Annotated in this window: 49 protein-coding genes and 1 tRNA gene (1 of these 50 running past the window's edge); 46 read left to right on the top strand and 4 right to left on the bottom strand. The window is 43.4% G+C overall.

The window, feature by feature from the left end:
* The 8 genes from AAC978_RS08750 to surE form a co-directional block, all read left to right on the top strand.
* Window positions 1-1961, top strand: the 3' portion of a protein-coding gene (locus tag AAC978_RS08750; RefSeq protein WP_341547665.1) for a M28 family metallopeptidase. Its footprint begins 367 nt before the window's first position; only the last 1961 of its 2328 coding nucleotides appear in the window; its start codon lies off the left edge, out of view; the stop codon is at window positions 1959-1961.
* A gap of 65 nt (window positions 1962-2026) precedes the next feature.
* Window positions 2027-2266 carry a YkuS family protein gene (locus AAC978_RS08745; RefSeq protein WP_341547664.1) on the top strand — a complete coding sequence of 80 codons (240 nt, stop codon included), beginning with the start codon at window positions 2027-2029 and terminating at the stop codon, window positions 2264-2266.
* A 104-nt stretch (window positions 2267-2370) separates the two neighbouring features.
* Window positions 2371-3651: a class I SAM-dependent rRNA methyltransferase gene (locus AAC978_RS08740; protein ID WP_341547663.1), complete on the top strand. Its 1281-nt coding sequence runs from the start codon at window positions 2371-2373 to the stop codon at window positions 3649-3651.
* 10 nt (window positions 3652-3661) lie between these two features.
* Window positions 3662-4138, top strand: a complete 477-nt coding sequence (locus tag AAC978_RS08735) for a Fur family transcriptional regulator (RefSeq protein WP_341547731.1) — start codon at window positions 3662-3664, stop codon at window positions 4136-4138.
* A 166-nt stretch (window positions 4139-4304) separates the two neighbouring features.
* On the top strand, window positions 4305-5456 hold the full coding sequence (locus tag AAC978_RS08730; RefSeq protein WP_341547662.1) for a tetratricopeptide repeat protein: 1152 nt from the start codon (window positions 4305-4307) through the stop codon (window positions 5454-5456).
* A 177-nt stretch (window positions 5457-5633) separates the two neighbouring features.
* A complete protein-coding gene (gene folE / locus AAC978_RS08725) occupies window positions 5634-6197 on the top strand; it encodes a GTP cyclohydrolase I FolE (protein ID WP_341547661.1) in 564 nt (187 codons plus the stop codon).
* Window positions 6198-6258: 61 nt separating this feature from the next.
* A complete protein-coding gene (locus AAC978_RS08720) occupies window positions 6259-6432 on the top strand; it encodes a YpmA family protein (RefSeq protein WP_341547660.1) in 174 nt (57 codons plus the stop codon).
* 13 nt (window positions 6433-6445) lie between these two features.
* On the top strand, window positions 6446-7207 hold the full coding sequence (gene surE, locus AAC978_RS08715) for a 5'/3'-nucleotidase SurE (protein WP_341547659.1): 762 nt from the start codon (window positions 6446-6448) through the stop codon (window positions 7205-7207).
* A 145-nt stretch (window positions 7208-7352) separates the two neighbouring features.
* Here the strand turns inward: surE and AAC978_RS08710 are convergent, their stop codons facing one another.
* Together AAC978_RS08710 and spoVB are read right to left on the bottom strand one after the other, a co-directional pair.
* Complete coding sequence (locus AAC978_RS08710) at window positions 7353-7577, bottom strand: alpha/beta-type small acid-soluble spore protein (RefSeq protein WP_341547658.1); 225 nt, start codon at window positions 7575-7577, stop codon at window positions 7353-7355.
* Between the two features lie 399 nt (window positions 7578-7976).
* The gene (gene spoVB, locus AAC978_RS08700) at window positions 7977-9518 is read right to left on the bottom strand and encodes a stage V sporulation protein B (protein WP_341547656.1); all 1542 of its coding nucleotides are present in this window, start codon (window positions 9516-9518) and stop codon (window positions 7977-7979) included.
* A 270-nt stretch (window positions 9519-9788) separates the two neighbouring features.
* Here spoVB and iadA point away from each other — a divergent pair, with 270 nt between their 5' ends.
* The 4 genes from iadA (at window position 9789) to AAC978_RS08680 (ending at window position 14792) form a co-directional block, all read left to right on the top strand.
* Entirely contained in the window at window positions 9789-11018 is a 1230-nt protein-coding gene (gene iadA, locus AAC978_RS08695; RefSeq protein WP_341547655.1) for a beta-aspartyl-peptidase, read from the top strand.
* Between the two features lie 15 nt (window positions 11019-11033).
* Window positions 11034-13055, top strand: coding sequence for an elongation factor G (fusA, locus tag AAC978_RS08690; protein ID WP_341547654.1), 2022 nt, complete (start codon window positions 11034-11036; stop codon window positions 13053-13055).
* Window positions 13056-13239: 184 nt separating this feature from the next.
* Complete coding sequence (locus tag AAC978_RS08685) at window positions 13240-14607, top strand: sigma-54 interaction domain-containing protein (RefSeq protein WP_445900295.1); 1368 nt, start codon at window positions 13240-13242, stop codon at window positions 14605-14607.
* A gap of 59 nt (window positions 14608-14666) precedes the next feature.
* Window positions 14667-14792, top strand: a complete 126-nt coding sequence (locus AAC978_RS08680) for a hypothetical protein (protein WP_341547653.1) — start codon at window positions 14667-14669, stop codon at window positions 14790-14792.
* A 197-nt stretch (window positions 14793-14989) separates the two neighbouring features.
* Here the strand turns inward: AAC978_RS08680 and AAC978_RS08675 are convergent.
* Window positions 14990-15063, bottom strand: a tRNA-Trp gene (locus AAC978_RS08675).
* Between the two features lie 147 nt (window positions 15064-15210).
* On the opposite strand from AAC978_RS08675, the gene AAC978_RS08670 reads away from it, so the two are divergent.
* From AAC978_RS08670 to AAC978_RS08515, 32 genes are all read left to right on the top strand, one after another.
* Window positions 15211-16071 carry a PHP domain-containing protein gene (locus tag AAC978_RS08670; RefSeq protein ID WP_445900294.1) on the top strand — a complete coding sequence of 287 codons (861 nt, stop codon included), beginning with the start codon at window positions 15211-15213 and terminating at the stop codon, window positions 16069-16071.
* 128 nt (window positions 16072-16199) lie between these two features.
* A complete protein-coding gene (locus AAC978_RS08665; protein WP_341547652.1) occupies window positions 16200-17087 on the top strand; it encodes a BON domain-containing protein in 888 nt (295 codons plus the stop codon).
* 278 nt (window positions 17088-17365) lie between these two features.
* Complete coding sequence (locus AAC978_RS08660) at window positions 17366-18340, top strand: metal-dependent hydrolase (protein ID WP_341547728.1); 975 nt, start codon at window positions 17366-17368, stop codon at window positions 18338-18340.
* Between the two features lie 235 nt (window positions 18341-18575).
* The gene (locus AAC978_RS08655) at window positions 18576-21140 is read left to right on the top strand and encodes a DNA translocase FtsK (protein WP_341547727.1); all 2565 of its coding nucleotides are present in this window, start codon (window positions 18576-18578) and stop codon (window positions 21138-21140) included.
* A 149-nt stretch (window positions 21141-21289) separates the two neighbouring features.
* Window positions 21290-21655: a DUF1540 domain-containing protein gene (locus AAC978_RS08650; RefSeq protein WP_341547651.1), complete on the top strand. Its 366-nt coding sequence runs from the start codon at window positions 21290-21292 to the stop codon at window positions 21653-21655.
* A gap of 251 nt (window positions 21656-21906) precedes the next feature.
* Complete coding sequence (locus tag AAC978_RS08645; RefSeq protein ID WP_341547650.1) at window positions 21907-22347, top strand: DMT family transporter; 441 nt, start codon at window positions 21907-21909, stop codon at window positions 22345-22347.
* A gap of 124 nt (window positions 22348-22471) precedes the next feature.
* Window positions 22472-23692, top strand: coding sequence for a M48 family metallopeptidase (locus AAC978_RS08640; RefSeq protein WP_341547649.1), 1221 nt, complete (start codon window positions 22472-22474; stop codon window positions 23690-23692).
* Between the two features lie 23 nt (window positions 23693-23715).
* The gene (gene kapD / locus AAC978_RS08635) at window positions 23716-24345 is read left to right on the top strand and encodes a 3'-5' exonuclease KapD (RefSeq protein ID WP_341547648.1); all 630 of its coding nucleotides are present in this window, start codon (window positions 23716-23718) and stop codon (window positions 24343-24345) included.
* A gap of 93 nt (window positions 24346-24438) precedes the next feature.
* Complete coding sequence (locus AAC978_RS08630) at window positions 24439-24783, top strand: toprim domain-containing protein (RefSeq protein ID WP_341547647.1); 345 nt, start codon at window positions 24439-24441, stop codon at window positions 24781-24783.
* A 216-nt stretch (window positions 24784-24999) separates the two neighbouring features.
* A complete protein-coding gene (locus tag AAC978_RS08625) occupies window positions 25000-26292 on the top strand; it encodes an aminotransferase class I/II-fold pyridoxal phosphate-dependent enzyme (RefSeq protein ID WP_341547646.1) in 1293 nt (430 codons plus the stop codon).
* A 16-nt stretch (window positions 26293-26308) separates the two neighbouring features.
* Window positions 26309-28630: an ATP-dependent DNA helicase gene (locus AAC978_RS08620; RefSeq protein WP_341547645.1), complete on the top strand. Its 2322-nt coding sequence runs from the start codon at window positions 26309-26311 to the stop codon at window positions 28628-28630.
* Between the two features lie 156 nt (window positions 28631-28786).
* Complete coding sequence (locus tag AAC978_RS08615; protein WP_341547644.1) at window positions 28787-29686, top strand: site-2 protease family protein; 900 nt, start codon at window positions 28787-28789, stop codon at window positions 29684-29686.
* A gap of 71 nt (window positions 29687-29757) precedes the next feature.
* Window positions 29758-30111, top strand: a complete 354-nt coding sequence (locus tag AAC978_RS08610) for a hypothetical protein (protein WP_341547643.1) — start codon at window positions 29758-29760, stop codon at window positions 30109-30111.
* Between the two features lie 70 nt (window positions 30112-30181).
* Window positions 30182-30811 (top strand): ribonuclease H family protein, encoded by a 630-nt coding sequence (locus AAC978_RS08605; protein WP_341547642.1) that lies wholly within the window; start codon window positions 30182-30184, stop codon window positions 30809-30811.
* Window positions 30812-30867: 56 nt separating this feature from the next.
* Window positions 30868-32562, top strand: a complete 1695-nt coding sequence (locus AAC978_RS08600) for a M3 family oligoendopeptidase (protein ID WP_341547641.1) — start codon at window positions 30868-30870, stop codon at window positions 32560-32562.
* Window positions 32563-32576: 14 nt separating this feature from the next.
* Entirely contained in the window at window positions 32577-32984 is a 408-nt protein-coding gene (locus AAC978_RS08595) for a PaaI family thioesterase (RefSeq protein WP_341547640.1), read from the top strand.
* A 12-nt stretch (window positions 32985-32996) separates the two neighbouring features.
* On the top strand, window positions 32997-34181 hold the full coding sequence (locus tag AAC978_RS08590) for an amidohydrolase family protein (RefSeq protein WP_341547639.1): 1185 nt from the start codon (window positions 32997-32999) through the stop codon (window positions 34179-34181).
* 263 nt (window positions 34182-34444) lie between these two features.
* Complete coding sequence (locus tag AAC978_RS08585; protein ID WP_341547638.1) at window positions 34445-35131, top strand: response regulator transcription factor; 687 nt, start codon at window positions 34445-34447, stop codon at window positions 35129-35131.
* Window positions 35106-37199 (top strand): sensor histidine kinase, encoded by a 2094-nt coding sequence (locus AAC978_RS08580; RefSeq protein WP_341547637.1) that lies wholly within the window; start codon window positions 35106-35108, stop codon window positions 37197-37199. Before AAC978_RS08585 ends, AAC978_RS08580 begins: the two co-directional genes overlap by 26 nt.
* Window positions 37200-37286: 87 nt before the next feature.
* Window positions 37287-38231: a hypothetical protein gene (locus tag AAC978_RS08575; RefSeq protein WP_341547636.1), complete on the top strand. Its 945-nt coding sequence runs from the start codon at window positions 37287-37289 to the stop codon at window positions 38229-38231.
* 172 nt (window positions 38232-38403) lie between these two features.
* The gene (locus AAC978_RS08570) at window positions 38404-38742 is read left to right on the top strand and encodes an arsenate reductase family protein (protein WP_341547635.1); all 339 of its coding nucleotides are present in this window, start codon (window positions 38404-38406) and stop codon (window positions 38740-38742) included.
* A gap of 10 nt (window positions 38743-38752) precedes the next feature.
* Window positions 38753-39175, top strand: coding sequence for a YbaN family protein (locus tag AAC978_RS08565; protein ID WP_341547634.1), 423 nt, complete (start codon window positions 38753-38755; stop codon window positions 39173-39175).
* On the top strand, window positions 39172-39627 hold the full coding sequence (locus AAC978_RS08560; protein ID WP_341547633.1) for a type II toxin-antitoxin system RatA family toxin: 456 nt from the start codon (window positions 39172-39174) through the stop codon (window positions 39625-39627). Before AAC978_RS08565 ends, AAC978_RS08560 begins: the two co-directional genes overlap by 4 nt.
* A 74-nt stretch (window positions 39628-39701) precedes the next feature.
* Window positions 39702-40838: a PGRP and LysM peptidoglycan-binding domain-containing protein gene (locus AAC978_RS08555; RefSeq protein ID WP_341547632.1), complete on the top strand. Its 1137-nt coding sequence runs from the start codon at window positions 39702-39704 to the stop codon at window positions 40836-40838.
* 390 nt (window positions 40839-41228) lie between these two features.
* Window positions 41229-45476 (top strand): acyl-CoA dehydratase activase-related protein, encoded by a 4248-nt coding sequence (locus AAC978_RS08550; protein WP_341547631.1) that lies wholly within the window; start codon window positions 41229-41231, stop codon window positions 45474-45476.
* 80 nt (window positions 45477-45556) lie between these two features.
* On the top strand, window positions 45557-46747 hold the full coding sequence (locus AAC978_RS08545; protein ID WP_341547630.1) for a uroporphyrinogen decarboxylase family protein: 1191 nt from the start codon (window positions 45557-45559) through the stop codon (window positions 46745-46747).
* Between the two features lie 36 nt (window positions 46748-46783).
* On the top strand, window positions 46784-46954 hold the full coding sequence (locus AAC978_RS08540; RefSeq protein ID WP_341547629.1) for a hypothetical protein: 171 nt from the start codon (window positions 46784-46786) through the stop codon (window positions 46952-46954).
* Window positions 46955-47061: 107 nt separating this feature from the next.
* On the top strand, window positions 47062-47841 hold the full coding sequence (locus AAC978_RS08535; protein WP_341547726.1) for a GntR family transcriptional regulator: 780 nt from the start codon (window positions 47062-47064) through the stop codon (window positions 47839-47841).
* A complete protein-coding gene (locus AAC978_RS08530) occupies window positions 47834-48484 on the top strand; it encodes a cobalamin B12-binding domain-containing protein (protein ID WP_341547628.1) in 651 nt (216 codons plus the stop codon). The genes AAC978_RS08535 and AAC978_RS08530 overlap by 8 nt, the downstream gene beginning before the upstream one ends.
* Window positions 48485-48486: 2 nt before the next feature.
* Window positions 48487-50733, top strand: a complete 2247-nt coding sequence (gene recQ, locus AAC978_RS08525) for a DNA helicase RecQ (protein ID WP_341547627.1) — start codon at window positions 48487-48489, stop codon at window positions 50731-50733.
* 86 nt (window positions 50734-50819) lie between these two features.
* Window positions 50820-52013 carry an MFS transporter gene (locus AAC978_RS08520; protein WP_341547626.1) on the top strand — a complete coding sequence of 398 codons (1194 nt, stop codon included), beginning with the start codon at window positions 50820-50822 and terminating at the stop codon, window positions 52011-52013.
* A 138-nt stretch (window positions 52014-52151) separates the two neighbouring features.
* Window positions 52152-53408: a DEAD/DEAH box helicase gene (locus tag AAC978_RS08515; protein WP_341547725.1), complete on the top strand. Its 1257-nt coding sequence runs from the start codon at window positions 52152-52154 to the stop codon at window positions 53406-53408.
* Window positions 53409-53507: 99 nt separating this feature from the next.
* Here AAC978_RS08515 and AAC978_RS08510 read toward each other — a convergent pair whose 3' ends face one another.
* Window positions 53508-54830, bottom strand: a complete 1323-nt coding sequence (locus tag AAC978_RS08510; protein ID WP_341547625.1) for a radical SAM protein — start codon at window positions 54828-54830, stop codon at window positions 53508-53510.
* Window positions 54831-55041: 211 nt separating this feature from the next.
* On the opposite strand from AAC978_RS08510, the gene ytvI reads away from it, so the two are divergent.
* Both ytvI and AAC978_RS08500 read left to right on the top strand, forming a co-directional pair.
* Window positions 55042-56106 (top strand): sporulation integral membrane protein YtvI, encoded by a 1065-nt coding sequence (ytvI, locus tag AAC978_RS08505; RefSeq protein ID WP_341547624.1) that lies wholly within the window; start codon window positions 55042-55044, stop codon window positions 56104-56106.
* A gap of 176 nt (window positions 56107-56282) precedes the next feature.
* Window positions 56283-57530, top strand: coding sequence for a hypothetical protein (locus AAC978_RS08500; protein ID WP_341547623.1), 1248 nt, complete (start codon window positions 56283-56285; stop codon window positions 57528-57530).
* Window positions 57531-57671: the final 141 nt, after the last annotated feature.

Here is a 57671-nt window from a genome sequence, read left to right as displayed (position 1 = left end):
CGGGAGAGCAGCCAGAGACCATCCTGCTCGGAGCACATTATGATAGTGCCGATGTATCAGCACCCGGAGCAGTTGATAACGCTTCGGGTGTGGGTGTGTTGTTAGAAATCGCTAGGGTTTTAGGGCAAGAAAAGCACGAGAAGAGTTACCAGATTGTCTTTTTTGGAGCGGAAGAAAGTGGGCTGGTCGGCTCAAGTTATTTTGCTGCTCAGAGTGACATGTCCGCTATCCAATGGATGTTGAATGTGGACATGGTGGGCGCCCCCTTAGAGATAGATATCGCCGGGAAAACCTCCTCTCCTCCAGAATTGGTTCAACAGGTGGTGCGTATTGCTCGTCAAGAACAAATTCCCTTCCATGTAAGCCGAGATTTTGCCGTGATGACCAGAGAAGGATCCCAAGGCGGCAATAGTGATTTTAGTCCTTTTTTAGATCAGAGCATTCCTGCTCTGGGGCTTGGAATCGCCGGACGTGCTCATGGATATTACCATCGCCCCGAGGACCGCATTGAGAAAGTCACCCTCCAGAGCATAGAAACCATGGGGCAATTAATACCCAAGCTTGTCGAACTGGCTTCCGTGACTGGGAGTGGACAAAAGAGCTGGGACGCCTATTATCTACCCTTTCAATTGGGCTCTTATCTATTCATTATCCCGACCCTAGGGTTAAGATTTCTTTTCGTCATGGGCATTTTCTTTACTATTTACACGATTGTGCAGAGCTTGAGAACACAAGATCCACTGTATAGTGGGGATTTTAAAGGATATACGGTTATGGGGATAGGAATTCCCCTAGCTGCAGTGTTCGTTAGCTTTATAAGTGGAATAGGGGAGTGGCTTTGGCAGCTCGCAAAAGGAAGAGTGTTTGTTTGGCAAGCTTATCCTGAAGCGTTTCTAGCTCTTAGAATTATTTTGCTTGTGTGTACGATGGTTATCGCTTTCAGGATTCTGAGAAGATTACCTAGACCAAAGGAGGGAAGGCTTTATTGGTTAGTGGGAACGGTGATGCTCCTGCTTCTGACGATTGTGCTAGGGCTTTACCGGATAGATTTGGCGTTTCCTTTCCTCTTTTGGCTCATCTGTTTTAACCTATTTCGATATTTTCCCAGCATGATTTGGGTGCTGATCGGCCCCTATTTTATTTACAAAATTCATTGGGAATTACTAAATTCTCAGCAATGGTCCAGTTTTTATGAAACCCTCCATGTCTATCCCCTCGTCTTTATTTTACTTTATGGAATGCTCTTTATACCTGTCCTATTAGGGGGACTGTATGTCATTGAGCAAGGTAAAAGACCTTGGGCAAAGATTCTTCAGAAACTATGGCTTCCGGCCCTTATAGGTGGGGTTAGCATTATCCTCGGATCCGGTTTAATCCCAAGCTATAGCAAAGCCCATCCCCAGCCAGTTAGGGTTCAAACGATCTGGAGCGATGGGGAGGCTGTGAAGTTGGGAATCTCCGGTAGTGATACCCTGCCCCCTAGTTTAATAAAGGGGCTAGATGCAAAAGGATTGAGACTGGGAATAGACCGTAGAACTCTTGAATTACCCATACCCACAGAAACAGCTCCTTTGCAAGCGAGGGTCTCCGTTACGGATACGGGTGAACGTATTTTGAACTTCAAGATGTCTATGAAATATAGTCGTGAACCCTATAGCGTGAAAATAAAGTTAGAAAGTCAAAAGCCCTTCGCTATCCTCGAGATGGATGATTTTGTACCTGTGTCAAAGCTCCCTCGTAAAATTTCTCTGGAGGGCAAGGAGTATAAAGGGACCTATTCCTTGATCTTAGAACGAACACCACCTCATTTAGGAGCCCTGCAATGGAAGATAAGCGCCCCAGGAATTGTTCACTGTAAGGTGGAGATCCTCTTGGCTGACCCATCTCCTCGCTATGTCCTCGAGGTTCCTCAGGTCTCACCGAATTATGAAGAAGTTTATCTTGATATTTTTGAATTTTAGTTATTAATTTCATCGGCATAGATTGGTCAAAGTTATGGAAGAATAATGGTGAGGAGGTTGATGTGATGTATAAAAAAATTGCAGTCGAAGATGGCCTCACCAATGTATTGCAGGAATTACATACGGCCGGATTCCACACCATGCCCTTAGAGGATGATGTATTAAGAAATGTGAGTGCTATTGTGGTCAAAGGGGATGGGACAGATATTTTGGCTGACGAAGCAAAATTTCGGGTGCCGGTGATTCATGCGGCAGGACGAAGTGCCGAAGAAATCGTGGAAATTTTAAGAGACCGTTTATCCTAATCAAGTAAAATTTACTTTGAGGAAAGCAGAAAAGCTTTCCTTTCTTTAATTTTCGCGTTATATTTTAAAGAGTATACTGAGGGATAGAAAGGGCGGACGCTCCATTGACAGATATAAAGGTTTTTTTAGTAGCCAATCGACGTAAAAGGTTGGAACAAGGTCATCCTTGGATATATAAAAGCGAGATTCAAAGGATCGAAGGGGAGGCAAGCGATGAAGAGGATCTCGTGCAAGTCTATAATCATGCAGGCTTTTTTCTCGCCCAAGGGCTTTATAACGCCGACTCACAAATCACAGTCCGGATAGTTTCTTATCATCAGGATGAGGTGATCGATCAAGCATGGTTTCTCCAGCGGGTTAAGCAAGCCTGGTCAAGACGACAAAAGCTCTTACCCGAAGCCAGCTCCTGCCGAGTCATCCATAGTGAGGCGGATTTTCTGCCGGGAGTGATCGTGGATAAGTATGAAGATATCCTGGTCGTGCAAATCCTTGCCAAAGGGATGGACAAAAGAAGAGAGTGGCTGTATTCTGCCCTAAGACAAGTATTTACCCCGCGCGGTATCTATGAGCGTAGCGATGTATCTGTACGCGAATTAGAAGGGCTCGAGCAAAGAGCGGGCTTCATTGGCGAAGCCTTCGACACTCAAATCACGGTAGTGGAAAACTCCCTAAAAATTACGGTAGATGTAGCTGAAGGTCAAAAAACCGGATATTTTTTTGATCAAAGGGAGAATCGTGCCTCTCTTAAACCATTGATGAAGGGCTGGGGGTTGCAACACGGAATAACACTTAGAGATGGTACCCCCTTTGATCAGCGAGGGAAAGAAGTTAAGAACCCATTCTGGGATGGAGCAGAGGTTTTGGATTGTTTTTCCCATACCGGTTCCTTCATGCTTCACGCTTGCCTATTTGGGGCTAAAAAAGTAACCAGTGTGGATATCTCGGCAAAAGCCATTGAAATGGCCAGACACAATGCTTTGCAAAATGGCTTTTTACATCGCACGGATTTTGTCACAGCAAATGTGTTTGACTATTTACGAGAACAAGTTAAGGAGGGAAATTCCTGGGATGTGGTCATCTTGGATCCTCCTGCCTTTACCAAGAACCGCAAGGCCTTAGCAGGTGCTCTCCGCGGTTATAAAGAAATCAATTTGCAAGGCTTAAAGCTTGTTCGCCCCGGTGGAATTCTAATTACTGCATCTTGCTCCCACCATCTTAGTATGGATAAGTTCTTAGAGATGGTACAAAGTGCGGCTGTAGATGCCAAAAAGGTCTTACGTCTCATTGAAGTTCGTCGTGCCGGGGTGGATCATCCGGTGCTCTTAGGGAGTCCTGAAACAGATTATCTGAAGTTTGCTGCTTTCGAAGTTTTTGACCGTGGTTAAATTAGAGATGATGGGGGAGACGCCGGTGATTAATCTAGAAGAACGCAAAGATGAGTATCAGAAAATATGTAATCTTTTACGTCATCATTCCTATAAATTAACCCCGCAAAGACAAACCATTTTGAAGGCCTTTTTAGAACATGAGGATCAACATCTGAGTGCAGAGGATACCTACATGATGGTTAAAAATAACTATCCTGATATAGGACTGGCCACAGTCTATCGGACTTTAGATCTTCTTGCGGAGCTTGGAATTCTCCAGAAGAACGATTTTGGTGATGGTCGTAGTCGTTATGAATTTAACCGACAAGATGAGCATCACCACCACCATTTAATTTGTGTGCGATGCGGTGAGGTATCTGAGTTCGATGAGGATTTACTGGAATCCTTAGAAGCTGAAATCGAGAAACGCAATGGTTACCATGTCATTGACCATGACCTTAAATTCTATGGTTATTGCGATAAATGCAAGAGTGCGTTAGAATAACGCGCTTTTTGCTTTATCTTCACGATTCATAAGGCTAATAGCTAAGATTGCGTGGTATTCTCTGTATTCAAGGCATGATTTGACGGATGGTTTAGGGAATTTAAAGAAGGAAAATAATTCCAGTCGCTCGAAATATACTCAAAACGAGGTAAAGGAGCGACGCCTTATGTTTCCTCTGGCTACGGAGAAAAAACCGCTAAGAGAGTATTCTTGGCTTAACCGACTGAAGCATTCCCCTTGGCTATTTAGCGGTAACGACAGTAAATCCTTAGAACATTGTTTAGTGCTGTTGCAGCAAGATGCGGAGAAGCCCCAATTTGAGGTGGTTAAGCATGTTATTGACCTGCAAGCCTTTCAAGAAGCTCGGGATTATTTAGAACGAATCTGGGGTAGGTATGACCGCCATGAGGGGGAAATTCAATACTTAATGGCTCGCTGTTATATGGGTCAGGGCTTGATCCAAGAAGCCTTAGTATGCTTGAATAAAGCCTTAGCTGCGGCACCTGAGCGTTCAGAATGCCTCGAGTTACAAGCGGATTGTCTACTGGAAAAGGAGGATTGGCAGGGAGCTGTTGATGCTCTGAGCAAGGCAATTCGTGCTAATCCGAAGAAGGCTGAAACTATTTACCGTCTGGGAACAATTTATTCCTTGCATGGTGAAATTTACGAAGCTTTATGCTGCTTCCAAGGTTGTTGCGAACTGAAGCCCCATAACTCTCTGTATTGGGAAATGAAAGGCGAAGCTCATCTGCAATTAGAGCAGATGTCCCAAGCTATTCACAGTTTTGAAAAAGCTCTTCGCTACGATTATTATCCGGATCTCAAAGCGCGTTTAGCCTATTGCTATATCCAAATTAATGAACATAAAAAGGGAATTCGCTTATATCGTCAGGTTTTAAAACATGATCCAGCTCATTATGATTCTTTATGTAATCTTGCGGCTGTTTATCAAAACCTAGGTCAATCAATTGAAGCCCTAAAACTACAAGAACGTGCTCAAAGCTTATGTCAGAAGGATCCCGTTTTACTCAATAATATGGCGTATACCCTTGTTCAGCTGGGAAGAACCAGAAAAGCTACGGAATATTATCAAGAAGCACTTCACTTAGCCCAAGCCAATCCGGTAATTTTATATAACCTAGCTGTCTGTTATGCCCAGAAAGGGAATTGGGAGAGCGGGATTGAAATTCTCTATCGTTTACTGAAAATCAACCCAGAGCATTCGGAAGGATGGGCGTTGCTCGGTAACATCTATGATCACCTTTTTGATTATGAAGCAGCCGTCGATTGCTATAACAAATCCTTAAAACTAGCATAGGTTATAAGAAGGCTTTCAGCCTTTTTTCTTTTTTTGTCAGATTTCTAGTTGCCTTTTTTTATAGATTTGTTATGATTTGCTAAGAGAATGAATAACAGTCTGCTATAATATAAGGCAAATATCTCGCCCTTGGAGAGATAATTCCGATATAAATCCCTACGGGAGGAGTATGGAGATTTGAGTATTGATTTAGAAAAGATTGAACAAGCGGTGACAATGATCCTAGATGCAATAGGCGAAGATCCCCAAAGGGAAGGATTATTAGACACGCCCAAACGAGTTGCCCGAATGTATCAAGAGGTTTTTGCAGGGATTCATGAGGACCCTAGCATGCATTTAAAGGTACAGTTCTCCGAGGATCATGAAGAAATGATCATTGTGAAGGATATTCCGGTTTATTCTATGTGCGAACATCATCTTGTTCCCTTCTATGGCAAAGCCCATGTGGCCTACATACCACGCAAAGGAAAGATTACAGGCTTGTCGAAAATTGCCAGGGTTGTTGAAGGGTATGCCAAACGACCACAGCTACAAGAACGCTTAACTGGACAGGTTGCGGACTCAGTCATGAGTATGCTGAATGCCAGAGGAGTGCTTGTTGTCATTGAGGCCGAGCATATGTGTATGACCATGCGCGGAGTTAAAAAGCCGGGTTCTCGAACCTTGACCTCTGCAGTACGGGGGATTTTTAAAACCAATGAAGTGACTCGTGCGGAAGGGTTTGCGCTCATAAAGCAATAACGCCAAAGCTTCCCAGATGTTTCTGGCAACTAAAAAGGCCTAAGGCTAAAGGATGAGAATTATGGATAGAAAATCGGGAAAAATAGAGCTCATAGGAACCCAGAAGCTAAAAATAAATTCAGAACTCTACAAAGTCGTAGATTTTCTGAACAAAAATCTTAAAGAGCACCATTTAATGTTTGGCCTAAGTAAGAAAGAAGATACTATGACTATTTCGGTATACGAAGTCGAGTAGTTTGGAGTGTACAATGCATATTTTATTAACGAATGATGACGGCTATTTTGCCCAAGGGCTTCAAACCTTATATTCAGTCCTCGCCAAGGAAGGCTATCAATTGTCGATCGTAGCCCCTGATAGTCAACGATCGGCTACAGGGCATTCGATTACCTTATTTGAACCACTATTTATCACTAAACACCCTCTTGAACATGGAACTGGCTATGCTGTCAGTGGCAAGCCTGCAGACTGTGTAAAATTGGCCATCCAAGGGGATATTATTCCGCGACCGGATTTGGTGATTTCAGGGATTAATAATGGCCCGAACTTAGGTACTGATGTCTTTTATTCCGGGACAGTTTCCGCAGCCATGGAAGGTGTGCTGCTGGGCATACCCGCTATAGCTGTTTCTTTAGCTGCCTTTTCTGCTTCAGATTATGAACCGGCAGCTCATTTTGTGGCAAAAATCCTGCAAGAACCAAAATTATTCCGCTCAGGCTTGTTAAACGTTAATATTCCACCCATGTCCGAAAACGAGTGGAAAGGGGTTCGCATCACTAAGCTTGGTAAAGCTGTCTATGAAAATGTCTTTGAACATCGCAAAGCCCCCTATGGCAAGGAGTATTATTGGCAGGCAGGTACTGTATCACCGGAGATGGATCAAGAAACAGACCTCTATGCAATCCAAGCAGGCTATATTTCATTAACCCCAATGCATAGTGATTTAACCGATTATGAGAAGCTTAATCAAATACGTGAGGGCTTTGCTACATTGAACTTCACAAATACATAGGAGTACAGACTTTCTGTACTCCTATGTTTGATTATCACTGGGCTAACCCACTCTAAGTCTCCTTATAGGCTGCGATGATAGAGAGCGGTTAAGTCCAGTATGGACTCGACAAACGTTCAGAGTGCCCCTCCGAACGAAGTCTTGTTCAAAGATTACCGTTTTTAAGACTCTCTTCGGCTCGGCGAATCATGGCTTTGACCATGCTCCCACCGATTCTACCTCCTACATGACCGCATTCTCGAGAAGTCATGTTGGCCCAACCTTGTGATTGGATTTTATCAGTCAGACCTAATTCGGAAGCAACCTCCATTTTGAACTCGTCCAAAACAGATTTGGGCAATATGCCAGCGGAGCGGTTACTGCGATTCATAGATATCCATCTCCTTTCATCTGTTTAATCGAGACAATTCTATCTTTTACAAAGATGAAAGGAAATATAGTAAAGAAATTCTGGAGAATTTAAGCTTAATTGTTAAGGGAGGAAGCTGAGTTGATTATTGGAACCTTTTTGTTTTATTTTTTCTTGTTCCTTTTTGTTTTTTCCTCCCCGGAAAAGCTCAAGAATAGAGATAAAAGGTGGACTAAGATTTTAGTTTTACCCGCTTTTTTTGCCTTATTGCTAAGTGTGCTCACGGTAATTAAGGTATTCTTCATATACAAAATATTATTGGTGATTGTTGTGGGGATAACGATGCTCCTTACCTATTGGCAATACGGAAAAGAAATCAAGCAGTGGCTTGCGAAATAATCTTTTAGGCAATTGCCAACTTTAGCGAGGAAGAAATTTGCCTAACCAAGGGATTCTGCGCAAATCGTCACGATTGATCCCGCCGTTTAGAAATATGATGACGAAGTAGACTCCTGCGCCCAGAATGATTTCCGGAAAAAAGGCTAAAGGATGGAAAGCAAAGAAGGGATGGACTAACCGGAAGGTTAACATCATACCGATTCCCCCAATGAGGGGTTGCAGAAGAAATTCCCTTAGGTTCACAGGCATCCCCGTATAACGAACAATAGCTGCTAGGTTTAAGGATGACGATATAAAATAACCGCAGACATAAGCGAGGGCGGTTCCTTTAAGTCCCCAGAGAGGAGAGGCTGTTAAGGTAAAGAGGATGGGAATACGAATGCCGGCGGCAATGATGGAGTTAAGCACCGGGAGCTGTACCTTGCCTAATCCTTGAAGAATTCCGGTGGATGTTTGTTGAAGATAGGAAAATATCCCCCCTAGGGCCAGCAGGCGTAGAACGTTGCTGGTGTTTTTGCTTTTAAAGAAGGCACTGAAGGGGTCGGCAAAGAAGAACAGGATAATCAGGCTGGGTACCCCAATGAAAATAGTCATCCGAATGGCTTGGGCACTGCGGAGCTTGACGATTTGCATTTGTTTTCTGGCCGCTGCTTCCGAGATGGCAGGGACGAGGGAGGTAGCCAAGGCAAAGGTGAATACGCTGGGGAAATTGAGTAGGGTAAAGGCTGCTCCGCCAAGTTGACCGAACAGAGTTGTCGCTTCACGGGCAGTATATCCGGCTACTTGCAAGCGTTGAGGTATCAGCATAGCGTCTAGGGACGATAAGCCTGTGGAAAAGAGTCTTCCGATGGTTACCGGATAAGCTAAGTGAAAAAGCTCTCTCATGGTTTGCAGTGCATGCTCCGCTTCATTAACCTGAGATGGCTTTTTTCTTTTTTGGAGCATATATTGAAGAATTATGACGCAGAGGCCAACGATTTCGCCCGCTAACATGCCTAAAGCTAAACCCGCGGCTGCCCATTCTATACCGCGCGGTAAGAGAGTATAGGCAGTCATAAATCCAACGGATACGCGTACTAGCTGCTCGCAGATTTGGCTGATTGCAGTGGGAAGCATGTTTTGCATCCCTTGAAAATAGCCTCGAAAAGCAGAGGAAATAGAGACCACGAAGATTGCCGGAGTGCAAATGAGGAAAAGTCTGAGCACACGTGGATCGGGAAATAAACGCTCTGCCAGATAAGGAGAAACTAAGAAGAGAAGAAGCGAAATTACGGCACCTGAACCGGTTAAGAAAACAAGAGCTGTACGAAAAATACTTTGAGCACGTACTGTATTATTCAGGGACATAGCTTCGGAGATCATTTTAGAAACTGCTAAGGGTATACCTGCCGTAGTAAAGACAAGAGCTAGCATGTACATGGGAAAAACCATATTAAATAAGCCAAAAGCCTCCCCACCGATGTGGGTCATAATTAGGTATTGATAGATAAATCCTAAGACACGGTTTAAGAAATTTGCGGTCAATAGAATGACAGCACCATAAACAAATGTTCGTTTCGTCATCCATCCCCCAACTCCCCAAGTCCCACATATCCAGAATAACTCTATGCTTGAGAAAGGAAAGTAATGACAATTTAATTAAAGATTGTCTGAAAGGATAAGCTAGGAGTTAAAAAGTTCATTGATTTTTATGGAGAATGGGTAATAAGAAAGGATTTTTATCATTAGTGGAGAATAACTCTACAGTTGCAAATTTGCTCAAACTTTCTAACTAATTCGAATAAGATTAAATATTAATGGGCACTCTACCTTCCATAAAGGGAGGGGTTACCTGTGTGGAGCTTGATCAAGAATGCAAACATCTTTGCACCGGAACCACTTGAGACACATGATCTCCTTGTGGTGGGAAACCAGATTGCAGCCATAGGTAACGATTTATCTCTTCCTTCTTACATTAATGGTCAGGTCTATGATCTGAAAGGGAACTACCTTGTGCCGGGTTTTATTGATGCTCATGTCCATATTTGTGGTGGTGGTGGAGAAGCCGGCCCCAGCTCGCGAACTCCGGAGGTCCAACTCTCACAGCTAACCCAAGCGGGGATCACCACTGTAGTAGGTTGCTTAGGGACGGATTCTCTATCCCGTTCCATGGAAGGACTTTTAGTAAAAGCCAATGCCCTTGAAGAAGAAGGATTAACGTGCTATGTCTATAGCGGAGGATATCAAGCCGATCGTATGGTTTTTGATAATCTCCGTAAGGACCTAGTCTTAATCGATAAAGTTATTGGGGCGGGTGAGATTGCTATCTCTGATCACCGCTCAGCCCAACCCCAGATCTCCGAGCTGGAACGCCTTGCGGCAGGAGCTCGCGTAGGAGGGATGCTAGGACACAAAGCGGGAATTGTTCATATCCATTTAGGTGAAGGGAAAAGAGGCTTATCCCCGATTTGGAGGATTGTGGAAGACACTGAAATCCCGATTACCCAATTTATGCCGACACATATCAATCGAAAGGAAAAACTCTTAAAGGAAGGTGTAGAGTTTCTAAAAGCGGGTGGCACAATTGATCTAACAGCAGGTTGCGACGATTTTGAACCCCATTTACATGTTCCCTTCGTTTTAAATACCCTCTATGAGCAAGGACTATTAAATGACCGAGTCACCGTTACTTCCGATGGCAATGGTAGCTTACCTCAATACAATGAGGCTGGTGCCCTAGTCGGCATGGGAATCGGTTCGGTTCATGTCCTTTGGCGCGATGTTCGAGAGGCCATAAATGAGTATAAAATACCCCTAGAAATTGTTTTGCCGACGATTACCAGTAACCCTGCCCGTATTCTGAAATTAAAAGGCAAAGGTATGATTCGGCAAGGCTATGACGGAGATTTAGTCGCTTTGACTGATGATCTTAGGATTGATAAGGTCTGGGCTAGGGGCAAAATAATGATTCGTGACCGTACGCCTGTTGTTTTTGGGATGTTTGAGACATCATTGGCGAGTCATCTTCAGACTGTAGAAACTCCACGATTAGTCAAAGGTAGGATCCTTTCTAATACACATTAAGGAGGTTGATTTGTCTTGAAGACCTATGACACTATGAATCTACGCAACATATGCCTAGTAGGGCATGGAGGGGCAGGGAAGACGTCATTGTCGGAGGCTTGTCTCTTTAGCTCAGGCGCTACTACCCGGATGGGGAAAGTGCCTGAAGGTAATACTATGTCAGATTCTTTGCCAGAAGAAATTAAACACAAGGTCTCCATCAGTACGAGTCTTATTCCTGTAGAATGGCAAGGCTTTAAAATTAATATCCTTGATACTCCAGGATATTCCGATTTTTTTGGAGAGGTCAAGTCTGCCCTGAGAGTGGCAGAGAGCGGGGTTGTTGTTCTGTGTGGCGTATCAGGTCTTGAAGTACAAGCTGAGCTTATACTTGACTTGATGGAAGAGCAGAAGTTGCCTCGCGTTATTTTTATTAATAAGTTAGAGCGGGAAAACGCCAGCTTTACTAAAACAATTGATCAATTAAAGGAGTCTTTTCCGAACACGCGATTTGTGCCCATGCATGTTCCCATGGGTCTAGAAAATGAATTTCAAGGAATAGTTGATATCATAGAACAGAAAGCCTACGTCTATGATAATGATGCCAGTGGGAAATATACTTTGAAGGATATCCCATCAGAGTATCTTTCTGAGGTGGAAGAATATCGAGAAATATTGGCAGAAGCCGTGGCTGAAGCTGATGACGATATATTGACCAAATACCTAGACGGTGAAGCACTGAGCAATGAGGATCTTCGCCAGGCCTTAAAAAAGGCCCTCGAACAAAATATAGTAGTACCGGTCCTTGCGGGCTCTGCCCTGAAAAATATGGGCACAGCGAATCTGCTTGATTTCATTGTTCACTATGCACCGGTTCCGCAAGTGCATGAAGAACGCAGCGCTCTTGTCTTTAAAACCTTAGCAGACCCTTATGTTGGCAAAATGAGCTTCATTCGTGTCTACGGAGGAAAAATCCAAGCAGACAGCATGGTCTATAATACCCTAAAGGAAAAAGAAGAAAAAATCAGTACTCCTTTTATTTTACGAGGTAAAAATCAGGATCCTGTTCAATCCGTACCAGCCGGTGACATAGCCGTCTTAGCTAAGCTTCAAGAGGCAGCAACAGGGGATACCCTTTGCGCCAAAGATAGCCCTGTTGAATTGGAAGGTATCGCTTTTTCGATTCCTCGTTTACCTGTTGCGATTGCACCGAAGAGCAAAGGTGATGAGGATAAATTGGGCAATGCCTTGGTCCGCTTGAGTGAAGAAGACCCTACCATGCGTGTTGAAAAAAATATTGAAACCAAAGAGTTGATTCTTTACGGTATGGGTGAGATGCATGTGGAAATCCTCATGGAAAAGCTCCAACGGAAATTCGGGGTGGGCGTTGAGACGAAGGTTCCTCGTGTTCCTTATCGGGAAACCATCAGGAAAGCCGTAAAAGTGGAAGGAAAGCATAAAAAGCAGAGCGGCGGACATGGACAATATGGGCATGTGTGGCTCAATCTTGAACCTTTAGCAGATGGCGACTTTGTTTTTTCTGAGGAGGTTTTTGGTGGGGCAGTACCTAGACAATACTTTCCGGCTGTCGAGAAGGGAATCCGTGAAGCAATGTCCGAAGGTGTATTGGCTGGATATCCGGTTACAGGCTTTAAGGCGACACTGACTGATGGCTCCTATCATAGTGTAGATTCTTCGGAAATGGCCTTCAAGTTGGCCTCCATCATTGCCTTCCGCAAAGGAGCGGAGATGGCCATCCCTACCTTGTTAGAGCCTATTGCTGAAGTAGAGGTCCGGGTGCCGGAAGCTTATATGGGCGATGTCATTGGTGATATCAATGGCAAAAGAGGCAGAGTTTTAGGAATGGAAGCTGATGGTAAGTTCCAAGTGATTAAAGCCCATGTGCCACAGTCCGAAATGATGCGTTATGCCATCGATCTCAAATCTATGACCCAGGGAAGAGGAAGCTTTGATATTCGCTTCTTAAAATATGATGAGGTGCCTGCCCGCATCAGTGAAGGCATTATCAGCGAATTGAAGGCGGCTCAAGGCAATTAAAGAGATTATCCTTAGAAACAGTCAGGTCTCCCTGGCTGTTTCTTAATTTTATTGGAAAATATATTAATTATTCCTAACTTTAAGAAGGGGATTTGCTTAATGCGTTGAATATTCAAATTATTAGATAAATTATAAATATTATAAGAGGGAAAAGAGTGGGGGGCTCAAATTGAGACGGGTGGAGATGAGAGACAGTCTACGTGTCGAAGAGGAATTACATGTGCTTTATAATTCAATTCAAGAAGCCATCGAGGTAGCTGGGAAAGATGGCACCATAGAATATGTTAATCCTTATTTTAGCCGTTTGACAGGCATATCACCCTTTGAAAGGATTGGCAAGAACATCTTTGAACTCTCGCCAGAGGGTGCCTTAGCAAGAGTGCTGAGAACACATGAGCCAATCTATGCCCATCGTTCGACGATTGAAGAGTGCGCGACTGAAGTGATTGCAAATGCCTATCCTATTATTATCGAGGGAAATATCGAGGCGGGTTTAGTGGTTTTCAAGCCTCTAACTGATGCCTCCAAGCTAAGTGATGAGCTTGAGAACTATAAACAAAGAATCCAAGACCTTTTAACTAGGGTCAATCAAATGGCACCTAGCGCCTATACCTTTGATGATATTCTCGGTAGTCATCCTGATTTTGTGTTTGTACGCAATAAAGCTCGCCGTGCTGCTGAAACCAATACACCCGTTTTGATTAGCGGCGAAAGTGGTTCTGGGAAGGAGCTTTTTGCCCATGCTATCCATAGTGGCAGTTTAAGATGCCACAATCCATTTGTGAAAATTGATTGTGCAGATTTGCCCGAGAGCCTTATTGAAGGTGTACTTCTTGGTTATGAAAAATACCAAGGAAATATAATGGATCAGAAGTTAGGTAAGCTAGAGTGTGCCAGTTGCGGAACTCTTTTTCTCGACGAAATTGGTCTGCTTAATGAACATATGCAAAATAAATTGTTGCATATCCTTCAAGAAAAGAAATACCAACCCCTTGAGGGTACCCGTACCGTTGAGCTCGATGTCCGCATCATCTCAGCGACCAACCGAAACCTAAGACAGATGGTCGACAATGGTCAATTCTCAGAAGATTTATATCACCTCCTTAACGGAGTTGAAATCTTCATCCAGCCCTTAAGAAAGCATAAGGAGGATGCTCTCACTTATGCTCAGAGTATTATCTACAAGGCGAATCGAAAGCTGGGTAAGCATGTCATAGGGATGACAACTCAAGCAGAACAGCTTTTGTTAGATTATCAATGGCCGGGGAATATCCGCGAGTTAAAAAATGTAATAGAAATGGCCATGGATTCTGTAGAAGGAGATATGCTTAATGTTAAGGATTTTGCAAGTCTGATTGAGGTAGTCAATAAGACGGAGGAAATCCACTTCCGTGAGCCCATGGCCCTTGATCAATTAGAGAAAAAAATGATTCGCTTGGCATTAGAACGCTATGGTAATTCCGTTGAAGGGAAAAAACGCGCTGCGGGAGTCTTGAAGATTTCTTTAGCTACTCTTTATAATAAAATAAAAACTTTAGAAGATAATGCTTGAGTTTATGGGTATGCTTTTATGGGAAATTGCTCATCCTATAGAAAAAGGAGGGATTTTCCATGGCGTTTTTCGGCTCTAAGGGTAGAGACCCTAAGAAAAAGGCTGACTCGGCTAAAAAGCAGCATCATCGTGGCGATGCTATCAGAGAAGATATGGAAGGCTTCAAGGATTTGTATTGGCCCTAAGGGGTCTGCTAAGGTTTTATATCTGCTATGACCTATAAAAGCTCTCGCCGGATCGGTGAGAGCTTTTATGTTTATTGGCAAGGATAAATAATGACGCAAATGCTAGGGCACTTTGTTGCATACAAAAAAATCGGTAAAACTACCGACTTAAATTCGACTCGAATATTAAATTTGGAAAATCAAGGCCATAAGAACTGTGGCAGGGGATGCAGGAGTTGAACCCACACTAACGGTTTTGGAGACCGCTGTTCTACCATTAAACTAATCCCCTAAAGGTCAAAACTGAAGACAAATGAAATTATACTTCAAGCCGAGGAAAGTGTCAACTAAAACTAGTAGAAAGTAAATAAAAAACTGATGATGTCTATTGGTTATAAAAAGCAGGATTTTGCTCGACAAAAAAGAAAGACTATCTTTAGTGGTGGAAGTAGTGGAGGTGAACCTTACGCAAATCGATCTGCATATTCATACTATGGAATCCGATGGATCTCTTTTAGTGAAAGATGTCATTCACGAGGCCTTTGAGCGCGGGGTTCGCATTTTAGCTTTGACAGATCACGAAACGACTAATGGAGTCCAAAGTGCCATGGAATTAAGCCGCGAATACAATATAAAAGTCATACCGGGGGTTGAGCTGGTTACAGCATTCAAAGGCCACGAGGTTCATTTGCTAGGTTATTTTAACTCTGAGGTTTTTTTTCATTCTGATCTACAGTCGCGCCTCAAAGAGCTTCGCGACAAACGGACGGCTTTAGCCTATGATATGGTCAAGCGTCTTCAGGGAGATGGATTTACCTTAAAATGGTCAGAAGTAGAAAGGATTGCCAATCCGGAGGGAGCCGTGAGCAAGAGTCATATTATGAGAGCTCTGCATGAGCATGAGCATGGTACAATTCAGTGGCCTAGCATTGCGAAATTATTTCAGCCTTATGGGGTTGCCTATCTACCTTTTTTAGAGCATGCCTTTGAAGATGCGGTTCAATTGATCTATGCCTGTGGTGGCGTACCCGTGCTGGCTCATCCTGGTCTTCTAGAAAACCAGGAGCTAGTGGGGGAGCTATTGTCCTATCGTCCAATAGGGCTTGAGGTATATTATGGCTACTGGGATCAGCGTGAGACCTTAATAAAATACTATGAGAAATTAGCCAAGAGCAAAGCCCTGTTTGCAACGGGGGGAAGCGATTTTCATGGTCTAAACGGCCCGGTGAAAATTGGCGAGGTTGATGTCCCCTTGTCATGTGCTCAGGATCTGGTGAGCTATCTAAAGCTTGACGTCTAAATTACCCTGTTCCTATTTAGAAGTACAGAAGCAAGTATATTTACCTTGGCTTTAGGATAAAAACAACCCGGAAGAGAAAAACTAACCTTAGTTTTGTCGGGTTTACTACAAGCTGGGGGGACAAAGATATGCTAAAAATACGGCCGGAAGAAAAAGTACATGAAGACATTAAAATCCTCATTCAAACTCATTTTGGTGAAACTGGGCAAGGGATCCATATAGAGGTCAAGGGAGATAAGGTTTCCTTATGGGGCACTGTGGATAATCTTGCAGAAAAGGATTTCATCGGTCAAAGGATCCGTCGCATTGATGGAGTGGGTGAAGTCGATAATTCTTTAACAGTAGCTAACGATGGGAAGGTCACGGATAAGGACATAGAGAAACAAATCAGCGAACGCTTTGCTCAATCGAACGATGAAGAGATCATGCATTTGGGATGCCGTGTCAGCAAAGGGATTGTGACCCTCCTCGGACATCTCGAAACACAAAGCAGGGAACGACTAGCTAAACGCATTGCTTCTCAGGTCAGGGGAGTTAAGGAAATTCGCAGTGAAATCGACTTTCTCGAAAATGCTGTGGACGATGCCACCCTTGTCAATCGGGTTGAAGATGCTATGGTTAATTCTCCTTGGGTGAATGCCCAAGAAATCAAAACTGAGGCGCGTAACGGACTAATTACCCTCACGGGCTTAGTAGATTCACAGGAGGAAATGGAGTGGGCAGTAGATACGGCATATCAAGTGCCGGGGGTAAAAGCCGTGGTCAGTGAACTCTTTTCCCGACATCGTTCTCAAGGTGAGGATCTCTATATGACCGAACAGCTCGTGCGTAAATTGGGGCAGCATGGCATGAACTCCCGCAATGTTCGAGCCTTTGTCCAAGATGGTATTGCTTATTTAAGTGGTGAAGTCTACTCAGATGAGGACAGAAGATGGGCGGAATCCATGGGTCAGCACGTGGAAGGGATTAAGAGTATGAACAGCGCCATTAAAGTAGCATCACACTCAAGTAAATGATCTTACTGGGTATTAAGTTAAAATGAAATATAATTGAAGGGTAAGACTCAAATGCTTTGGCTTTGGCCATCGCATTTGAGCTTTTTTATGAGCTCTTATTTTTTCTATGGGAATTATGCCATGATACATATGGAAGAAAAGTAATAAAAAACTATAATTCCTTATAATGACTAATCCATTTATGAATTGATGTGTGATATAATGTTCTCGTTCGTTGCAAATAGCGAACGCAGGCTTTGTGAAATTTTTAGATAATCTTTTATTTATTCTTAAATTATCTGGAGGTGTTGAACATCGACCCTATTACTCATGGCCTAATTGGGGCTGCCATATCAAGTCTTTCCGGGCACCCTATGCAACTTAACGATCCAATTTTTATTGGCTGCACATTGGGAGCGATGATTCCCGATTTGGATATTGTTACACACTTTAAGGGTAGAATAAATTATTTGTTGAAGCACCGGGGAGCGAGTCATTCACTACTTGCTTTAGGGGGGATGGCGCTTGGCCTCGGTAGTCTTGTTCATTTTATTTTCCCAACCAGTCCTTGGCTGACAGTGGTTTTTTGGACCTTATTAGGAACTTTATCACATGGGATTGCTGATTTGCTTAATTCCTATGGCGCGCAATTGCTATGGCCTTTCTACAAGAAGAAGTTTACGGTGAACATGGCGATGGTGACCGATCCTGTCATTTTTGTCTTATTTCTTTCATCCCTAATCTTTTCGCTCGTGCAACCAGAACTGGCATTATTCTCAACCTTAACAGTCTTAACGATTTCTATGGTCTATCTCGTGATTCGGGAAATAGATCGCTTAAATACACGAAAGAGGCTCTCGCAGGCCTTCGGGGTGTGCGGAGAACAAATCAAGGTTCTACCGGCCATGTATCGCCCTTTAAATTGGTCCTTTTTACTCTATGAAGAAGATCGAGTATCCTTTGGTACTATGCAAAAGAAGGAAGGTAGGATTCTCAAAACCTTACCTAAATGGGATGCAGAAGATCCATGGATTAATAACGCTTTAGAGGGTGAGCTGGCAGATATTTTCAATCAGTTCACACCCTATTATCACGTTATTCGCAAAGATATTGGGCAGGAGGCAAAGATCCAGTTCGTGGATCTCCGCTATTGGAATAAAGAAGATTTCCTCTATAAAGGTGAAGTATTGGTTTGTGCCGATGGCAAGATTACGGAAGAGAGATTTTTTTCATTCGGAAACAAAAGTTCTCAGGGAATCGTCTTAGAGTATTAATTTAAAAGCAATGAACACAGGATTTCCGCTTAAGGAATATCCTGTGTTTTCCTATTGATTAGGACTTTCAGGTAATAATATCGGAAAAACAAAAATTTCTTTGACTATATTTTAAACATAAAGGATAATTGAAGGTGGTGGAGGTGGGACCGTGTCAATAAGAAGAAGAAAAAAAACCCTGCCTATCCGGCAAGGGATTGCTATAATATTGGCCTTATTAGGCTTTCTGGCATTGATGGGTGAATTGGGGATCACGGGCGGCAAGGCTTTTTACCAGCTTCTTAAATACCCCTTGGGAGAGAAGGCTTGGCTGGCGCCCTTCGTTTTTTTTATTTTAGCTATGGCAGTCTGGGCATCGACCCTATTCTTGAAAAGACAAGAGTCATCGACGAAACGAATCAAGTCACAACAACGTAACAGGCCCAGTAGAAACTTAAAAGATAAGCACCTTCGGGAAGAGCTCCCTGATGAAACGGATTTTTTTAATCAAGGAGTTGAACTTCCCAAAAGCAAGCTTGTGCCTTTAAAAGGTTTTTCTGAATATTTTTCTTCGGACTTAGAGTTAGAGCCTATGGAGCCCTTAGTTGAGCTTGATTCCTTGGGTAAGGACTTTGATACCTATTTTAAGGAAGGACAGGAGCACTCTTTCCAGACTATTGGTACTCGTTTAGAAACTGTAAAAGGTTTTTCCAAGTATTTTGAAGAAGTGAGTGCTGAAATTGAACAAGAGCTTGAGGATAATCAGCCGATAGATAATGAGCAATCTAAAAAAACAACACTTTTTCCGAGTAAGCGTGAATGGGATAAACCGAGCTTTACGACTTTGGGTTCCGATTATTATCCGGGTCAAGTGGCGCAGCTCAAAAAGAATGACCACCTAGACCGCAAAGACAACATAATTAAAGGAGTTTCCCCTGAAGAGAGGACAGCGTTACTTGGTAAGCCACATCCTAGCTGGATTGAAAACAGCTTTTCAAGGTCAGCCCTAGGGGAAGTGTCGCTTGAGTTGCCTAGAGAGCCAGAAGAAAATACCTATCCCAAGTGTGCAAGGGAAGCTGCATACCTCGATAAGGATGCCCAATCCATAGAAACAATGTCTTTCGACGAGGAAGAGGAAGAAGCAGAACATAAAGATGAGGTAGCCGTAGAAAAAGTAATTGTCATAGAAGAAGTAGAAGCAGAAGAAGTTGAAGTAGAAGCAGTTGAAGTAGAAGCAGAACAGTTTCAGACTAAAGCAAGGGAAGATATTACAAAAAAATTCATGCCTTCAGCCATAAATGTTGGCAATGTCGAAGAACAGAGACCTGTTGAGTCCAAGACTGAAAATATTAAACCAGAACGGTATGCCAAGGCTTGGAAATTACCTTCCTTTGACCTTCTGGATACCCTTCCGCAGGTCACAATTGTTCACGACCAGGATACTCAAAAACACTTAGAACAGGTCCTGGAGAATTTTGGAGTTCATGCTAAAGTCATTCGGGTTGCCAGAGGTCCCGTAATTACCCGTTACGAATTAGCTCCCGCACCTGGTGTGAAAATTAGTCGAATTGTTAATTTAGCTGATGATATTGCTTTAGGTTTGGCTGCACGTGATGTACGGATTGAAGCTCCGATTCCCGGAAAATCAGCCATCGGTATTGAAGTACCCAATAAGCATCCACGATCCGTTCCTTTTCGTGAGGTTCTCGAGACCCCTGAGTTTAAAGAAGGTTCTGCTAAGCTGCGTGTTGCCCTGGGCAAAGATATCGGTAATCAATCCATCGTGGCCAATCTCGCTAAAATGCCTCATCTCCTAGTAGCAGGGGCTACTGGCTCGGGAAAGAGTGTTTGTATTACCGCTATTATTAACTCATTGCTTTTTAATACCTGTCCCGATGAGGTTAAGTTCTTAATGGTTGACCCCAAAATGGTCGAGCTAAGCATTTATAATGGGATACCTCATTTGTTAGCACCTGTGGTCACAGATCCAAAGAAAGCTGCTGCTGCTTTGAAATGGGTAGTTAAAGAGATGGAAACCCGTTATGAGCTTTTTGCTGCTTCCGGGGTACGCGATATTGAACGTTATAATCAGATGAAGGCGCAAGAGCAGAGACAAACAAAAGTTCTAAGTAGCGAAGCTGCACGGATTGTGCCGGCGATGCCTTGGATTGTAGTCATTATCGACGAGTTGGCTGACTTAATGATGGTAGCTGCCGACGATGTAGAAGAATCGATTTGCCGACTGGCCCAAATGGCGCGTGCGGCTGGAATCCACTTGGTTATCGCTACCCAACGCCCCTCAGTGGACGTGATAACTGGAGTAATCAAGGCCAATATTCCCAGTCGGATTTCCTTTGCGGTGAGCTCTCAGATTGACTCCCGAACCATTCTCGACTCCACAGGGGCGGAGAAATTATTAGGGCGCGGGGATATGCTCTATTCACCGCAAGGAATAAATAAGCCGATGCGGGTTCAAGGGTGTATGGTCACTGATGATGAGGTGCAGAGAGTTATTGCTTGCTGGAAGGCTCAAGGGTCACCTGAGTATCTTGATCCAGAAGGATTTATCAACGATTCACCCTCGGTCAAGGGTGAGAGCGCAGGTCCCGATGATGAGCTCTTTATGGAAGCGGGTCATCTCATCATCACAACCGGCATGGCATCTGTTTCTTATCTGCAAAGAAAGCTAAAGCTGGGCTATGCCCGTGCGGCAAGACTCATTGATTTGCTGGAGGATAACGGGGTAGTTGGAGGTTATGAAGGCAGTAAGCCTCGCCAAGTCCTGCTTAACATGGATGAGTTTGAGGAGCGTTTTGGATGACAATAATATCAAGCTTGTGATTTCATAGAAAGAGCGAAGGAAGGTCCTTAGAAAAAAGGATACCTTCCTTTTTGTTTGGGAATAAAGAGGAAAAAGCGGGCAATACTAACCCTAATCCATATTATGATGAGTCTGGAAGGAGTATGAATATGAGCATTCAATTAAAATGTGATGCGGTAAATTGCGTGTATAATCGCAGTCAACTTTGTTCAGCAGAGGAGATTAAAGTTCAAGGAGGGCAAACCACAGGAGGTGATGACACCTTTTGTGGAACCTTTAGTTCAAAGAGTGTGGGTAACTTCGTTTCATCGATGGGGAATATGAATTTTAGCGGGTCTTTAAAACAGATGGTATCCTCAGAACCGGTTATGGACCCCAAGGTTCATTGCAATGCAGTGAACTGTACTTATAATTCTTCGGAAATGTGTCATGCTGACCATGTTGCCATCCGTAATGAAAGTTCTCATTCTGCTGAAGAAACTGTATGCGAAACATTTTATCCGCAGATGAGTTGATCTTCTAGATAAGTCATAGTTTAAGATGCTCGATAAAGAGATCAATATCTGAAAGCTTGCTTCTCCAGCAAGCTTTTTTTGTACTTTCAAAAGTAAAACGACCTTGCATACTTGTGTCATCCTGCGAAGCCGGGTTTCTTTATAGTCATTTATGTATAGTCTTTTGTAGAATAATAGTTGTATAATAATAGTTGTATAATAAGTAAGATAGAGCTGGTAGCTCGTGCCAGAGCTGATGAAGGAGATTGTCCATGAAAGGCTTATTTGTCTTCGTTGCCATATTGGGAGGAATGTTGCTTGGAATTCAGACTCCGATTAACGGTGCGTTAGGAAAGAGGATCGGGGGGATAGAGGGAGCGCTGGTTTCCTTTACGGTGGGGATGATCTGTTTGCTCTTTGCGGTATTCTTCTTCGGCAAAGGCAATCTCAGTCAAGTTGCCCAGGTGCCGAAGCTATGGTTGGTCGGGGGAGCATTAGGTGCTGTTGCTGTGACTTGTTCGATTCTTTCCGTGCAAAGAATTGGGGTGACGAGTGTATTAACGGCAGCTGTTCTTGGTCAAATTATGGTGGGACTTATTATCGATCATTTTGGACTACTCGGGGTAGCGAAGGTACCCGTCAATAGTTTACGTCTACTTGGAGTGGCATTGATGATAGGCGGTCTATTTCTGGTTCTCAGGCCTAACAGCTAGAACTTTTTTGCTTCTTATGGGGGTCCGCGCCATATTTCCTTTCAGGAAACATATACTTAGTGGTATATTCGATTTTTAACCTGTAATAGATTAAGAATGCACTGATGCCAAGGAGGAGTCTGAATTGAAAACTCGAAGCACGACGATTTGGATATCACTCATGAGTCTTGCCCTCCTCTTTAGCCTGCTGTATTTAGGGTATGTCCTTTTCCCTGGGTATATCCGTCCAGAAGCGATTCAGTACTTTGGCTTGGAACAAGTTCAGCAAGGACAAGATTATAGTAAAGGAATAAGAATTTCCTATATACTGAGCTTTATGTTCCAAGCATTGTTTCTTATCTGGTTCCTAGCCTCAGGGCGGGGCGGACGCCTTTCCCAATGGTGTGAAGACAGGTATCAGAGTAATCCTTGGCGCGGTTATCTTGTCTTTTACTTGATAATCTGGGTGATGTTAGCATTAATTCTTTTGCCTTTTATGTTTTTCAGTGGCTTTTACTGGCAGCATCTCTGGGAATTTTCTACTCAAACCTTCGGCTCCTGGTGGGTGGATTATCTAAAACAGTCCATCATCGATATTGTACTCGGCGGGGTGGGTGTCGTCCTCATATTTCTATCTTTTCATATCTGGCCAAGAATCTGGTGGATTATTTGCGGCGTTTTCTTTTCTCTTTGGTTGGTTATACAAAGTATTCTTTGGCCCATCCTAATCGCACCTATGTTTAATCAGTTTCGAACTATTGATGATCCGATAATTACGGGAATGGTTTATGAGCTTGTGGACAAGGCTGATTTAGAAATCAAGGAAATTCTAGTCATGGATGCCAGCCAAAGAACGACAAAAGCCAATGCTTATTTCGCTGGGGTGGGTGGGACCAAGCGAATTGTTCTTTACGATAATCTTCTCAATCAGTATTCCTTGGCTGAAATAAAAGCCGTTATCGCTCATGAAATGGCACACTGGCAACAGGGCCATATTGCCAGGGGACTCACCTTAGGTATCTTGGGAAGCTTTTTGGTGTGGGGCTTAGCATATCTTGTTCTACGTCCGTATATGTCCAACCGGCATATTCCGCCGCTAATTTGGGCTGTTTTGCTCTTATTTATTTTGCTTGCTAACTTTGTCAGTGCCCCATTGCAAAATTCCATATCTCGACAGATGGAAATCGAAGCAGACCAAACGGCAGTCATCTTGACGGGAGATCCCGAGGCGGCTATCCATTTGCAGATGAATCTTGCCTTGAAGAATCGCTCCGATTTATCTCCTCCAAGGTTCGTCGAATGGCTGAGTTTTACCCATCCTTCGGTGCTGACAAGAATAGAAAAAATCCGCGAAGTTACTGAATAATTTTAAGGAGTGGAGATTGCATAATGGATTTTTTGGTAGTGGATTTTGAGTTTTCCGTGCCCCGTAGCTATGGTAAGCCCAGGGCTTGGTTTTCGGAAATTATTGAAGTAGGTGCCATTGTTCTTGATAGTAATGGTAAATTAGGGGATAAGACCTATAGTGCTTTTGTGAAACCGCGATTTTGGCCTCGTTTAGCAGAGGAAAGCTATGGGATTACGGGTATTCGTCAAGAGGATGTGGATCATGGGGTTAGCTTGGAAGAGGCGATTAGCCACCTTCAAGAACTGGCACCCCGTCGTGATACTTATGTAGTTGCTTGGGGGGATGCGGATCGCAAAGTCTTGGGTAATGTGTGTGAAAAATATGGTTTGGCTTATCCGTTCATCTGGGATAACTACATTGATTTAGCGGAACAGTACAAGGATTATCGTTCGCTTGAGCGTTTGTTGTCTTTAAAAAAGGCCATCGAGGAGAATGCTATCGAGCAGATCGGGATTCTCCATTCCGCTTTGGATGATGCTATCAATGCCGCACAGGTCATGGGGAAAATGATGAGTGAGGGCTGGTCAGCCCCAATGAATGAAGAGTACTCAGTCCAAAGTGAGAAAAGAATTGCGGAGATCATTTCCCAGAAAAATATAAATATTGTTTGAAAATGTATGAAGCTAAGGACTTTTTAGCCATCCTAGACCTAACGCTGTGTTTAGGTCTTTTTCCAATAAATTAGTGGGACTGGAGGAAATAGGATGTCTAAAATTATTATCGTCGAGGGAAAAACAGATAAAGAACGTCTCCAGGAGATTTTAGCAGAACCCGTCGAAATACTCTGTAGTCATGGAACCATAAGTTATGAAAAGATTGAAGAATGGGCAACCCAGCTTGAGGAGTCAGAAGTGTATCTTCTGGTGGATGCCGATGACTCGGGAGAAAAGATCCGTAAAAATCTCCAACAAGAGCTGCCGAATATTCGTCATTTATACACTCAACGTATGTATCGTGAAGTTGCCACGACACCTTTAGAAGTGCTTGCTCAGGTATTAGCACATGCTCATTTTGAGGTTAAGGAAATTCATTCAGAAGAAAATATCTAAGGTAGTGACGGTTGCCGAGTGTCAGCCGTCATTCCTTTGTATTGATCATGTATTCTATATACTCGTGTAATTGGGGAGGAACTTTTTGAGTTTGTATCGAATCATAAAGGGATCTTTAGATAGAATAATATACACATTAGGAGATCAGAGCGTTTATTTGTTGAATAATATAGAACATCAGACTAAGGATGTGCCAGAGGGAAAGGAAGAAATCTCATGCATGATATCGCTAGGGAACTCAATGAGCAGATTGAGCAAGAAAATCCTCATGTATACGAGCTCCTCTCAGATTTAGGAAGAAACTTGTATTATCCTAAAGGGATCTTGACTCAGACCGATGAAGCCAAGGAAAAGGCTTATCGCTTTAATGCTACGATCGGAATGGCTACGGAAAAAGGGCAACCTATGTATTTATCGGTTATTCAGGATACCCTATCCGAGTACAACCCTCAAGATATTTATACTTATGCACCGCCTGCCGGAAAACCCAAGCTTAGAGCAATCTGGAGAGAAAAGATCCTTAAAGATAACCCTTCACTGCAGGGGAAAACCTTTACGCTACCGATTGTGACCAATGCCTTAACTCATGGATTAAGCATCGCTGCCGATCTTTTTTTGAATCCTGATGATACTTTAGTTCTTCCCGATAAAATCTGGGGTAACTATACCATGATTTTTGGGACCCGTCGGGATGCCAAAATTAAAAACTTTAGCTTTTTTGCAGAAGACGGAAGGTTCAATGCTCAGAGTATGAAAGAAGCCTTGCTGGCTCAAAAAGAGCAAGGCAAGGCGGTCCTGCTCCTCAATTTCCCGAATAATCCTACCGGTTATACCCCTGTTGAACAAGAAGCCCAAGCCATTATTGATGCCTTGCTGGAAGTCGCTGATCAAGGGATTAACCTGGTGGTAATAGCTGATGATGCCTACTTCGGTCTCTTCTACGAGGATTCTATTAAAGAATCGCTCTTTGGTCGTATTGCTAATATCCATCCCCGCATTTTAGCTGTTAAAGTCGATGGCCCTACCAAGGAAGAGTATGTATGGGGCTTCCGGGTGGGCTTTATCACCTTTGCGGATGCCAGTTCCGTTGTTTGCGAGTGCTTAGAGAATAAGGCAAAAGCCATTATTCGTGGCACTATTTCCAATGCGTCACACCCTGCGCAGACCTTTGTTCTTCATGCTTTGGAGTCTCCCGACTATGAGAAACAAAAACAAGAAAAGTACATGATCATGGAAGGCAGAGCCTTAAAGGTCAAAGAGATATTAAAGAGCGGTCAATATCAAGAGCTTTGGGACTATTATCCCTTTAATTCCGGCTATTTTATGTGCCTCAAGCTTAAAGGAGGGGTAAAGGCAGAGCAATTAAGACTGCATTTACTTCAAGAGTATGGGGTGGGCGTTATTGCCTTGGGTGAATCAGATATTCGTGTCGCTTTTTCCTGCGTAGAAAAAGAAGACCTGGAAGAACTATTTGAGTATATCTATCGAGGTACTAAAGATTTAGAATAAAAGGGAGTAGCAGGTCTTGGACAAAAAACAAAGGGTTTCTGTTCGAAACCTGGTAGAGTTCGTCTTAAGACAGGGTGATTTGCAAACAGGCTTTAGAAGTGCTACGAGGTTAGTCGAAGGGACCCATGCTCATCAGATCCTGCAGAGGCAACGCGGGGAAGATTATCAACCTGAAGTCACTTTACAGACAATTTATCACCAAGGCGAACTCAGCTTAGAAATTCATGGGCGGGCGGATGGAATCTTTCGAAGTGAATCGGGAGTTGTGGTCGAAGAAATTAAATCGACTTCACTGGAGTTAGACTTAATCGACCCATCCTACAGTATTTTGCACTGGGCGCAAGCTCAGTGCTATGCTTATATATTGGCGAGTCATGAAGAATTGGCTCAAATCGAGGTTCAATTAACCTATATCCACCTAGAGACTCACGAAACAAAGGAGTTTAAAAAGCTATTTAGCTATGAGGAATTGGCGAGCTTCTTTACTGATCTGGTAGAACGCTATTGTGCATGGGCAAATCGTCTTTCTGCTTGGGCGCAGCTTCGCAATGAGAGCATAGCCCAGCTGGAATTTCCCTATCCTTCTTATCGTAAGGGTCAAAGAGAGCTCGTCGTTGCTGTCTATAAAACGATTAAAGAAGGAAAAAGGCTGTATGCCCAGGCCCCCACGGGTATTGGCAAAACACTGGGGACGATTTTTCCGGCCTTAAAAACTCTTCTCGAAGGTGAAGAGACACCGATCTTTTATCTGACAGCTAAAACCATCACCCGTACCGTTGCCGAAAGCACTTTATCAATGCTCGAGCACCAAGGCTTGTCTCTCAAGAGACTTACCCTTACGGCCAAGGACAAGATATGCTTTAATCCCGGTTGTGATTGTACTCCGGAAGATTGCAGCTTTGCCAAAGGGTATTATGACCGACTAGGTTCGGGGTTGGCGGATATTTTTCAAGCTAATGTTTGGAACAGAGAGCATATTGAGCTTATTGCTAGGGCTCATGCTATCTGTCCCTTTGAATTCTCCTTGGAGTTATCCAATTGGGCGGATTTCGTCATTTGCGACTATAATTATGTATTTGACCCAAGAGTTTTTCTCAAACGCTTTTTTCTTGAAGGTGGAGCCTACACTTTCTTGATTGATGAAGCTCATAATCTTGTGGATCGAGCGCGGGAGATGTTTTCTGCAGAAATCAATAAGGAAGATTTCTTGCAGGTTAAAAATCTTGTCCAAGAGGAAGAACCGGTTCTCGGAAAACGCCTGCAGACGGTAAATAAGAATCTTCTCAAGCTTAAAAAACAAGGACTTGAGGTAACAGGAGACGCTCCCACCTCCTTGTACTCATCCTTGGAACGAGTTGTCAATGAAGCGGAGAAGATCTTTAAGAAAGAGGAAAACTCCCCCTGGAAAGAGAAATTAACAGAGCTGTATTTTAATATTCAGGCTTTTTTGCGGACAGCAGAAAGCTATGATGAACACTATCTGACGTATTTTCAGAGTACAGAACAAGACTACCGGGTAAAGCTTTTTTGTGTAGATCCTGCAAAGCGGTTAAGTGAGGTCTTAAACAAGGGGCGTGCGGCGATTTTTTTCTCTGCAACCTTAAGCCCCTTAGAGTATTTTATTAAAATTTTAGGGGGAGAAAAAACCTCGTATAAGTTGCAATTAGCTTCTCCATTTCCGCCGCATAATCTCTGTGTCATGCTTCAGAAACACATCTCCACTAAATATAATCAACGTTCGATGTCCTTGGATGCTATCGTAGAAGCTATTGCGAAGCTTGTGTTAAGCAGAAGGGGCAATTACCTAGTCTACTTTCCCTCCTATGAGTATCTTGAGCGTGTTCAGGAACGCTTGAGGATGCTTCACCCAGAGCTCAAGCTCTTACCCCAAACTTACGGGATGACAGAGGAAAATCGTGAGGAATTTCTAGAAGCTTTTCGAGCTGATCCCCAAGAAAGTCTCGTCGGCTTAGCCTTACTGGGGGGAGTATTCGGGGAAGGGATTGATCTCACCGGAAACCGCCTGTCCGGAGCAATCATCGTCAGTGTCGGACTTCCTCAGCTTGGTCTCGAGCGGGATCTCATCCGCAATTACTTTCAAGAATACAATCGCCAGGGTTTTGAATATGCTTATATGTACCCGGGGATGAATAAGGTGCTCCAAGCCTGTGGAAGAGTGATAAGGACGGAACAGGATCGCGGAGTTATTCTCTTAATTGATGAGAGATTTACGCGATTGACCTATAAGCGGCTTTTCCCTAAGGACTGGAAGGATGTCCACTACCTCCAAGATAATAATCAGATCCAGCCCATCCTGGAAGGGTTCTGGAGAGAATAGAGTTATTCCCTTGATGAAGAAAAATGTGGAGCCAAAAGGATAGAGTCTAGAGTATGTAATCTAGATAATGGTGGATAAAAAGAAAAGGAGAGAAGGAAAATCGATAAGTTAAACCACGAGCATAACAAAAGCGATTCTTTACCGCCTTCAGGTCAAGTGAATTGGCTGGGTCAAGGTGATCCTTATCGGCGAGAGGAATTGAATGAAGTTAAGATAGTAGCATCTCCAGAGGGAGAAGATGAGGGATTTCTGGCTGATCAAAGCATGGCTCCCCAGAAAGAACGTAAGAAGGGTTTAATGGCAGTAGCTGCCTTTCTCGTAGCTATTTTGATGAAGGGGAAGTTTCTGATCGTATTTCTTTTATCGAAGCTGAAGTTTCTCTTTGTCTTTCTTAAGCTGAGCAAATTTGCCACAACCGCAGTATCGATGTTCGCTACGGTCTGGATATATGCCGTTTTTTATGGTGCAAAATTTGCGTTAGGATTTGTCGCATTGCTTTTTGTGCATGAAATGGGACATTATCTCACAGCCAAGCGGGTGGGGTTAGCAGTATCAGGCCCCGTCTTTATTCCCTTTGTGGGTGCTCTCATAGGGATGAAGGAGACCCCCAGAGATGCAGTTATGGAAGCTCAGGTTGGCTATGGAGGCCCCCTCTTCGGCAGTCTCGCGGCGGTGCTCTGTTTGTTCTTCTATTGGTTAACAGGGTATGAACTGGCCTTAGTTCTCGCTTATGTCGGGTTTCTTCTCAATATATTTAACCTTCTTCCCGTCCATCCCTTGGATGGAGGCCGAATTGTGGGTGCCGTTTCTCCCTATCTTTGGCTCGTCGGTCTCCCCGTATTAATCTATCTAATGCTTCGGTCCTTTAACCCCATTCTCTTAATCGTTGTATTCTTAGGCTTCTTTCAGGTCTATAATCTCTGGAAGAAGCGCCATGAACTATCGGTCTATTATGAGGTGCCCTTGAAGGAGCGGGTTCAGTTTGCCATTCTCTATTTTGGCTTGGTGGGTTCCCTTGGTATGGGACTAAGCTATACCTTGGAGCTGCTAGCTTAGCTTATGCTGCAACGAGTGAAAACAACTCCCTAAGGATAAACTAAAGCAAATAAGGATAGGGAGGAATCATTGTGGAAGAAAACCAAGTGCGATCGGAAAACCAGCAGAATCAGGATAGCCTGATTATGAGCTTTTACTATGAGCAAGGGGCACCCTCAGGAGTCGGATTTGAAGTCATTGAGCAGTTGTCCAAAAATGAAGATACCCTCTGCTTGGCTATGAACATTGCCACTAAGATAAGCGACAGCTTACCTGAGGAAGCCAAGGAAATCATGCTCAAGGAAGAAGTTCCTTTATACCGAATTTTTACAGACCATGAAGGTTTTTGGGGTGAGTGGTGCGATATGGAGACCTTGGAAGTGGAGCAGGAGATGAATAAACTTCTCGATCAAATAGCTGAGGATCTCAAGGAAGCCGCTAATTAAGATATATTGCGGCGTAGTCCACCCCTGTGTTACCATTGAAGAAAAAGTAAACAGATGAGGAATATTTTTCATGGGGAATCAAAAACAGAAGTTTTACGCCGTCCGTGATGGTCGGGAAAAGGGAGTATTCACCTCTTGGGAAACGTGCAAAAAAGCCATCCATGGCTATTCGGGAGCGGTTTATAAATCCTTTCCCACTCGAGAAGAGGCTCAAGCATGGTATGATGGGGAATCACTGTTCCAGAGTTCCACAGGCAGTGACGAGTTAAAGTCGGAGAGTAAATCTTTTTCGGCGGATTATGAAGTCTATACGGATGGAAGTTTTGTAAATGGCCAGTATGCCTGGGCCTATGCTTTTGTCAAAGAGGGTAAGGTTCATTATGAAGCCAGCGATGTGGGTAAGAATCCTTCGGCAGCAACCATGCGTAACGTGGCGGGCGAGATTGCCGCAGCTCTCTATGCGGTAAAAAAAGCGTCACAGCTTGGCGTTACAATCCGCATTCTTCATGATTACGCTGGGATCGCTCATTGGGCTACGGGAGAATGGCAAGCAAAAAACGAATTTACTCAGGCTTATGCCAAAATGATGAACCAATATCGTGGGATCTATAGCTTTGAAAAAGTAAAAGCCCATAGTGGCAATGAATTCAACGATTATGTTGATCAGTTGGCAAAGAATGCTTTGGGTCTAACAAATTAAGAAAGAAATAGACCTGTTTTAGATGATGCCAGTTAGCTTTAGGTGGGGGTTGAGAGATGAAATTTCAAGATTTTCCTTATGCACGTCCTGATATGGAGAATTACCAAGGAGAATTCCGGAATCTTCTAGAGCAATTTAAAGAAGCGGATCAGTTTCAAGTGCAGGATGACATCCTTGTTAAGCTGAATAGCTTGCGTGGAGAGTTTGACTCCATGATGCAGATTGCTTCGATACGTCAAACGATCGATACAAATGATGCCTATTATGAGCGGGAGCAGGAGTTCTTTGACGAGAATTCACCTCTCTACCAGGGACTGATTTCGGAATTTTATCAGGTTTTGCTGGATTCCCCATTCCGCACGGAATTAGAGAAAAAATGGGGGCAGCAGCTATTTTGCATGGCCGAACTCTCCTTAAAGACCTTTAAACCGGAGATTATCGAGGATTTGCAGATTGAGAATAAATTGTCCACTGAATATACTAAGCTCATTGCCTCGGCTAAGATCATGTTTGAAGGGGAAGAACGCAATCTATCAGGCTTGGGCCCATTTTTGCAATCTACGGACCGGAAGCTTCGTAAAAAAGCTGCTTCAGCAAGATATGCTTTTTTTTCAGAACATGAAGAAACCTTGGATTCTATTTTTGATCAATTAGTTAAGGTCCGGACACGGATTGCCCAGAAGCTGGGCTACCCTAATTATGTGGGGTTGGGTTATGCGCGGATGCTGCGCACCGATTATAATGCGGAAATGGTGGCTAAGTTCCGCAAGCAAGTTCAAGAAGATATTGTTCCTGTAGCAACCCGTTTGCGAGAGCGTCAAAGACTGCGTCTGGGTTTACGGGATTTATATTACTATGATGAAAAGATAAGCTTTAATTCAGGGAATCCGACCCCCCATGGCGAACCGGCTTGGATTATTGAACAGGGCAAGAAGATGTACGAGGAATTATCTCCGGAAACGGAGGAATTCTTTACCTATATGGTCAATCACGAGCTTATGGATCTGGTCACCAAAAAAGGGAAGGCTGGCGGTGGTTATTGTACCTATATCAGCAAACATCAAGCACCCTTTATCTTTTCGAATTTCAATGGAACCTTCGGTGATGTGGATGTCTTGACCCACGAAGCGGGTCATGCCTTTCAAGTGTATTCGAGCCGCCATCATACTCTGCCGGAATACCAATGGCCGACTTACGAATCCTGTGAAATTCATTCCATGAGTATGGAGTTTTTTGCTTGGCCCTGGATGGAGCTATTTTTTGAAGATGAAGCCGCTAAATATCGTTTTAACCATTTAAGTGAGGCGCTACTCTTTATTCCCTATGGAGTAACAGTGGACGAATTTCAACATTTTATCTATGAAAATCCCGAAGCCACCGCGCAACAAAGGAAATCGGCTTGGCGCGCTATAGAAAAGAAATACCTACCCCATCGAGATTATGAAGAAAATGACTATTTGGAGCGCGGAGGGTATTGGCACCAACAGGGACATATCTTCGGTAACCCCTTCTATTACATTGACTACACCCTTGCCCAGATCTGCGCCTTTCAATTTTGGAAGAAATCTAGAGAAGACGGTAAGAGGGCTTGGCAGGATTACTTAGGCTTGTGCAAGGTTGGCGGAAGCCTGTCATTTCTGGATTTGGTGAAGCTAGGTCATTTAATCTCACCCTTCCAAGATGGATGTATTAAATCGGTCATCGGAACTATTGAAGCTTGGCTCAATCAAGTGGACGATACAAAGTTTTAGTCTTGGAGGAAAACATGGCTAGTCTAGAGGTGCTAGGTTCCAGTAAAGTATGGAAGTACCTAGGGATCGACATAATTTCGAATCAGCAAGGTAAACGAGGCGTCAAGGTTACCAATTCAGATAATCTTAAACAAGTTCATGGGAGCCTACATGGTGGGATTATCGCTACAGCCATCGATACTGCCATGGCAGTGGCAGTTAATGAAGCTATCGGACCGACTCAGTATGCGGTAACTGTCGAGCTAAAGGTGAATTATCTTTTACCTGTTGTGGATTCAGACATTTATGCCTTTGCCCATCTCGTTAAAGAAGGTAAACGACTTCTTATAGGGACCATCGATGTTTTCGATGAAAACGACAACCTAGTGGCGATTGGTTCCTCGACTTTTTCGCTTATTACTCGTCGCCAGGATACAGAGTAAAAAGGAGCAGAAATGTTTATTTCCTGCAGTGCAGAAAAAAGGATATTGGCAATACCCAATCAGGGATCGGCGGTAGTGGCTGGATATTGGACACCCGAATTAGGCAGAGTTGATGGACCGATTCGCATGCAATGGGAGCAGGGCAAGGTCAGCTCTCTTGGCCCCCTTATAGCCTCCATGGAGTGCTTAAAGGCTTCTTCTCAAGATCTTCCTTGGCACTCCTATATCCTTATGCCGGGATTTATCGATGCTCATGTTCATTTAGCTTTAGACAGTATCGATTTTTTCCAATGCCTTCGTAACTGGCAGGACCCTGCGCAGATCGAAATGAGTATCCAGGATGCTTTGCGACACTATTTGGAGTTGGGTATCGTTGCCATCCGTGATGGTGGAGATTTGCCAGGCTTTGCTTGGGCAGCCAAACAAAGCCTCGAAAGTCAGGAGTGGATAGGGCCTAAAGTGATCTCGGTACGTGAAGCGGTGAATAGGCAAGGCATGTATGGACGCTTTCTCGGTCGTGGCTTTCAAAATGTACAGGATTGGCAACAGCTTAAAGAGGAGTTCTTCCGTCAGGGTGCAGATCAGCTCAAAGTGGTAGTGACAGGAATTATTTCCTTTAGCGAATATGGACAAGTGGGACCGGTGCAATGGAGCGTCGGGGAGCTCAGGAATTTAGTGAATTCCGCTCATGAAAGAGGAATCTTAGTTATGGCTCATGCCAGCGGGGAAGAGGGAATCTCCAGAGCAATTGCAGCCGGAGTCGATTCCATAGAGCATGGGTATTATATGACTTCCGAACACTTAAACCATCTGAAAGAACGTGAGATGGCTTGGGTACCTACGCTTGCCCCTATCGGTAATCTTTTAAAATATCCCTCAGACAGATATTCCCCACATGAGATGCATACCTTAAATCGAATACTCAATAGCCACCTTAAACGAATTAAAGAAGCCTATGACATGGGTGTACGGTTAGGAATCGGCACGGATGCAGGTGCCTATGCTGTTCACCATGGGGATTCCTTCCTCGATGAAATGAGCTGGATGGGGGATGCTGAAATTCCTAAGAACGCTATCTATTGCTTGGCTACGCAAGAAAATGCTCGAATCTGTAGGCTACCGGAGTATGGCAAACTAGAAGTGGGGACCCCCTTAAGCTGTCTCCAAATGCAAATTCCCAAGCGCTTGGGAATTTGACATCCACCCAAGCTTGGAAATTAATATATACTACGATTGATTATGGCATATGCTACTGTGGGCCTTTGGGACCCGCAGTAGCATATTTTGCCTAAAAGACTTCTCCGCCGCAGGGGCTGTACCACAATATATCTGCAGTAATCTTAAGAACTTCTTAAGATTTATACCCGAAGAATGATAAGAATTAATGGGTATCATTGCTCTAAAGTAATAATGAAGGGCGTGATATAATTTGAACGAAGCTGGTGAGAGGAGTACCCTAAATGAACATTCTCGTATGCGATGATGATAAAGAAATTGTTGAAGCTATAAAAATCTACTTAACCCATGAAGGATATACCATCTATAAAGCCTTCAATGGTCTCGAAGCCCTTAAGGTTATCGAAGCAGAGTCCATCCATCTGGTGATCATGGATATCATGATGCCGCAAATGGATGGGATCAGAGCGACCATGAAAATCAGAGAGGAACTCAATATCCCAGTAATTATGCTTTCCGCTAAGTCCGAAGATACAGATAAAATCATGGGTCTTAATATGGGGGCAGATGATTACATTACCAAACCCTTTAATCCACTGGAATTAATCGCTCGCGTAAAATCACAGCTGCGAAGATATACCACCTTAGGAAGTATGGAGACCCAAACCAATATCTATCAGTCTGGTGGTTTGGTGATCGATGACGAGAGCAAGTGCGTCACAGTGGATGGTGAGGAGGTCAAATTAACTCCCGTTCAGTATAAGATCTTGATGCTGTTGACGTCTAATGCAGGGAGAGTCTTCTCCATTGATCAGATCTACGAAAATGTCTGGAATGAAGCGGCTTTCAGCGCTGAAAATACGGTTGCTGTTCATATTCGTAAGATTCGAGAGAAAATAGAAATCAACCCGAAGGAGCCCAAATATTTAAAGGTGGTGTGGGGAATTGGATATAAAATCGAAAAGCTTTAGCCATTCACCTCTGGCAAAGGTACTGGCTTTTATCCTTGTGGTGTTCTGTTTTACCCAAACAATAACTCAAGTTATGGTCATCATCAATCGCAGTAATTTTGATGTTTCCTTAGAGAAAAGCTATTATCATAGTCAAAGCTTCATCAATGATAGTAGCAGTATTATCAACGATCTAAGACATCTCAGTCAATATAAAAATGAAGAGCATATTCTAGCAGGCGGGGATATCTCAGAAGATGACCTTAAGAATAGATCAGATAATCTATTCTGGGAGTTCCGGGATCGCTCAGAAAAATATAATCCTAACCAGTCGGAGGCGGAAAACTATCGCGTTTTCCAAGAAGTCTATCAGGATGATATCGCCGAACTGAAAGAACGCATGGTTCAAGAAGATCTTTATGAATATCATTCTATTTTGCAACGACTCAACGGTTATGAAGGATTAAAATATTTTGTGAGAGATGGGGATTTTGAATTCTCAAATGATGGTGCATCTGCAAAAAAAGGGTATTCTGCTTATCCTACTTCAATCATTTTTGACGGCTATACCCGGGAGGTCTACCCCCGGGAGATTGAAGCCAATCCTCATTTCTATTGGCTTACTCCCGATTATTACTCCCAAGATTACCCGGATGCGTTGTATGTGGGCTTCACAGAGGATTTTTTAAACCCACGTATCACAGATTGGCAGAATGACAAAGCAGTTGCTAGTCAGGCCTTCAGCCAGATGGCAGTGTATGGCACAGGTCTAATTATTGCCTTTATTTATCTGATTTTTATCTGGGGAAGAAATTCTCGTGATGACCAAGAAGTTCGTTTCTATGCTTTGGAACGAATCTATAACGATATCAATATTTTGATTTGCCTTGGCTTAATTACTTTATGGTTCGCTCTCGGCATCGAGCTGTATCGTGATAGCTTGGGTGCTGAGATATTTTACTTCATAACATTGGCCATCGCGGCCTTAGGACTGTTCTTTGTCTTATCCTTGGTTAAGCACTTGAAGAATAGAACCTTACTCAAGCACGCTTTAACCTATACAGTATTTCATAAGCTATTTTCCGGTCTTAAAGCCATTTATGATAGTGGGAGTCTGGGCGTGAAGATGGCTATTATAACTATTGGTTACCCCGCATGTGTTGCTTTAACTTTCTTTATGTTCCCGATCACCATCGGGGTGGCGGTTTGGCTATCCTATAAAAAGGTCAAGGATTTTAAGGCCATTAAAGAAGGGGTCAAGCGAGTTAAGGAGGGTGATCTTACTGAGAAAATCAATATCACGGGAACAGGAGAGTTTGCTCGACTCGCCGGGGATATCAATTCCATAACTGATGGTCTAAACAAAGCCGTAGAAAATGAGATTAAAAGTGAACGATTGAAGACGGAATTGATTACCAATGTATCCCATGATATTCGAACCCCTTTAACATCTATTATCACCTATGTTGATTTATTAAAGACAGAAGAGGATCCAGAGAAAATCCAAGAATATATTGAAGTCCTCGATCAAAAATCACAGCGACTAAAGGTATTGACCGATGATCTTTTCGAAGCTGCCAAGGCCTCCAGCGGAGATATTCCCGTATCCTTTGAGAGAATTGATATTATTTCATTATTAAAGCAAGGCTTAGGGGAATTGGACGAAAAAATTCAAGAGCGTGAGTTAGATTTTAAATTGAATTACCCCCGAGAAAAGATCTGGGTCAAAGCGGATGGGCGACTCTTGTGGCGTTCCATCGAGAATCTCTTGTCCAATATTTTCAAGTATGCCCAAGAGGGTTCGCGAGTGTATGTGGATCTCGAAGAAGCTGGCCCGGGTGTAAGATTAACGATCAAAAACATTTCTGCCTACGAACTTAATATATCTGCCGCGGAGTTGATGGAACGTTTTAAACGCGGGGATGAATCAAGAACGAGTCAAGGTAGCGGATTGGGGCTCTCCATCGTGCAAAGCTTAATCGAAATCCAAAAAGGAAGCTTTGCTATTGAAGTAGATGGAGATCTCTTCAAAGCGGTAATCTTTTTGTACAAAGATAACTGCAAAGAATCCTCATTATCTTCCGAATAGGTTCAATAATAGACAATATTTACCAAGGAGAATCAGCTTGTCCCAGCGAAATCCTTAATCAGAAAACCTGAAATAGGGGTGATTAAAATGCCTTGTCAAAGCAAAATGCTGAGCCGCGGTGCACAAGCTGACCAACCCTTGGCCTGTCTGAAAAAAATTAAAAATCTGCGTTACCCTGATGAGGCAGTGGAGCTTCTTCAACAGGTCATTGATCAATTAGCTAAAGCAGATAAACACTCCTTACAACAATTGATTTTGGATCTTCGCCAAGCTGCAGATGATATACGGTATAAGCATTATAAAGCCCGTTGTCTGTATACTCTTATTCCCCCTGAAGATGCTTTAGCCTTTTGGATATGCTATGTCTTAGGCAGCCTACCCGAAGATATCCGCTTTGCAAACTTTAGCGGTGAAGTGTTGGAGCTGCTAAAAATTCTATCCCTTGCTGACCGGGGAAGCTACGGGACACGAAAAGCTCCCTGGTCAAAAATTGTTGGGCCTATCCATGAGCTGGACTTAGCTTTAGCACTCATCAAAGAGGAGTATCCGATATTCTTTCATAGCGTCACGGAAGATCCACTACTCGTGCCTTTATTGGACTTTGGGTTAAAAGAAAAAGAAGGAAACCTTATGACGGTCCCTCGGCTTCATTGTCTGGGCATTTTTAAACCTAGTAGGGGCGGAGAGGGTTCCTTGATCCCAATTCTCCATGCTTTGACGCACATTCTCCATCATGCTCTGACAGAGGACCCTCAGGTGATCCCTCCAGGATTTCTGAATATGTATCAAGAAATATTTGATGATTGTCTCAGAAGCTCAGGGGAATGGGAAGAAATTTTTACGGAGATATTTATCGCCTCACTGCTTTATGAAACTGAATACATGTCCTTAGTCGCTTATATGGAGCTTTGTCAAGAGGACCACGTAGTGATCAGAAATTACTTTACTTGGTTGGAAATGATATTCTCATCCAGTCTCCAAGCTAATATGCAGAAGATCATTCACCAAGGGGATGAATTAAGAAGAGCATAGCAAGTCGCAAGGCCTTTCCTCGCCATGGAAACATGTCAGGAAAGGCCTTTTTTTAACCGATAAACTATGATATTTTTAATAAGTACAGCAGAGAAGGATTGTCAAGAATAGTAAGAGCATGTGTAAAGCTCAGATGAAAGAACAATCTCGACTTGAGCAAGGAGGTAGTCCTTTGAATATACAAATCTTTGGTGTTAAAAAGTGCTTTGATACAAAAAAGGCGGAACGCTATTTTAAGGAACGAAACGTTAAGTTTCAGTTCATTGATCTTAATGAGAAAACCTTAAGCAAAGGTGAATTGCAAAGCGTCAAAGCCTCTGTTCCCTTGAATGATCTGATCAATAAGCAGGCGAAAGAATACAAAGCCTTAAACCTTGATCAGATCCGTAGTGCTGAGATTCGCGAAGAGCTACTCTTGGCTCATCCCAGGCTCTATGTTACTCCTATTGTTCGTAATGGGAAGAAAGCTACGGTGGGCTATCAACCCGAGATTTGGAAGGAGTGGGAGTGAGGGGAAAAATATGATGAAGACACTATTGATAGGGGTGGGGACCATAAGTGTTGTACTGGGCGTCATCGGTATATTTTTACCCCTGATTCCCACTACTCCCTTTGTCTTATTAGCGGGCGCCTGCTATTTGAGGAGTTCTGAAAAACATCACCAGAGACTTTTGGCGAATCCATGGCTAGGCCCCTATCTGAAAGATTATTATGAAGATAAAGGTATCCCTTTGCGCGCCAAGATAATTTCCATCGCGCTTCTTTGGTTGTCCTTGTCTGCTTCCATGTTCTTTTTGATTGAGCTTTTCTGGGTGCGTATTCTGCTTAGTGCAATTGGTGTTGGGGTTACGATTTATATACTTAGTCAAAAAACTAAGATACCAGAGAGGCTTGTGAACACCTTTGAAGAAAGTAAGATGCAGGAAGGATCGACAGAAGAATGAGCAGAATTCAGGCTAGGGACTCCTATGAATATCCTTACTCACTAGATATGGTCTATACGATACTTGCAGACATTCCTGGCTATAAAAGCTGGTGGCCCGGAGAATTTCGAGTTCGCATCCTCGAACAAACACAGGACCATCTTCACGCCAAGATTGAGGTGTGGGCTTCAGGGGGATGGTTTCGTTGCGAGACCACATCCTTAACCTCACCTCATCGTATCGACATCCGCTATTACCAAGGCGTGGTTGTGGGAGAGAGTTGGTGGGATCTTGAGGGATTACCCAACGGTTATACTAAGGTTAGCTATTCCATAAATTTAGAGCCTCGGGGGAGAGTCATGGGTTGCGTGGCGAGGATTATTAATATTTCCGCCCTGCACTCCTTTCAGTTCCGGCGGGTGCTAAAACGCTTACATCGCCATCTCGATTCCCTTCAGGCCCAAGAGAGATAAACAAATTTCTCTCTCTGTTCGCCCCATTTCTAATAGCATTCCGGAGTCTTTGGCATAGGATATACGGAAAATCTATGGAAAGGGGTGCAATTATGAATTATGTGGTCAAACCTGGGGAAACTCTTTTTGACATTGCATGCATGTTCAACACCACCGTCGAAGAGCTTCTCATGTTAAATCCGCAAATCAGTGATCCTATGTGTCTTTTCCCAGGTCAAGTTATTTGTGTTCCCACGCAACCTATGCATCCAGGGATGCCGATGCCAACTCCAATGCCGGGTCAAGCTGCACCTTGCCCAACTCTCAGACAAGGCTCTACAGGCCCCTCAGTCGTACATTTACAACACCTTCTTACCTCTCATGGCTTTAGTCCGGGAGCTATTGATGGAATCTTCGGACCGAAGACAGAAGCAGCAGTCATCGCCTTTCAACAAAGCAGGGGTTTATTAGTCGATGGTATCGTCGGTGTTCAGACCTGGACAGCATTAGGAGTTAATTGCATGACACCGCCGCCAACCCAACCTTGTCCTACCCTGCGCCAAGGATCAACGGGACCAGACGTGGTTCGCCTGCAACAACTTCTTACCTCACACGGCTTTAGCCCAGGAGCTATCGACGGGATCTTTGGGCCGAAGACAGAGGCAGCAGTCATTGCTTTTCAAAGAAGCAGAGGGCTATTAGTGGACGGTATTGTCGGTGTCCAGACCTGGTCAGCATTGGGAGTTAATTGCATGACACCGCCGCCACATCCACAGCCTTGTCCTACCCTGCGCCAAGGATCAACGGGACCAGACGTTGTTCGTCTGCAACAACTTCTCACCTCACACGGCTTTAGTCCAGGAGCTATTGACGGGATCTTTGGGCCGAAGACAGAAGCAGCAGTCATTGCTTTCCAAAGAAGCAGAGGGCTATTAGTGGACGGTATTGTCGGTGTTCAGACTTGGACAGCGCTAGGAGTAACCTGTACCACACCGCCACCACCGCCGCCAACCCAACCATGCCCCACCTTACGGATGGGCTCCCGAGGACCAGCTGTTAGAGAGCTTCAGACCCTTTTGACATCTCAGGGCTTTAGCCCAGGACCGATTGACGGAATTTTTGGATCTAAGACGCAAGCGGCAGTGATTGCCTTTCAAAAGAGCAAAGGACTAGTACAGGATGGCATTGTAGGAATTAAGACCTGGACTGCGCTAGGTGTAAAATGCCGATAATGGCTAGGCACTAAAAGGAAACCAGATTGTTGCAGACGATAACTGCGCAATCTGGTTCTTTTTATACTCAAGTGTTTTCCTTAACTTATGGTTTACGAAAGGAAATCTAGCATTTATGTAGAATAATTATAAGAATACACCTTTTTCGAAGATAAGCTCTAAAAGTGTGTCTCGAATCACGATGCACTTCATATATTACTATTATAATATTGTCCAGATGTCCAGAGATTTTATCTGGCAATATTATCTTGTCTTAGCTAATTATTAAAAAAAATCCTAATCTATATACTATAGATATATTCTGACAACTCATTAGTTACCCATTATTATGTTATAGTATATATACAGTATATATAATTATTTTTAATTGATTCGATAGGAGGAGAATGGATGGCCAAGGTGCTCAATGTTGGGCTCGATGTGGGTTCTACGACTGTTAAAATGGTTATTCTCAGTCCTGAACAAGGCATTGTCTATAAACAATATTTGAGGCACTTTTCGAATATCAAAGATACAGTTCTTTCGATGCTAGAAGATGCAAAGTCAATAATAGATGGACAAATCATCACTATGATGATTGCAGGTTCAGGTGGTTTTAATTTAGCAAAAAAGCTCGGCGTTCCCTTTGTTCAGGAGGTTATTGCCGGAACTAGCGCTGTTAAAAAGCTTATTCCTCAGACGGATGTTGCTATCGAACTGGGGGGAGAAGATGCCAAAATCACCTATTTTGGCGAATCAATTGAACAAAGAATGAACGGCACTTGTGCCGGTGGCACGGGGGCCTTTATTGACCAGATGGCAGCACTTTTGCAAGTGGATGCAGAAGGTTTAAATGAGTTGGCTAAAGACTATAAGACCATTTATCCCATTGCCTCTCGATGCGGCGTTTTTGCAAAAACTGATGTTCAGCCTTTATTAAATGAAGGTGCTGCAAAAGAAGACGTAGCCGTTTCGGTTCTTCAAGCTGTAGTCAATCAAACGATCACAGCCCTTGCTCAAGGTCGCCCTATTCGTGGTAGAGTTGCTTTTCTCGGTGGACCTTTATACTTCCTATCCGAGCTGCGCAAACGATTTGTCGAAACCCTAAAGCTAGAAGGGGATTATGCAATTTTCCCCGAAGATGCACAATATTTTGTGGCAATTGGTGCCGCCTTGTCCTCGCAAACTGAGCAGCCATTTTCTGCGCATATCATGTACGATAAAGCACCTTATCTCAACAACATCATTCATGAAGAACAATCTAACGCAGAGCCACTCTTCGTTGATGAGGAAGAATATAAGGCGTTTAAAGAGAGACATGCTCTCCATAAGGTGAACCGGGCTGATCCTAGTCATTATTCAGGCCCTGCTTACCTAGGAATCGATGCGGGGTCGACTACCACTAAGGTCGCTCTGATTGATGAAGAGGGAAGTCTGCTCTATTCCTACTATGGAAGCAACATGGGTAGTCCTTTGGAATCAACTATTGATGCTCTTAAAGACATGTATGCAAAGTTGAACCCGGACATTACGATCCGAAACTCCACTGTAACTGGTTATGGAGAACAGCTGATTAAGACTGCTCTCAAGTTGGATATTGGTGAAATCGAGACTGTAGCCCATGCTAAGGCTGCTGATTTTTTCCTGCCCGGAGTTAATTTTGTCCTCGATATTGGTGGTCAAGATATGAAGAGCTTGGTCATTAAAAATGGTGTGATCGATTCGATCATGCTTAATGAAGCCTGTTCTTCAGGGTGTGGATCCTTTGTCGAGACCTTTGCCAATTCCTTGAATATGGATGTGAAGGAATTTGCTCGTATCGGACTGCAATCCCAGAAGGCCGTAGATCTAGGCACTCGCTGCACCGTATTCATGAATTCAAAGGTGAAGCAAGCCCAAAAAGAAGGGGCAACGGTCAGTGATATCTCTGCCGGTATTTCCATGTCGGTTATTAAAAACGCCTTGTTTAAGGTCATTCGCCTGCGCAATACAGAAGAATTAGGGGACAAAATTGTTGTTCAAGGCGGAACGTTCTATAATGATGCTGTGTTGCGTTCCCTAGAAAAACTCCTCGGTCGTCATGTGGTCCGCCCAGATATTGCTGGGATCATGGGCGCATTTGGGGCAGCCCTTATCGCGAAAGAGCGCTATAATAAGGGGCATGAGACTCAGCTTCTCCAAGCTGATCAACTTCAGACCTTTACCACGGAAACGACAATGAAGCGCTGTGGACTATGCGGAAATAACTGCCAACTCACTCTCAAGCACTTTTCGAATGGCGAGACTTTTATTTCCGGCAACCGTTGTGAACGTGGTGCTGGACATGAAAAGGTTGACAGTGAACTACCCAATCTCTACGAGTATAAGTACAAACGTGTATTTAATTATAAGCCCTTAACTGAGGAAGAAGCTCCACGTGGGGTTATTGGAATTCCCCGTGTCCTCAATATTTATGAGGATTTTCCTTTCTGGTTTACCTTCTTCACGGAATTAGGTTATCGCGTGGTTTTATCCGGTCGGTCCACGAAAAAGCTCTACGAATCAGGAATAGATACCATTCCTTCTGAATCCGAATGCTTCCCGGCCAAGCTCGTCCATGGTCATATTGTCGATTTGGTGAAGAAAGGGGTTAAGAAGATTTTTTATCCCTCTATTCCCTATAATCTTAAAGAAGATACGGACTCCAACAATCATTTTAACTGCCCGATTGTTACTTCTTATCCGGAAACCATTCGAGCAAACATGGATATTCTGGAGACGGAAGACGTTACTTTCTACCAACCTTTCCTACCCATTGACAGTCCTAAGCACATGAGAAAACGCCTTATTGAAGAGCTCGCTAAGAGTGAAGCTTTGACGACACAGGAAATTACTCAAGCCATGGACAAGGCATATGGGGAATTAGAGCATTACAAGAGTGATGTTCGTCAAAAAGGTGAAGAAGCTCTTCGTTATATTGATACCCATGGTATCAAAGGGATTGTTTTAGGGGGTCGTCCTTATCATATTGATCCCGAAATTCACCATGGCATTCCCGAGCTTCTGCAAGGCTTTGGCCTTGCTGTAATCTCCGAAGATGCCATTCGTCATATCACAAATCCGGAACGCCCCATGCGCGTGGTCGACCAATGGATGTACCATACTCGGCTTTATGCTGCTGCTCAATTCGTTGCTGAACAACCTAATCTTGAGTTAATCCAGTTAAACTCCTTTGGCTGTGGCTTGGATGCAGTGACGATTGATCAGGTCAAGGAAATCCTCGAACAGTATGGTAAGATTTATACTGTTTTAAAAATCGATGAAATTACCAATCTGGGAGCAGCAAGAATCCGTATTCGTTCCTTATTAGCCGCTGTCCAGGAGCGAGATAAGCAGAATTTCATCCCGGAAAGGCTTTATGATAATAAAGACCGTGTTATTTTTAGCCAAGAGATGAAGAAAAACTACACCATCATTGCACCTCAGATGGCCCCTCATCAATTCCAATTTTTGAAGACGGGCTTTGAGAAGGCCGGATATAATGTAGAGGTTTTGCCTTCGGTAGACCGAGGCGCCATCGATGAAGGTCTCAAGCATGTTCACAATGATGCCTGTTATCCTACCATTATCGTGGTCGGGCAGCTGATTGAAGCCTTGAAATCCGGAAAATACGATTTGAACCGGACAGCGGTACTCATTTCTCAGACAGGCGGCGGGTGTCGTGCCACCAATTATATTGCTTTCATTCGCAAGGCGTTGAAGGATATAGGTATGGAGCAAGTACCGGTCATCTCTTTGAATGCTTCAGGCCTGGAAGCCAACCCCGGCTTTAAGATCACGGCGAAGATGCTTCCTGATCTTCTTTGGGGAATTGTTTATGGAGACTTACTCATGAATGTTCTCCATCGTGTCCGCCCCTATGAAAAGGTACCCGGTTCCACTAATGCCCTCTATGATTATTGGGTGGAAAAATGCCAAGCAGCCTTAAGGCGGGGGAACACAAAAGAACTCAAAGCGATCATTTATCAGCTGGTCAAAGACTTTGATGATCTGGAAATCCATGAAGGGATGGTTAAGCCCAAAGTGGGGATAGTCGGCGAGATCCTCGTCAAATACCATCCTACTGCGAATAATAACCTCGTGGAGCTCCTTGAGGCTGAGGGGGCTGAAGTGATTCAGCCTGATCTCATGGGATTCTTATTGTACTGCGCCTATTGTTACAAAATTAAATTCGATGTATTATCGGGTAGTTTTAAAGCTATGTTCAATGGCATGTTGACGGTTAAGCTTATGGAATACTACCGCAAGGATGTGCGTAAAGCCCTAGCGGGAAGTAAGCGGTTTACACCTCCCAGCACTATTCAAGAGATTGCTCGCTGCGCTGAAGAGCATATCTCCTTGGCTAATCAGACCGGTGAGGGCTGGTATTTGACCGGAGAAATGGTTGAACTATTGCACACTGGTGTCATGAATATCGCCTGCTTGCAGCCCTTTGGTTGCTTGCCTAATCATATCATTGGCAAGGGCATGATTCGTTCCTTGCGTAAAGCTTATCCTAGTGCTAATATTACGGTGATAGACTATGATCCCGGCGCTAGTGAAGTGAACCAGCTCAATCGGATCAAACTGATGCTCTCGGTGGCCAAGGAGAATATTAAGGCGGCCGTGGTCGCTAAATAGTTGAAGTATAATAGGTTAAAGCAAAGGCTGTTCTTTATTCTTGAAATAATAGAGCAGCCTTTGCTGGCGAGGGGGGGCCTATGGAAAGTAGCTCAAATAATATGGCCAAGGAGGCCTTGTATCAGGAACGGTTGACCCGCTACCTTAAGGCGATGCAGGGCAAGAAACCAGATAAGGTACCCATTCGTTTACAAATGAGTGAATTCATGGCCAAGTATGCAGGCATGGAGCTTCAAGAAATCTACTATGATTTGGATCGAAATATAGCTGCCACAGATAAGATTCTAACGGATTTTGATGTCGATGTAACCATGGGTGGACCAAGCTTATGGTGGGGCGCTTTGCATGATGCTGTCGGTGCGAAATACTTAAAATTTGCCGGCAACCAGCTTTCTGCCAATCAACAGTTTCAATTTGTTGAGCATGAATATATGCTGCCGGAGGATTATGATGCTTTTATTGATAATCCGACGCAATGGATTCTGGAAACCTTACTGCCGCGTATTCATACGGAGTTTTCTGATCCGGGTTCTTTCCGGGCCAATCTAGCGCTCATTAAAGGGTCAGCGGGTATGGTTGTAGCGAACAGCAAAAACCAACAGGCGATAGACCATTGGGCAAAGAATTACGGCATGCCCATGAGTGTTACGGGGATGGTGAAAGCGCCTTTTGACACTTTAGGGGATACCCTTCGTGGACTGCGGGGGATTATGAAGGATTTGCGAAAACGCCCGGAAAAGGTACTCGCCGCTCTAGATATGCTTGTCGCTCATAATATATATTATGGACTGGCAACCTCAGAAGGAGATCGGGTACTTCCGGTTTTTTTACCATTACATCGAGGGAGCTATCCTTTTCTCAACCCCCACGAATGGAATACCTTCTATTGGCCCTCCTTAAAGAAAGTAATCGAGGGCCTTTGGAGCCAAGGGAAACGCACCATGTTTTATGCCGAAGGAAATTGGACCCCCTATCTGGAAAGAATTCTTGAATTGCCCGAGACAAGTATTGTTTTTCATATGGATCAGACAGATCCTCAGCAAACTAAGAAGATACTTGGCTCGAGGTTCTGTATCAGTGGCAACGTACCTAACTCGCTGATGGCCTATGGCTCACCTGAACAGGTCAGAGAATATGTCAAACGACTCTTAGACAATTATGCTGCAGACGGTGGTTTTATCATAGACACAGCCGGTATTATGCAAACGGATGTAAAGGAAGAAAATGTCATGGCCTTGATTGAGGCCACCAGGAAATATGGAGTCTATTGAGCAGGAATCGCCTGGCCAATCAAAAGGAGGGGTTATATGTCAGATGGTATTGATATTCCCAATCCACCCCCAGGTACTTGTCTGCCTTGGGAAGAGATAACCAAGGATTATGGTCCCCCTGTAGGGGATGAAGCTCTCCTTAAGGGCCAGTGGGAGGAGCTCGATGCCTTAGCTTATCTTTATCTCTGGTGGTGGGTTCAGCGCTAATGGAGTCTGATTTATAATCTGAACTGTTAAAAAAGGGATTAAGACCAATTATCCCGAATATTTTTACAATAGACTTTACATAACGAATTAAAGTAAGGTGTTCAATGATGATTGAAGAACAGTCCATAGATAAAAATTCGGTGATTCCCATTTACTATCAGCTGGCCAAGCTCTTGGAGGGTCAAATCCTCAGCGGAGAGCTCAAGCCTGGTGAGGCTTTACCCACAGAGACCGAAATCGCCAGTCTTTTTGAGATTAGCCGCATGACTGTTCGGCGGGCCATCTCAGAACTTATCGCGGCGGGAATGGTCAATTCCCAACAGGGCAAGGGGACCTTTGTTTCTTCACCCAAATTAAACAATGTCGTATTTGAGTTGAATAATTTTAATCAAGAGATCAAGGACTTTGGTTTAAAGCTTAGTACCACGCTGTTAGGTGCTCATATCGTGCGGGCGGATGAGAGGTTATTAAAAATTTTCCAATTAGATGATCCCAACACACGCTTGCTCTATTTCCGCACTGTAGTATCTGCTGAAGATGAGCGTCTCGCTTATGAACGCAAATACATCATCTATACGAAACGAAAACCCATCCTGGAAACGAACCTGAAGGACCCAACACTTTCGGGATTAGTCACCGCCAATAATGATGTATTGCCCGTGAGCACGAAGAAGGTTTTGCAGGTTTCAGTAACGACTAAGGAAGAGGCAGCCATACTTGGCTTAGGGGGCAATGCCCCTGTTTTTGTCGTTGAGGAAACCTTATTTGATCTCGAAAATAAACCTGTCGGTTGGAGTAAATCCATTTATCGTGGTGACCGTTACCAACTAACCGGATATGATGGATGGTTGAGAAAGGATAATCATGGAGGGATGAATCTTGGATGACGAATTGTTAAATGCGCTGGCCGATCTGGATGAAGAAAAAACCATCGCTTTAGTTCATCAACACCTAGGCGAAGGGGACTCCCCCTTAAAAGTTGTTGAGATATGTCAACTGGGAGTCGAAATCGTCGGTCAACGTTATTGTAACGGGGAGTATTATTTGTCCGATCTCATCATGTCTGAAGAAATACTGCGAGAGGTTATGGTCATCTTAGAGCCACTGATTACCTCGGAAATTCCGGCTAACGGGATGACGATCATTCTGGGAACCATCGAGGGTGACATTCATGATTTGGGTAAGAATATTATCCATTATATGTTGAAATCCTCCGGATTCCGAGTCATCGACTTAGGGGTAGATGTATCCCCTGAGGCTTTTGTTCGCGCAGTTAATGAAACCAAGGCGCCAATCTTAGGAATTAGTGTCTTGTTATCCTTCTGTATAAGTGCCGTAAAAAGGGTCGTAGACCTACTTGCGGAAGCTGGGTTACGCGATCAGGTTAAAATTATTGCCGGAGGATATCCAGTTAACGAAATAGTTAAGGACTACACAGGGGTAGACTATTACACCAATGATATTACTAATCTTTTTGATATCTGTCAGAAGATTAAAGCCGAAACATCATTTTCAGATGGGAACTCGTAAAAATGATGGACCAAGCATTAACAGAATTAAAACGATATTTTGGTTATGCGGAATTCCGACCGGGTCAGCAAAAGGTTATTAAAAGCTTGCTGGAAGCTAGGGATACGGTTGCTATTATGCCTACCGGTGCCGGTAAATCCTTAGCCTATCAAATCCCTGCGCTGCTTTTCCCAGGGGTAACACTGGTAATTTCTCCGCTCATCTCCTTGATGAAGGATCAAGTGGATGCTCTTCATGATGCTGGGGCTCCGGCTACCTTTATCAATAGCTCTCTATCCATCAATGAAGCGAGGAAGAGGATTAACAAGGCTCGTAGTGGAGAATATAAGCTACTTTATGTTGCGCCAGAAAGATTAGAAACCGAGAGCTTTCTGACCTTGCTCGAATCCTTGAGCATTTCCTTTGTCGCCGTGGATGAAGCACATTGCGTCTCCCAGTGGGGACATGATTTCCGGCCCAGTTATCGAGGGATCGGTGCTTTTGTGGACTCACTACCCGAGAGACCACTCATGGGTGCTTTTACGGCAACGGCTACTCAAGAAGTTAAAGAAGATATTGTTCGTTTATTAAGGTTGAGAAAGCCAAATGTATTTGTGACTGGTTTTGATCGCCCTAATTTAAGCTTTACCACTCTTCGTGGGGAAAACAAAAAGATTTTCCTCGCTAATTATTGTCTCGAACATCATCGTGAGTCGGGGATTATTTATGCTGCTACTCGTAAAGAGGTAGATCAGTTACAGACATATTTAAAGGGAAAGGGACTCCCTGTAGGTAAGTATCATGCCGGGATGAATGATCAAGATCGTCAGAAATCACAGGAATCATTTCTTTATGATAAAACTCCCCTCATGGTGGCTACCAACGCCTTTGGTATGGGGATAGATAAATCCAACGTGCGTTTTGTTATTCATTACAACATGCCCAAGAATATGGAGGCTTACTATCAGGAAGCGGGTAGGGCGGGTCGAGATGGTGAACCTGCTGCGTGTATTTTATTGTTTTCCCCCCAAGATGTCGTATTGCAACGCTATATGATCGACAACTCGACCTTTAACCCTGAACGAAAAGCCAATGAACACAAGAAGCTTCAAGAGATGTCTGCTTATTGTCATACCACTCGTTGTCTGCGCAAAGAAATCCTCGAATACTTTGGGGAGATGAATGCCCCTGAGGAATGTGGGAATTGCGGTAATTGCACAGACGATCGGGAGCTTGTCGATATTACAGTCGACACCCAGAAAATCCTCTCCTGTATTGCTCGCATGCGTGAACGCTTTGGGATTAATCTGGTTGCCGATGTTCTTAAAGGCTCCAGCAATAAGAAAGTTCTTGAATTACGCTTTGATCAATTAAGCACCTACGGATTGATGAGAGAGCGCAAGGTTCAAGAGATTCGAGACCAGATTAACTATCTGATCTCGGAAGATTATTTGCGACTTTCTACGGGAGATTATCCGGTTGTGAAACTGGGCAAAAATGCCGTACCTGTCCTCAAAGGGGATGAACAGGTCTGGCAAAAGGTGTCCCGCAAAGCGAAGGTGCAAGAAGAAGAACGGCCCACCTTGTTTGAACATTTACGTCTATTGCGCAAGGAAGTGGCGGCCAAGGAGGGTCTGCCACCTTATATGATTTTTGCAGATAGCACCTTAAGAGAGATGGCCAATACTTGTCCTCAGAGTCGCTCAGCCTTTCTACGCCTTGGAGGGGTAGGGGAGCGCAAGCTGGAAAAGTACGGAGATATCTTTCTGATCGGTATTCAGGATTATTTGGTAAGGAATCTCGGTGAGTCTACTCAGAAGAATCCCAGTGAATCATCTCAGAAGAACCCCAGTGAGGTTACTCTGATCAAGCAACCGGTGGAAAGCTGTTCGGATCATCTGCCTCGGGAACCACTGCCCTGGGAATTGACTACAAGCCAGTCTAAGGCTGACAGCGTCAAGGCAGAAAAAGAAAATAAAGTCCCCAGCCATTTGGTTACCTACCAACTATACCAAGAGGGAAAAAACCTTGAAGAAATATGCAAAGTGCGTAATTATAAGTTGGTAACTATTCAAGAACACATAGTTCGTGCTTTCAAAGAAGGTCAACCGATTCACTGGAGTGATTTCGTTCCGGTCGGGCAGGAAGAGCTGATTCTAAAAGCCATCGCCCAAGTGGGGGCCGAAAAATTGCGCCCCATTAAAGATTCCTTGCCTGAGGAAGTCGATTGGATGGCCATAAAGATGGTCATTGCCAAGAGTGAGCTTTGAGTTGTGATGAATGAAAGATTCGAAAATGTCCACCGGACACTTTTTTGGGGCATAAACGAATAACGCACAAAGAGAAGAGGACAAAGATGCAGAAGCGGGATTTTACACTATTTTTGCTAATCAGTGCACTTTTGGGTATCACCCAAAGCATCGACACTTCGTTTTTTAACAATTTCTTGAATGATAGCTTTCACCTGACAGTTTCCCAAAGGACTTTGCTGGAAATACCTCGTGAGTTTCCCGGATTTGCGGTTGTTTTCGTTTCAACACTTTTGCTTTTTCTGGGTGACATCCGCATTGCTGTTGTAGCAAACGCTCTCGCTGCCTTTGGAATGTTTGGGATGGGCTTTATAGCCGGCGATTTTAATACCATGGTGGTATGGCTTTTGATTTACAGTATGGGACAGCATCTCTATATGCCCATTTCCAATAGTATTGTCATGAGTCTTTCTGATGAAGCCAATATGGGTAAAAAGCTTGGTCAGATCAACGGGGCAAATACCTTGATTTTTCTTGTTGCTAACTTGAGTTTCGCCTTAATCTTCAAGAAAGTTCAAGTGAACTATCAACTGATTTTTCTGATCGGTGCGATCACTTTCATCTTAGCGGGAATTCTGTTAATGCGGATGAATCCTCATAAGCCAACGAAAACAAAAGGCTATAAGCTGATTTTCAGGAGGGAGTATTCCCTTTTTTATGTCTTGAACGTTTTATATGGAGCCCGCAAACAGATCTTTCTCACCTTTGCACCTTGGGTGCTCATCAAGATCTTTAATCAAGGGGTAAGTACGTTTGCTATGTTAGGCTTTATCATCGCCGGTCTGAGCATTTTCTTTAAACCTTTTGTCGGCTATTTAATCGATAAGTTTGGGGAAAGATTTGTCTTAGCCAGCGAGGCCATAATCCTGATTTTTGTTTGTATCGGTTATGGAGTTTCTAAAGCTTTCTTCGAAGGAATCGGCAAAGGAGAGCTGGCCATCATTTTCATCTTTGCCTGTTATGTTGTGGATCAAATGTTGATGGCCTCTACGATGGCCAGAGCAACCTACCTGCGTAGAATTGCGGTAGAGCCTAGTGATGTTTCTCCATCCTTAGCTATGGGTACTACATTAGATCACGCACTCGCTATGTTCATACCTTGGATTGGTGGTATGATCTGGAATCTATGGGGCTATGAGTTTGTTTTTTTCGCAGGAGCCTTCATCGCCGTTCTCAACTTAATTGTCGCCAGCCGCATTAGGATAGCAAAGCCCACGGTACCATCAGGGGAGACGGTTTGACACTTAAAAAGGGTAGACGCGGGACAGATAATCTGTCCCGTATCTTAATTTGGCAGATAGCTGAAAACAGGCTATAATGAGTCAAACATCTTAGCCAACATCAGGATGCATATTATTAAAGAAGAGGGTGTAACAACTATGGAAACAACTCAGTCCTTTGCCCAATTAGGTGTCCATTCACTGCTTGTTGATGCCCTTCAAAAAGAAAAGATTATTGAACCCACCAAAATACAGCAAGAAGCAATTCCGCTCATCCTCAACAACCAGGACGTCGTAGGCCAATCTGAAACAGGGTCAGGTAAGACACTAGCGTATCTCCTGCCGATCATCCAGAAAATCGATCTGCTTAAAAAAGAAAATCAAGCCCTGATTCTTACCCCTACCCACGAGCTTGCCTTACAGGTTCAACGCCAAATCCAAAGTTTAGCAGAACATTTAGGTGGAACGGTCACCTCGGCAGCTGTGATTGGTAACGTCAATATCACCCGACAAATCGAAAAGCTCAAAGAGAAGCCACACATTATCGTCGGTTCAGCAGGACGTATGTTGGAACTGATCCAGAAAAAAAAGATATCCTCCCAGACCCTTAAAACGATTGTGCTTGATGAAGCAGATCGTTTACTGGATGAGAAGAACCTTCCAGCGGTAAAATCTGTACTTAAAACCACCCTCAAAGATCGTCAGGTGCTATTGTTTTCTGCGACTATAACCCCAGAAACCGTAAAACAGTCAGCCGACTTTCTTAAGGAACCGGCAATCCTTCGTGTCAAGGAGAAAGCAACAGTGACACCAACGATTGCTCACCAGTATTTTCTCTGTGAGCAACGGGACAAACTTGAGCTGTTGCGAAAATTGATTCGACATCTTGAACCGACACGAGCCTTAATTTTTATTAATAAGAGTGAAGAAATCGAGAAAACCGCGGAAAGACTAAAGTATCATGGGCTAGAGGCGGAAGCGATCTCAGGATCTGCTGATAAGGCTAAACGGCGACAGGCCATGGAGAACTTTCGAAACGGTAAGACAAACCTGCTTGTGGCCTCCGATTTGGCGGCAAGAGGACTAGATATTAAGAACATCACCCATATTTTTAATCTTGATTTACCTGAAGATCCCCATCTTTATCTACATCGGGTGGGAAGAACCGGTCGTGCAGGGCAAAGTGGGATCGCGATCTCACTGGCAACGGATCATGAAAAACCTTTAATAACTAAGATTGAAAACACACTGAAAATATCCATTCCCCTACATAATCTGTCCCATGGAAAAGTGTTTCCTTCGCAGCAAAAGGAACATGATAAGCACAACGTACCTAAAGGACATAATGAGCATCACGGACATAAAGAGGATAGAGAGTATAAAGAACCAAGACACGCTAAGAAATCGAAAGCATGAAAGTAAAGAAGGGTGCCCAATTTGTTCTGGGCTCGCCCTTCTTTCTTCTATCAGTACTCTTTGTGTTACTTACTAAGTTTTGCGGATCAAGCTTTTTCTCTAAATATCTATTCTTATGTCAAAATTCTTTGGATAAGCTAAATCAATCTTTAGCTCCCGCATATAGTTTCCATCCTCACGATGTTCCATAACATTCGAGGAAATCCCGAATTCTAGATCCAGATCCTTGAGGTGCTTGATTTGGCTTATATGGAACTCGAGGAAATTATAATCCCGATTGATTTGATAGTCTGCTACTTTCTTCTTTTTAAAAACCTTCAGGACTTTTTCGATATCCTCACCAAAGACTTTAGCTGATTTAAAGAAATAATCCCTTTGGGAGAAGAGCATGAGGGGAGAGACCTTTTGTCCATAATTTTGCTGATAGATTTGACCTGTCTGTTTGTTTTCTAAGGAACAGTAATGGACGCCGATGCTTAGCTGTTGCTCCAGCGCAAACTCCATCAATTCTAGGCATTCCAGTTCACTGCGGGAGATGGGGAGACCACCTGCATACCAATAGTCATAGAGGACCTTAAAGGGAGGATTCTTAATTTTGAAGCCACGCTTCCGAAAATCTTCCGCATTATGAAAGGGAAAGCAAAGCTCAAGTAAGTTGATACCAGCTATGCCGATGCGCTCCAATTCCAAAAGTACATCTCTCATTTCCTTTAGACTCCCTGGTAAGACAGGCATTTCGACCATGACAGCGGGAATGAATTCCTTGCTTAAGGCAATACGATCGTAGACTTCTTTCTTAAAGGGTTCGGGATCTTCCATTTTGATACTGAAACGAATTTCTTTCAGACCAGCCTCTTTGAGGTCTTGAAGGATTTCTCGGTCTAGAAAGTCGCCGGATGTATAAAGACGGGTATGGGTCTTAGGGGTCTTTTCTTGAACTGTTCGAAAAAAATCCAACATCTCTTGCTTATGCAGGAGGGGCTCCCCACCGGTTAAGGCGATGTGCGAGAACTTTTGACCCTGCTTGAGCAGTTGCGAGAGTTCTTCAACTACGTTTCTTTTGTGATGGGTATAATGCTCGTAATCCTCCTGATTGGGGTTAAAGCAAAAATAGCAATTACGGTGGCACCTGAGAGAAATGTAGAAGGTAACTGTTCCCATGCCCTTCTGGCAAATTTCACAGGCTGAAGAGATCCAATGGTTGACGATGCTTTTATCACAATTTCTAAACTTTGCTTGCTTTTCTCTTAAATGTTCCAACTTATGGTGTGTTTCTTCGGTCAGATTCTCGTCTAAATCCAGGCCGGTTTGCTTAATTTGATCGATAAAGTGATCATAGACTCGGGCATAGATTTGTGCATATTGAGAGAACTCAGGATTTTTTATTTGGGTAATCGTGCGGTTATCTATCTCTATAATCATATATTGCTCCTTTTAATCGTGATCGTAAGTTTTACGTCCATCTTACTAGATTCGACATAAAATGTGGCTTACCTTCAATTCAATAACAAGGCATGACAATCCAACCTGCGCTAAGAAGTTACCTTCGGGTTTCTTTTATTGCAAAAGGAAAAGATATGCCATAAAATGAGTAATAACCAAATAATTCGCGGATCGGAGAGAGTATCCCTTCATGAAAGAATATGCTAAAAAAGTCGCGGTAACGCTTCTAATCATCATCGCCTTTATTTTGGTGCCATTGCTGATCTATTACCTCTTGCCTTATTTTGCTCCATTTATCCTAGCGTTACTAACGGCCTTGCTTTTAGAACCTTTTAATCTTAAGCTCATGAAATACTTGAAGATTAATCGCCCCCTTGCTGCAAACGTATCATACTTTGTGTTCTTAGGAGGCGCCTTATTTCTTTCCTACTTCCTTATTGCCAAAATAATTTCGGAGGCCTTTGAACTCATCAAGTTTATTCAGAGGAATCTCCCCAATATTCAAGTGTGGTTTACCGATTTTGCGCAACAGATTAATGATTTTATCTTAGTTTTCCCGCCTGAAATTGGTTTGCAAATCAATCAAACGATGACGGGATTTGTCAATCAACTTTCTAATCTCAATCTGATCTCTAGTGTGGGCGCTCAGACCCTTTTGATTACGGCATCGATTCCTAACTTTTTCTTCACCTTACTCATTTTCTTCATTGCTCTTTATATGATAAATCTCAATTTAAGCCAAATCAATCAACGCTTTTTTTCTTATTTTAAAGAGAAATCTAAGCCTAAAGCCATTGCCGTACTCTCCGACTTACGCAACGCCACCATTGGTTTTCTTAAAGCTCAAGTCATTTTAAGTACCTTCACCTATATAGTGAGTCTGGGTGGCTTAATCTTCTTAGATGTACGCTATGCACTTGTACTAGCTTTTTTAATCGTGATTGTCGATATTCTTCCTATTCTGGGCACAGGCTCAGTGTTGGTTCCCTGGGGGTTGTTTTGGATCACCCAAGGTGATATCTTCCGGGGCATCGGACTTGTGCTACTCTTTATTATCATTACTGTATTGCGTAAGATTATTGAACCGAAAATTCTCGGTGGAAGAATTGGGCTTGGACCCTTGGCAACTCTAATCTCAATTTGGGTAGGCTTTAAGGTAATGGGGATCGTGGGTGTATTCATGGCTCCTCTGCTTATCATCTTGTATAAAGCATTAGTCAAAGCAAATGTTATACGTTATCGTTTCCAAATTTAGCCGGACTTGCGCCGGCTTTTTTATATTGACCATTTTATTAAGTCAATCCATGAAGTGAAGTTTATTTATTTCAATACTTAGTTTATACTTTATTTAGAATCTGTTTACGGAAAATCAAGACCATGGGGCTAGAATAGAGTTAAGGAAGCTTCCTATAATTTTAAGGAGTGAAGTAAGTGAAGATGAAAAAGAAAACAGCGATTATTGCTAGCTTTACAGTAGGGACTTTATTGTTCGCTACCACAGCATTTGCCGATATTGCTAGTAAAAGTGGGTATGAGCAGTTAAAGGATAGTGTTAAGCTTGTCTCGGCGAAAGCCACCGGTGAATACAACAATTATACCATGGAAATGACTGCAATAATCAAGGATAACGGTCAGGTGATCATCTCCAGTAACGCTGTAAATAAGGTCGATCGAATTAAAAATGCTCAGGAGAGCAATAATACAAATGTAGAAGCAGGAAAAACTAGCACTTACTATAATTATAACGACAGTAAAACGAGTATAAACATCGATCAGAGAAGTGATAAAGTCTATGTAACTGAATACAATGAAGAACGTGAACACATCATTCCCGATGATCCCTTTGCTGAGGAAGAAGCAGCCGATGTGGAACGAATCATCGATGCCGTGGTCGGAAGTCTGAAGGACCATGTGATCGTTAACGAAAACCCTGACGGAACTATAGTCTTGTCAGGATCACTCTCGGAAATGCAGATTCCGGCCCTTGTCAATGCCGTATCATCGCTTAGTTTAAAGCAGCAATTTGATGGTAGAAATCAAAATAATAGTTGGCCCCATCTTACCAAAGATATCACCGTTAAAGAAGTGTCAGGGTCAGCTAATGTTAAGGAAGATGGTGCTTTAGAGCGTATCCTCGGCACTGCGACTGTCACCGGCAAAGATGCTAACGGACAAAACCATGATATTACGATTGAAATTTTGGGCAGCATAAAAGATGTAAATTCCACCGTCGTTGCTAAACCAGATTTGACCGGTAAGGAAGTTATTAAGCAGTACGCCAATGCCCCTAATGAAATCAACAACCCACAGAAGTTCGTTGGCACCTTTAAAAATGACATCATCATTGAAAAAGAGGGTAAGTTTGTTAAGGCCGGAGAGCGGATTTTAGAGCTAACTCAGATCGATACGAATAGTATTACAGGGAATTACAAGGAGGTCTATAAGCCTGAATTTGCTGATTCAGCCAATCAGATGGAAGCCTTCTCCTTCAAGGCTACCTTTAACGAGAAATCTATGCGCGATGCCAATTTTGATATTTCAACAGGAAACAATGATAATAGACGAGGTTATATTTATCTGGATGATTATGCCGGTAAAGTAAACTTCAATGTGGATAGTTATGATAGAGGTATGAACGGTATCATGTTCGATTCTAATTTTAGTCCCGTCTTAGAGTAGAACCTAGATTCTACGTCAGTACTTCAAAAAGCATAATCAAAGCCTTGATAAATATGCGTTCCTTCGAAATTCAGCTTTCACCCATTGGGTGAAAGAAAAGTGCTCAAAAATATGTTAAATTATCAGCTTTTATGACTCGAT

The organism is Desulfitobacterium sp. THU1, from assembly GCF_038181555.1.
GTDB lineage: Bacteria > Bacillota > Desulfitobacteriia > Desulfitobacteriales > Desulfitobacteriaceae > Desulfitobacterium.
The sequence above is the reverse complement of the archived record's forward strand: the minus strand, read 5'-3'. Positions and strand labels throughout refer to the sequence as shown.

Bases quoted from the DNA above. Each gene is read 5' to 3' on its own strand.
- AAC978_RS08655 (WP_341547727.1), top strand. From the start codon at position 18,576: ATGGGTGAATTGGGGATCACGGGCGGCAAGGCTTTTTACCAGCTTCTT.
- AAC978_RS08520 (WP_341547626.1), top strand. From the start codon at position 50,820: ATGCAGAAGCGGGATTTTACACTATTTTTGCTAATCAGTGCACTTTTG.
- AAC978_RS08585 (WP_341547638.1), top strand. From the start codon at position 34,445: ATGAACATTCTCGTATGCGATGATGATAAAGAAATTGTTGAAGCTATA.
- ytvI (WP_341547624.1), top strand. From the start codon at position 55,042: ATGAAAGAATATGCTAAAAAAGTCGCGGTAACGCTTCTAATCATCATC.
- AAC978_RS08685 (WP_445900295.1), top strand. From the start codon at position 13,240: ATGAGAGACAGTCTACGTGTCGAAGAGGAATTACATGTGCTTTATAAT.
- AAC978_RS08535 (WP_341547726.1), top strand. From the start codon at position 47,062: ATGATTGAAGAACAGTCCATAGATAAAAATTCGGTGATTCCCATTTAC.
- AAC978_RS08730 (WP_341547662.1), top strand. From the start codon at position 4,305: ATGTTTCCTCTGGCTACGGAGAAAAAACCGCTAAGAGAGTATTCTTGG.
- spoVB (WP_341547656.1), bottom strand. From the start codon at position 9,518: ATGACGAAACGAACATTTGTTTATGGTGCTGTCATTCTATTGACCGCA.
- AAC978_RS08515 (WP_341547725.1), top strand. From the start codon at position 52,152: ATGGAAACAACTCAGTCCTTTGCCCAATTAGGTGTCCATTCACTGCTT.
- AAC978_RS08575 (WP_341547636.1), top strand. From the start codon at position 37,287: ATGCCTTGTCAAAGCAAAATGCTGAGCCGCGGTGCACAAGCTGACCAA.
- AAC978_RS08680 (WP_341547653.1), top strand. From the start codon at position 14,667: ATGGCGTTTTTCGGCTCTAAGGGTAGAGACCCTAAGAAAAAGGCTGAC.
- AAC978_RS08720 (WP_341547660.1), top strand. From the start codon at position 6,259: ATGGATAGAAAATCGGGAAAAATAGAGCTCATAGGAACCCAGAAGCTA.
- AAC978_RS08545 (WP_341547630.1), top strand. From the start codon at position 45,557: ATGGAAAGTAGCTCAAATAATATGGCCAAGGAGGCCTTGTATCAGGAA.
- AAC978_RS08550 (WP_341547631.1), top strand. From the start codon at position 41,229: ATGGCCAAGGTGCTCAATGTTGGGCTCGATGTGGGTTCTACGACTGTT.
- AAC978_RS08600 (WP_341547641.1), top strand. From the start codon at position 30,868: ATGAAATTTCAAGATTTTCCTTATGCACGTCCTGATATGGAGAATTAC.
- AAC978_RS08595 (WP_341547640.1), top strand. From the start codon at position 32,577: ATGGCTAGTCTAGAGGTGCTAGGTTCCAGTAAAGTATGGAAGTACCTA.
- AAC978_RS08630 (WP_341547647.1), top strand. From the start codon at position 24,439: ATGTCTAAAATTATTATCGTCGAGGGAAAAACAGATAAAGAACGTCTC.
- AAC978_RS08735 (WP_341547731.1), top strand. From the start codon at position 3,662: ATGGGGGAGACGCCGGTGATTAATCTAGAAGAACGCAAAGATGAGTAT.
- AAC978_RS08645 (WP_341547650.1), top strand. From the start codon at position 21,907: ATGAAAGGCTTATTTGTCTTCGTTGCCATATTGGGAGGAATGTTGCTT.
- AAC978_RS08565 (WP_341547634.1), top strand. From the start codon at position 38,753: ATGATGAAGACACTATTGATAGGGGTGGGGACCATAAGTGTTGTACTG.
- AAC978_RS08605 (WP_341547642.1), top strand. From the start codon at position 30,182: ATGGGGAATCAAAAACAGAAGTTTTACGCCGTCCGTGATGGTCGGGAA.
- AAC978_RS08665 (WP_341547652.1), top strand. From the start codon at position 16,200: ATGCTAAAAATACGGCCGGAAGAAAAAGTACATGAAGACATTAAAATC.
- AAC978_RS08555 (WP_341547632.1), top strand. From the start codon at position 39,702: ATGGAAAGGGGTGCAATTATGAATTATGTGGTCAAACCTGGGGAAACT.
- surE (WP_341547659.1), top strand. From the start codon at position 6,446: ATGCATATTTTATTAACGAATGATGACGGCTATTTTGCCCAAGGGCTT.
- kapD (WP_341547648.1), top strand. From the start codon at position 23,716: ATGGATTTTTTGGTAGTGGATTTTGAGTTTTCCGTGCCCCGTAGCTAT.
- recQ (WP_341547627.1), top strand. From the start codon at position 48,487: ATGATGGACCAAGCATTAACAGAATTAAAACGATATTTTGGTTATGCG.
- AAC978_RS08560 (WP_341547633.1), top strand. From the start codon at position 39,172: ATGAGCAGAATTCAGGCTAGGGACTCCTATGAATATCCTTACTCACTA.
- AAC978_RS08650 (WP_341547651.1), top strand. From the start codon at position 21,290: ATGAGCATTCAATTAAAATGTGATGCGGTAAATTGCGTGTATAATCGC.
- AAC978_RS08540 (WP_341547629.1), top strand. From the start codon at position 46,784: ATGTCAGATGGTATTGATATTCCCAATCCACCCCCAGGTACTTGTCTG.
- AAC978_RS08710 (WP_341547658.1), bottom strand. From the start codon at position 7,577: ATGAATCGCAGTAACCGCTCCGCTGGCATATTGCCCAAATCTGTTTTG.
- AAC978_RS08590 (WP_341547639.1), top strand. From the start codon at position 32,997: ATGTTTATTTCCTGCAGTGCAGAAAAAAGGATATTGGCAATACCCAAT.
- AAC978_RS08745 (WP_341547664.1), top strand. From the start codon at position 2,027: ATGTATAAAAAAATTGCAGTCGAAGATGGCCTCACCAATGTATTGCAG.
- AAC978_RS08625 (WP_341547646.1), top strand. From the start codon at position 25,000: ATGCATGATATCGCTAGGGAACTCAATGAGCAGATTGAGCAAGAAAAT.
- AAC978_RS08510 (WP_341547625.1), bottom strand. From the start codon at position 54,830: ATGATTATAGAGATAGATAACCGCACGATTACCCAAATAAAAAATCCT.